The organism is Pseudoselenomonas caprae (assembly GCF_008271345.1).
Taxonomy (GTDB): Bacteria; Bacillota; Negativicutes; order Selenomonadales; family Selenomonadaceae; genus Selenomonas_A; species Selenomonas_A caprae.
Genome location: NZ_VTOZ01000006.1, coordinates 57672 through 115342 on the forward strand (window position 1 = coordinate 57672; position 57671 = coordinate 115342).

Annotated in this window: 62 protein-coding genes, 1 pseudogene and 1 other annotated feature (2 of these 64 cut by a window edge); of the genes and pseudogenes, 50 read left to right on the top strand and 13 right to left on the bottom strand. The window is 44.6% G+C overall.

Translation table 11 applies throughout. From position 1 onward, the window contains the following. The 3 genes from FZ041_RS04200 to FZ041_RS04210 form a co-directional block, all read left to right on the top strand. Window positions 1-139, top strand: partial view of an S-layer homology domain-containing protein gene (locus tag FZ041_RS04200; protein WP_149188633.1) — the 3' portion only. 1154 nt of this gene lie to the left of the window's left edge; only the last 139 of its 1293 coding nucleotides appear in the window; the start codon falls outside the window, past its left edge; it ends in the stop codon at window positions 137-139. Window positions 140-397: 258 nt separating this feature from the next. Continuing rightward, a complete protein-coding gene (locus FZ041_RS04205) occupies window positions 398-1744 on the top strand; it encodes an S-layer homology domain-containing protein (RefSeq protein WP_149188634.1) in 1347 nt (448 codons plus the stop codon). Window positions 1745-1972: 228 nt separating this feature from the next. Further along, the gene (locus FZ041_RS04210; RefSeq protein WP_149188635.1) at window positions 1973-3262 is read left to right on the top strand and encodes an S-layer homology domain-containing protein; all 1290 of its coding nucleotides are present in this window, start codon (window positions 1973-1975) and stop codon (window positions 3260-3262) included. A 146-nt stretch (window positions 3263-3408) separates the two neighbouring features. On the opposite strand, the gene FZ041_RS04215 is transcribed toward FZ041_RS04210, so the two are convergent. After that, the gene (locus FZ041_RS04215) at window positions 3409-3855 is read right to left on the bottom strand and encodes a transposase (protein ID WP_255449238.1); all 447 of its coding nucleotides are present in this window, start codon (window positions 3853-3855) and stop codon (window positions 3409-3411) included. Window positions 3856-4158: 303 nt separating this feature from the next. Between FZ041_RS04215 and FZ041_RS04220 the strand changes: the two genes are divergently transcribed. Then, window positions 4159-5337 carry an FRG domain-containing protein gene (locus FZ041_RS04220; protein ID WP_187626304.1) on the top strand — a complete coding sequence of 393 codons (1179 nt, stop codon included), beginning with the start codon at window positions 4159-4161 and terminating at the stop codon, window positions 5335-5337. A 12-nt stretch (window positions 5338-5349) separates the two neighbouring features. Continuing rightward, window positions 5350-6570 carry a DUF262 domain-containing protein gene (locus tag FZ041_RS04225; RefSeq protein WP_149188637.1) on the top strand — a complete coding sequence of 407 codons (1221 nt, stop codon included), beginning with the start codon at window positions 5350-5352 and terminating at the stop codon, window positions 6568-6570. Window positions 6571-6913: 343 nt separating this feature from the next. On the opposite strand, the gene FZ041_RS04230 is transcribed toward FZ041_RS04225, so the two are convergent. Beyond that, window positions 6914-7846: a nucleotidyl transferase AbiEii/AbiGii toxin family protein gene (locus FZ041_RS04230; RefSeq protein WP_149188638.1), complete on the bottom strand. Its 933-nt coding sequence runs from the start codon at window positions 7844-7846 to the stop codon at window positions 6914-6916. After that, complete coding sequence (locus FZ041_RS04235; RefSeq protein WP_149188639.1) at window positions 7833-8531, bottom strand: DUF6088 family protein; 699 nt, start codon at window positions 8529-8531, stop codon at window positions 7833-7835. Before FZ041_RS04235 ends, FZ041_RS04230 begins: the two co-directional genes overlap by 14 nt. Window positions 8532-8931: 400 nt before the next feature. On the opposite strand from FZ041_RS04235, the gene FZ041_RS04240 reads away from it, so the two are divergent. The 5 genes from FZ041_RS04240 (at window position 8932) to FZ041_RS04260 (ending at window position 12118) form a co-directional block, all read left to right on the top strand. Beyond that, the gene (locus FZ041_RS04240; protein ID WP_149188640.1) at window positions 8932-9390 is read left to right on the top strand and encodes a low molecular weight protein-tyrosine-phosphatase; all 459 of its coding nucleotides are present in this window, start codon (window positions 8932-8934) and stop codon (window positions 9388-9390) included. Window positions 9391-9489: 99 nt separating this feature from the next. Continuing rightward, a complete protein-coding gene (locus FZ041_RS14760; RefSeq protein ID WP_255449239.1) occupies window positions 9490-9642 on the top strand; it encodes a hypothetical protein in 153 nt (50 codons plus the stop codon). Window positions 9643-10207: 565 nt separating this feature from the next. Then, on the top strand, window positions 10208-11350 hold the full coding sequence (locus FZ041_RS04250; RefSeq protein WP_149188641.1) for a glycoside hydrolase family 3 N-terminal domain-containing protein: 1143 nt from the start codon (window positions 10208-10210) through the stop codon (window positions 11348-11350). Window positions 11351-11401: 51 nt separating this feature from the next. Next, window positions 11402-11617, top strand: a complete 216-nt coding sequence (locus tag FZ041_RS04255; protein WP_222931133.1) for a DUF805 domain-containing protein — start codon at window positions 11402-11404, stop codon at window positions 11615-11617. 27 nt (window positions 11618-11644) lie between these two features. Next, window positions 11645-12118, top strand: a complete 474-nt coding sequence (locus FZ041_RS04260; protein ID WP_187626305.1) for an AlbA family DNA-binding domain-containing protein — start codon at window positions 11645-11647, stop codon at window positions 12116-12118. A gap of 201 nt (window positions 12119-12319) precedes the next feature. Here the strand turns inward: FZ041_RS04260 and FZ041_RS04265 are convergent, their stop codons facing one another. From FZ041_RS04265 to FZ041_RS04275, 3 genes are read right to left on the bottom strand one after another with little or no spacing between them, the layout of a single operon-like run. Continuing rightward, window positions 12320-13162, bottom strand: coding sequence for a MetQ/NlpA family ABC transporter substrate-binding protein (locus tag FZ041_RS04265; RefSeq protein WP_149188644.1), 843 nt, complete (start codon window positions 13160-13162; stop codon window positions 12320-12322). A gap of 15 nt (window positions 13163-13177) precedes the next feature. Next, on the bottom strand, window positions 13178-13831 hold the full coding sequence (locus FZ041_RS04270) for a methionine ABC transporter permease (protein ID WP_075443247.1): 654 nt from the start codon (window positions 13829-13831) through the stop codon (window positions 13178-13180). Continuing rightward, window positions 13800-14861 (bottom strand): methionine ABC transporter ATP-binding protein, encoded by a 1062-nt coding sequence (locus tag FZ041_RS04275; protein WP_149188645.1) that lies wholly within the window; start codon window positions 14859-14861, stop codon window positions 13800-13802. Before FZ041_RS04275 ends, FZ041_RS04270 begins: the two co-directional genes overlap by 32 nt. A 346-nt stretch (window positions 14862-15207) precedes the next feature. Beyond that, window positions 15208-15513: a binding site (T-box leader), on the top strand. 36 nt (window positions 15514-15549) lie between these two features. On the opposite strand from FZ041_RS04275, the gene FZ041_RS04280 reads away from it, so the two are divergent. Next, window positions 15550-16884 carry an MFS transporter gene (locus FZ041_RS04280; RefSeq protein ID WP_149188646.1) on the top strand — a complete coding sequence of 445 codons (1335 nt, stop codon included), beginning with the start codon at window positions 15550-15552 and terminating at the stop codon, window positions 16882-16884. Between the two features lie 70 nt (window positions 16885-16954). Here the strand turns inward: FZ041_RS04280 and FZ041_RS04285 are convergent, their stop codons facing one another. Next, on the bottom strand, window positions 16955-17233 hold the full coding sequence (locus FZ041_RS04285) for a type II toxin-antitoxin system YafQ family toxin (protein WP_149188647.1): 279 nt from the start codon (window positions 17231-17233) through the stop codon (window positions 16955-16957). Next, window positions 17220-17498, bottom strand: a complete 279-nt coding sequence (locus FZ041_RS04290; RefSeq protein WP_149188648.1) for a type II toxin-antitoxin system RelB/DinJ family antitoxin — start codon at window positions 17496-17498, stop codon at window positions 17220-17222. Before FZ041_RS04290 ends, FZ041_RS04285 begins: the two co-directional genes overlap by 14 nt. Before the next feature lie 201 nt (window positions 17499-17699). Between FZ041_RS04290 and FZ041_RS04295 the strand changes: the two genes are divergently transcribed. The 34 genes and pseudogenes from FZ041_RS04295 (at window position 17700) to wbaP (ending at window position 46856) form a co-directional block, all read left to right on the top strand. Beyond that, the gene (locus FZ041_RS04295) at window positions 17700-17921 is read left to right on the top strand and encodes a DUF1659 domain-containing protein (protein ID WP_075443237.1); all 222 of its coding nucleotides are present in this window, start codon (window positions 17700-17702) and stop codon (window positions 17919-17921) included. A 26-nt stretch (window positions 17922-17947) separates the two neighbouring features. Then, window positions 17948-18163: a DUF2922 domain-containing protein gene (locus FZ041_RS04300; protein WP_075443235.1), complete on the top strand. Its 216-nt coding sequence runs from the start codon at window positions 17948-17950 to the stop codon at window positions 18161-18163. Between the two features lie 11 nt (window positions 18164-18174). Beyond that, window positions 18175-18321 carry a YvrJ family protein gene (locus FZ041_RS04305; protein WP_075443319.1) on the top strand — a complete coding sequence of 49 codons (147 nt, stop codon included), beginning with the start codon at window positions 18175-18177 and terminating at the stop codon, window positions 18319-18321. A gap of 476 nt (window positions 18322-18797) precedes the next feature. Then, complete coding sequence (locus FZ041_RS04310) at window positions 18798-19388, top strand: hypothetical protein (protein WP_149188649.1); 591 nt, start codon at window positions 18798-18800, stop codon at window positions 19386-19388. A 1-nt stretch (window position 19389) separates the two neighbouring features. After that, entirely contained in the window at window positions 19390-19680 is a 291-nt protein-coding gene (locus FZ041_RS04315) for a hypothetical protein (protein WP_149188650.1), read from the top strand. Next, complete coding sequence (locus tag FZ041_RS04320) at window positions 19667-20155, top strand: hypothetical protein (protein WP_149188651.1); 489 nt, start codon at window positions 19667-19669, stop codon at window positions 20153-20155. Before FZ041_RS04315 ends, FZ041_RS04320 begins: the two co-directional genes overlap by 14 nt. Before the next feature lie 763 nt (window positions 20156-20918). Then, a complete protein-coding gene (gene rffA, locus FZ041_RS04325; RefSeq protein ID WP_149188652.1) occupies window positions 20919-22064 on the top strand; it encodes a dTDP-4-amino-4,6-dideoxygalactose transaminase in 1146 nt (381 codons plus the stop codon). Beyond that, window positions 22061-22981 (top strand): glycosyltransferase, encoded by a 921-nt coding sequence (locus FZ041_RS04330; RefSeq protein WP_149188653.1) that lies wholly within the window; start codon window positions 22061-22063, stop codon window positions 22979-22981. Before rffA ends, FZ041_RS04330 begins: the two co-directional genes overlap by 4 nt. Then, window positions 22974-23939 carry a glycosyltransferase gene (locus FZ041_RS04335; RefSeq protein ID WP_149188654.1) on the top strand — a complete coding sequence of 322 codons (966 nt, stop codon included), beginning with the start codon at window positions 22974-22976 and terminating at the stop codon, window positions 23937-23939. Before FZ041_RS04330 ends, FZ041_RS04335 begins: the two co-directional genes overlap by 8 nt. Beyond that, window positions 23936-24829, top strand: a complete 894-nt coding sequence (locus FZ041_RS04340) for a glycosyltransferase family 2 protein (RefSeq protein WP_149188655.1) — start codon at window positions 23936-23938, stop codon at window positions 24827-24829. The genes FZ041_RS04335 and FZ041_RS04340 overlap by 4 nt, the downstream gene beginning before the upstream one ends. After that, complete coding sequence (locus FZ041_RS04345; RefSeq protein ID WP_149188656.1) at window positions 24830-25669, top strand: ABC transporter permease; 840 nt, start codon at window positions 24830-24832, stop codon at window positions 25667-25669. Window positions 25670-25672: 3 nt separating this feature from the next. After that, window positions 25673-26938, top strand: a complete 1266-nt coding sequence (locus FZ041_RS04350; protein ID WP_149188657.1) for an ABC transporter ATP-binding protein — start codon at window positions 25673-25675, stop codon at window positions 26936-26938. Between the two features lie 36 nt (window positions 26939-26974). Then, window positions 26975-28084: a polysaccharide pyruvyl transferase family protein gene (locus FZ041_RS04355; RefSeq protein ID WP_149188658.1), complete on the top strand. Its 1110-nt coding sequence runs from the start codon at window positions 26975-26977 to the stop codon at window positions 28082-28084. Then, a complete protein-coding gene (locus FZ041_RS04360) occupies window positions 28081-28926 on the top strand; it encodes a beta-1,6-N-acetylglucosaminyltransferase (protein WP_149188659.1) in 846 nt (281 codons plus the stop codon). Before FZ041_RS04355 ends, FZ041_RS04360 begins: the two co-directional genes overlap by 4 nt. Then, on the top strand, window positions 28892-29848 hold the full coding sequence (locus FZ041_RS04365) for an acyltransferase family protein (RefSeq protein WP_187626306.1): 957 nt from the start codon (window positions 28892-28894) through the stop codon (window positions 29846-29848). The genes FZ041_RS04360 and FZ041_RS04365 overlap by 35 nt, the downstream gene beginning before the upstream one ends. A 299-nt stretch (window positions 29849-30147) precedes the next feature. After that, on the top strand, window positions 30148-30954 hold the full coding sequence (locus tag FZ041_RS04370) for a Wzz/FepE/Etk N-terminal domain-containing protein (RefSeq protein WP_149188661.1): 807 nt from the start codon (window positions 30148-30150) through the stop codon (window positions 30952-30954). Window positions 30955-30958: 4 nt separating this feature from the next. Next, a complete protein-coding gene (locus FZ041_RS04375) occupies window positions 30959-32053 on the top strand; it encodes a glycosyltransferase family 9 protein (RefSeq protein WP_187626307.1) in 1095 nt (364 codons plus the stop codon). Window positions 32054-32055: 2 nt separating this feature from the next. After that, window positions 32056-32613, top strand: a complete 558-nt coding sequence (gene gmhA / locus FZ041_RS04380; protein ID WP_149188663.1) for a D-sedoheptulose 7-phosphate isomerase — start codon at window positions 32056-32058, stop codon at window positions 32611-32613. 1 nt (window position 32614) lies between these two features. Continuing rightward, window positions 32615-33604, top strand: a complete 990-nt coding sequence (gene rfaE1, locus FZ041_RS04385; protein WP_255449241.1) for a D-glycero-beta-D-manno-heptose-7-phosphate kinase — start codon at window positions 32615-32617, stop codon at window positions 33602-33604. 1 nt (window position 33605) lies between these two features. Further along, window positions 33606-34592, top strand: coding sequence for a glycosyltransferase family 9 protein (locus FZ041_RS04390; protein ID WP_149188665.1), 987 nt, complete (start codon window positions 33606-33608; stop codon window positions 34590-34592). Beyond that, a complete protein-coding gene (locus FZ041_RS04395; protein ID WP_149188666.1) occupies window positions 34582-35793 on the top strand; it encodes a hypothetical protein in 1212 nt (403 codons plus the stop codon). Before FZ041_RS04390 ends, FZ041_RS04395 begins: the two co-directional genes overlap by 11 nt. Beyond that, a complete protein-coding gene (locus FZ041_RS04400; RefSeq protein WP_149188667.1) occupies window positions 35774-36880 on the top strand; it encodes a glycosyltransferase family 4 protein in 1107 nt (368 codons plus the stop codon). Before FZ041_RS04395 ends, FZ041_RS04400 begins: the two co-directional genes overlap by 20 nt. Window positions 36881-36882: 2 nt before the next feature. Then, window positions 36883-38070, top strand: a complete 1188-nt coding sequence (locus tag FZ041_RS04405) for a glycosyltransferase family 9 protein (RefSeq protein ID WP_149188668.1) — start codon at window positions 36883-36885, stop codon at window positions 38068-38070. Then, window positions 38016-39185, top strand: coding sequence for a glycosyltransferase WbsX family protein (locus tag FZ041_RS04410; protein WP_149188669.1), 1170 nt, complete (start codon window positions 38016-38018; stop codon window positions 39183-39185). Before FZ041_RS04405 ends, FZ041_RS04410 begins: the two co-directional genes overlap by 55 nt. Further along, on the top strand, window positions 39182-40348 hold the full coding sequence (locus FZ041_RS04415; RefSeq protein WP_149188670.1) for a nucleotide sugar dehydrogenase: 1167 nt from the start codon (window positions 39182-39184) through the stop codon (window positions 40346-40348). The genes FZ041_RS04410 and FZ041_RS04415 overlap by 4 nt, the downstream gene beginning before the upstream one ends. 29 nt (window positions 40349-40377) lie before the next feature. Next, window positions 40378-41046: an LbetaH domain-containing protein gene (locus tag FZ041_RS04420; protein ID WP_149188671.1), complete on the top strand. Its 669-nt coding sequence runs from the start codon at window positions 40378-40380 to the stop codon at window positions 41044-41046. A 78-nt stretch (window positions 41047-41124) separates the two neighbouring features. After that, the gene (locus FZ041_RS04425; protein WP_149188672.1) at window positions 41125-41313 is read left to right on the top strand and encodes a type II toxin-antitoxin system HicA family toxin; all 189 of its coding nucleotides are present in this window, start codon (window positions 41125-41127) and stop codon (window positions 41311-41313) included. An 83-nt stretch (window positions 41314-41396) separates the two neighbouring features. Next, window positions 41397-41840, top strand: a complete 444-nt coding sequence (locus tag FZ041_RS04430) for a type II toxin-antitoxin system HicB family antitoxin (protein ID WP_149188673.1) — start codon at window positions 41397-41399, stop codon at window positions 41838-41840. 553 nt (window positions 41841-42393) lie between these two features. Beyond that, window positions 42394-42879, top strand: a complete 486-nt coding sequence (locus FZ041_RS04435; RefSeq protein ID WP_488655845.1) for a hypothetical protein — start codon at window positions 42394-42396, stop codon at window positions 42877-42879. A 245-nt stretch (window positions 42880-43124) separates the two neighbouring features. Beyond that, complete coding sequence (locus FZ041_RS04440) at window positions 43125-43673, top strand: hypothetical protein (protein ID WP_149188674.1); 549 nt, start codon at window positions 43125-43127, stop codon at window positions 43671-43673. Then, on the top strand, window positions 43630-44103 hold the full coding sequence (locus FZ041_RS04445; protein ID WP_187626308.1) for a protein-export chaperone SecB: 474 nt from the start codon (window positions 43630-43632) through the stop codon (window positions 44101-44103). Before FZ041_RS04440 ends, FZ041_RS04445 begins: the two co-directional genes overlap by 44 nt. After that, on the top strand, window positions 44090-44896 hold the full coding sequence (locus tag FZ041_RS04450) for a hypothetical protein (protein WP_149188676.1): 807 nt from the start codon (window positions 44090-44092) through the stop codon (window positions 44894-44896). Before FZ041_RS04445 ends, FZ041_RS04450 begins: the two co-directional genes overlap by 14 nt. A gap of 41 nt (window positions 44897-44937) precedes the next feature. After that, window positions 44938-45078 (top strand): annotated as a pseudogene (locus FZ041_RS14765) (IS66 family transposase zinc-finger binding domain-containing protein); the annotation flags it as partial. Window positions 45079-45440: 362 nt separating this feature from the next. Beyond that, complete coding sequence (wbaP, locus tag FZ041_RS04460; RefSeq protein ID WP_149188678.1) at window positions 45441-46856, top strand: undecaprenyl-phosphate galactose phosphotransferase WbaP; 1416 nt, start codon at window positions 45441-45443, stop codon at window positions 46854-46856. Window positions 46857-46952: 96 nt separating this feature from the next. Here the strand turns inward: wbaP and FZ041_RS04465 are convergent, their stop codons facing one another. The 3 genes from FZ041_RS04465 to FZ041_RS04475 form a co-directional block, all read right to left on the bottom strand. Beyond that, on the bottom strand, window positions 46953-47897 hold the full coding sequence (locus FZ041_RS04465; protein WP_187626309.1) for an Rpn family recombination-promoting nuclease/putative transposase: 945 nt from the start codon (window positions 47895-47897) through the stop codon (window positions 46953-46955). 200 nt (window positions 47898-48097) lie between these two features. Continuing rightward, on the bottom strand, window positions 48098-49051 hold the full coding sequence (locus FZ041_RS04470) for a PRC-barrel domain-containing protein (protein WP_149188680.1): 954 nt from the start codon (window positions 49049-49051) through the stop codon (window positions 48098-48100). A gap of 18 nt (window positions 49052-49069) precedes the next feature. Then, complete coding sequence (locus FZ041_RS04475; RefSeq protein ID WP_149188681.1) at window positions 49070-50188, bottom strand: tetratricopeptide repeat protein; 1119 nt, start codon at window positions 50186-50188, stop codon at window positions 49070-49072. A gap of 221 nt (window positions 50189-50409) precedes the next feature. Here FZ041_RS04475 and FZ041_RS04480 point away from each other — a divergent pair, with 221 nt between their 5' ends. From FZ041_RS04480 to FZ041_RS04500, 5 genes are all read left to right on the top strand, one after another. After that, window positions 50410-52092, top strand: a complete 1683-nt coding sequence (locus FZ041_RS04480; protein ID WP_075443172.1) for a sigma 54-interacting transcriptional regulator — start codon at window positions 50410-50412, stop codon at window positions 52090-52092. Between the two features lie 293 nt (window positions 52093-52385). Continuing rightward, window positions 52386-52652: an HPr family phosphocarrier protein gene (locus FZ041_RS04485; RefSeq protein ID WP_075430198.1), complete on the top strand. Its 267-nt coding sequence runs from the start codon at window positions 52386-52388 to the stop codon at window positions 52650-52652. Window positions 52653-52776: 124 nt separating this feature from the next. Beyond that, entirely contained in the window at window positions 52777-54489 is a 1713-nt protein-coding gene (gene ptsP / locus FZ041_RS04490; protein ID WP_075443170.1) for a phosphoenolpyruvate--protein phosphotransferase, read from the top strand. A gap of 174 nt (window positions 54490-54663) precedes the next feature. After that, window positions 54664-55839 carry an AAA family ATPase gene (locus tag FZ041_RS04495; protein ID WP_149188682.1) on the top strand — a complete coding sequence of 392 codons (1176 nt, stop codon included), beginning with the start codon at window positions 54664-54666 and terminating at the stop codon, window positions 55837-55839. Continuing rightward, window positions 55827-56393 (top strand): hypothetical protein, encoded by a 567-nt coding sequence (locus FZ041_RS04500; RefSeq protein ID WP_149188683.1) that lies wholly within the window; start codon window positions 55827-55829, stop codon window positions 56391-56393. The genes FZ041_RS04495 and FZ041_RS04500 overlap by 13 nt, the downstream gene beginning before the upstream one ends. Before the next feature lie 57 nt (window positions 56394-56450). On the opposite strand, the gene nadC is transcribed toward FZ041_RS04500, so the two are convergent. Both nadC and FZ041_RS04510 read right to left on the bottom strand, forming a co-directional pair. Next, window positions 56451-57290, bottom strand: a complete 840-nt coding sequence (gene nadC, locus FZ041_RS04505; RefSeq protein ID WP_187626310.1) for a carboxylating nicotinate-nucleotide diphosphorylase — start codon at window positions 57288-57290, stop codon at window positions 56451-56453. Between the two features lie 24 nt (window positions 57291-57314). Continuing rightward, on the bottom strand, window positions 57315-57671 hold the final stretch of the coding sequence (locus FZ041_RS04510; RefSeq protein ID WP_149188685.1) for an L-aspartate oxidase. 1290 nt of this gene lie beyond the right edge of the window; 357 of the gene's 1647 nt are visible here — the last part of the coding sequence; its start codon lies off the right edge, out of view; the stop codon is at window positions 57315-57317.

Sequence of the window (57671 nt, forward strand, 5' to 3'; positions counted from 1 at the left end):
AGGCTTCGAAATCGGCGTGAAATACACGGCTCTGAAGAACGTTGTTACGCAGCTCCAGTATGGTAACGGCGCTAAGATCGGTGCTGGCGACCATCACGGCTACAACTCCCTGTTCGGCCGCGTTGAGTTCCTGTTCTAATCTAACGATTAGCAATAGCTACACGCAAATCAAAGACCTCCGCATTCGCGGAGGTCTTTTTGTGTGCCCAAAAGCCTTCCCCTCGGTCAATATTGAAACAAATTTTCAATTAAATCTTTACAATTAAACCTAAGTTATGATATGATAAGAGTCGTTTGAGAAAGCCATTAAAGGATTAGATTGAGGAAACATGGACACTCATGAGCTTCCTTTGATGGAGAATCAAACAAAATATATCTATTGAAGGAGGAGTTTTTCATGAAGAAGACTCTCGTATCCGCTCTGACGACCGCACTGGTTGTTGGCGCAGCTAGCACGACGTTTGCTGCTGCAAATCCGTTCTCCGATGTACCGGCTGACCACTGGGCATACGATGCTGTTGCTCAGCTCGCAGCTGACGGTGTAATCGACGGTTATGGCGATTCCACGTTCAAAGGCGACCGCAACATCACGCGTTATGAGATGGCTCAGATGGTAGCAAAAGCTATGGCAAAGAGCACGTCCGGCGCTGACAAAGCTCTTGTTGACAAACTCGCTGCAGAGTTCGCTGACGAGCTGAACAACCTCGGCGTTCGCGTTGCTAACCTCGAGCGCAATGCTGACATGGTTAAATGGAACGGCAAAGCTGAGTACACGTTCACGCGTAATCACTATGAAGGTCAGAGCAGCCAGGACAACAGAGAGACGAATGATAACAATGTTCTGTTCCGCCTCGAGCCGTCCGCTGAGGTCAACAGCAACTGGCATGTAAATGCTCGTCTCGATGCAAATATCAACCTGAGCGATGATACTGCAGAAGACAACGTTAAACTCAAACGTGTCTGGGCACAGGGCGACTACAAGAACTTCCAGGTAAAACTCGGTAAGTTCGGCAACTCGATTGCTAACGATGTTGTTTTCGATGACACGTTCTCCGGTGCTGAGGTAACGTTTGGTAACCAGCTCAAAGCTACGGTTGCTGCTGGCCGCGTAAACGGTGGCACGTTCTCCAACATCAGTGAAATGAACAAAGCCGAGAAGGCTGCAAGAGGTGTAGATCACGATGTTCTGAAGACTGGCACTGCAGATTACTTCGGCATTGGTGTAAATTATGATGCTGCTAGCAAACTGTCTGCTCGTGCTGGCTATCAGCATTTCCGTATGCATGATATGCAGGAGTTCACCGGTAATTATACAGCAACACTACCACGTGAACCGATTTTCACTGCTGGAGAGAGCCAGTCGATCGGCGTATGGAACGTTGGTGCAGGCTACAAGTTCGACAAGAACGTTGCTCTTGATGCTGTTTATGCTCGTTCCAATGTCAAAGACCAGGATGCTCAGAAGACGGCTTTCGCTTATACGCTGAGCTATAAAGAAGCACAGCCGGAGAACAAAGGCTCCTGGGGGGCTTGGGCTGGCTATCGCTTCCTCGGCAATCGCGCTGCTATGCATCCGACGTATGATGTCGTTGGCGTTGGCTACAAAGGCCTCGAGATTGGCGTTAAATACACGGCTCTGAAGAACGTTGTCACGCAGGTTCAGTATGGTAACGGCTCCAAGATCGGTGCTGGCGACCATCACAACTACAACACGCTGTTCGGCCGTGTTGAGTTCTTGTTCTAATCGGACGATTAGTATAGTTACAATAAGCAAAAGACCTCCGCATTTGCGGAGGTCTTTTTGTCGTAATTGTAATTAGTTTTTTATTAAATATTTACAATTAAGTATTGATTATGATATGATAAGAATTGTTTAAGGATTTATCAAGGGAATCTGAGGAAACATGGACACTCATGAGCTTCCTTTGATGGAGATTTGAACAAAATCATACTATTTAAGGAGGAGTTTTTCATGAAGAAGACTCTCGTATCCGCTCTGACGACCGCACTGGTTGTTGGCGCAGCTAGCACGACTTTCGCTGCTGCAAATCCGTTCTCCGATGTACCGGCTGACCACTGGGCATACGATGCTGTTGCTCAGCTCGCAGCTGACGGCGTAATCGAAGGTTACGGCGATTCCACGTTCAAAGGCGACCGCAACATCACGCGTTATGAGATGGCTCAGATGGTAGCAAAAGCTATGGCAAAGAGCACGTCCGGCGCTGATAAAGCTCTCGTTGACAAACTCGCTGCAGAGTTCGCTGACGAGCTGAACAACCTCGGCGTTCGCGTTGCTAACCTCGAGCGCAATGCTGACATGGTTAAATGGAACGGCAAAGCTGAGTACACGTTCACGCGTAAACACTTTGAGGCTAAATCTTCTGAGGCTAACAGAAATGATAATGACAATACGGTTCTGTTCCGTCTCGAGCCGTCCGCTGAGGTCAACAGCAACTGGCATGTAAATGCTCGTCTCGATGCTACGATCGACCTGAGCGATGATACGGCACAGGACAATGTCAAACTCAAACGTGTCTGGGCACAGGGTGACTACAAGAACTTCCAGGTAAAACTCGGTAAGTTCGGCAACTCGATTGCTAACGATGTAGTATTCGATGATACGTTCTCCGGTGCTGAGGTATCCTTCGGCAAAGAGCTCAAAGCTACGCTGGCTGCTGGCCGTGTAAACAATGATACGCTCATGAAGACGGCAGGCACTGTGCTTGTTGGTGAGCAGACGGATTACTATGGCATCGGCTTGAACTATGGTGTCAGCAAGCTGTCCGCACGTGCTGGCTTCCAGCATTTCGGCATCCATGAGAGCGCAACGCGGGCTGCTGCTCGTGGTGAAGCAGCTGAGACGGTTAAAGACAACGTTTGGTCTGTTGGTGCTGGCTACAAGTTCGACAAGAATATTGCCCTTGATGCAGTTTATGCTCGCGGCAGCGTTGATATGGAGAAACATCCGGTTGAGAGCAAAACGGCTTTTGCTTATACGCTGAACTACAAAGAGGCTCAGCCGGAGAACAAAGGCTCCTGGGGTGCTTGGGTAGGCTACCGTTACCTCGGCTCCGGTGCTGCTCTGCATCCGACGTATGATGTTGTAAGCCGTGCGTACAAAGGCTTCGAGATTGGTGTTAAGTACACAGCTCTGAAGAACGTTGTTACGCAGATTCAGTATGGTAACGGCGCAGCAATCGGTCAGAATGGCAATAAGCCAAAGTACAACACGCTGTTCGGCCGCGTTGAGTTCCTGTTCTAATCTAACGATTAGCAATAGCAACAACAAAACCAAAGACCTCCGCATCCGCGGAGGTCTTTTTGTGTATTGAAAAGGACTGACTTAATCGCTGTTGTCCAGTATTTTGTGTTATACTGGGGTGTGCCAATAAGTTTGTGTAAATAAAATTAATAGCCTATATCGTAACGTTCCATAAGTGATGACATTCGATCGTCAATCAGTAACTGATTTCGTACCATTGCCCAATTTTGGACTCGATGGTTTTCCCATTTTTTGTAGAGCTCTAGAATCCGCAGATAGAAAATTTTATATACTGCGGTGTCATTCGGGAAGGCACCTTTTTTCGTGACCTTACGGAAGCTGGAATTGACGCTCTCAATGGCATTGGTCGTGTACATAACCTTACGTACGGCACTACCATAGTTAAAGAGCTGCTCCACATGGATGAAATTGTTTTCCCATACAGCTATAGCGCCGGGGTAAGCAGACCAGTCTTTCTTAAGTTCCGCAAATGCCTGCCGTGTTGCGTCTGCGTTCACAAAGTCGTAGTTAGCTAAAATCTGTTGAGCAATCTGCTCGCCTGGGGTATTCGGTGTATCTTTACGTTTTGCCATTGTTACCTTCCTTGTCTATGCTTGATTACCCCAGTATGGGGCATAAAATAGCTTTGCGCAAATTATTTTACACAAACTATTTTACACTCCCTGTTAAGTGATAAAACAGTTTCCTAAAATGCTTAGAGCTTATTATGTGCATAAGTTCTTTTTTTTATTGCAGAAATAGAGACAATACGCTAAGATAAAAAAGAGTATAAATGATATATGGGGGAATATTGAGTATAATATACATCAAAAACTTTTTGAGAGTACGTATATAAGAGATAGGCGTTTTGTATGAAAATACAGGGAGACATAAAGATGATAAAGATAGTAAGGGAATTAGTAGAATATCTGGAAAGTAATGATATCTCGGATGAGGATGTATCTTTAAATAAAATAGAGAATGCGATAACAGGTGATCTCTCTGAATTAATTCAATATTCTGATAATGACATTTCAGATAGTATAAAGGGAGCGATAAAAAACACAAACAATACCCAAATAGAGAAAATAATTAATAGAATTAAGATGGAACAGTCCATAAAAAAATATGCAGATGAAAATGAAACAGAGAAACGTGATGAAGAAAAAAGCTATTTATTAGAATTGTTTTCAGAAGTGGCTGCGCCAGATGAGATTATTATTGATAATGGCAAGGTGAAGCTTGAGTATTCCTATTGTGATAGCGATGAATTAAGAAAAAAAGTAAACGGAATTAGAAAGTGGAAAATAGATAACGCAAGAGAGACGATATCCAAGGAATTAGGGATTCCTATTGAGAACATTACGGTAATAAAAAGTGTGAGTGAATATGTTGAGTTTATTGCTAGTTTAGATTGTGAATATAATTATGTTTCTCGTGGTCAAAAAGATTGTACTTTTGAATTGAAGCCGTCTTTACATAGAATTTATTCAGGAGAATATGCGAGTCATTCTGCGATTTTAGAGACTGAATTCAAGCAGAAGGTATCATTCTATGATGAGTCGCTTAATAGAAAATCTGTTGAGGAAATTAGAGCGTATGCGCAACATTTTGGCCTCCCGACTAATTATTTAGACTTTACAGAGGCTCACTTGATATCGCTGCTGTTTGCGGTTGAAGAGTACGAGTATAATATACAACATTCTATTGTATATTTTGTAGATGCAATGTCGTATAATATGGATGTAATAAAAGAAGAGGTAAAACTGGTAGATTTTTCAAATGAAAATGATAGAGAGGGGAAAGAGAAGAAGTATAGTGATAAATCTTACTTTATAAAGGTTGGAAATTCAAATGAACGAATTCATTTTCAAAAAGGTTGCTTTTTGAAAGTTGCTTCTGGTGGGGATTTGAAATTACTACTTAGTAGATATACTAAAATTGTATTAATTGATAAAGAATGTAAAGAACGAATATTAAAGGATTTATTTAGTTTGGGAATAACATTTGAAAATATATATCCAGACAAAGATAATGTTGTAAAGACCATAAAATTCATGAAGAATAATATGTGAGGACTGATTACAATGAAGTTACCTGTTAATGTTAAATATACACGCCCATTGATATCGATACAGGATATGATTAATTTTATTGACAAGGGAGAAAAGTTTCTTAGATGTACAGAATCGGTCATGTCTGATGTTGAACAATTAGAATATTTTCAGGGTATTATTTTGAGCCCTGACTATCAAAGAGAATATCGGTCTAAGGTGGGAGAAGAGAGTTCTATCATAGAGTCTATAATTTTAAATATTCCCATCCCTGAAATTTTTTTAGTAAAAACTAATAATAATGAAATGCAATTACGACATGTGATGGATGGGCAACATAGATTAACTGCTATTTATAGGTTTATAAAGGATAAGTATGCATTGTCGGATTTAGAATTATTGAAAGACAATGAAAAGTACAAGAATAAAAAGTTCTCTCAATTGGACAAAGAAACGAAATTCAAAATATTGGGCAGTCATCTTTCAGTACTTGAATTTGAAACATTTGATGATGATGAAATGGAAATTGAGTTATTTAAAAGGTATAATCGAAATACCAAACCTTTGGAAAAACATGAAATGTCAATGGCTACATATTATTCAAATGCCAGCGTTTATATTACAAGATTTTTAAATGATGTAGTTGATAATGCAACGAAAAAAATCGAATATAGTCAGTACTGGAAGATTTATAATATTACAGCTGATAGGAAAAACAAACAACGTAACCATCAAGAATTATGTATTATTATGAATGTTTTATTGAACGGATTAACTATTCAGGCAAAAGATGGAGTTGAGATTGCTGATAAGTTCTTGTCCGATCAAGCTACGCTTTATAGGATTGGGAAAGAAAAAAACATCGATAAGATTAAAGAAAAATTTTTAGCATTTAATCAGTTTATGCTTCGTTTATCCCAAGATGTTGAGTATCCATTTTCTACGGCAGTATTTAAGGGCGATGATAATAGATCGACTAAGTTCCACACAGGGGTTTCTATCATATTAGCAGCTATTTATTATTATTTTGATATTGATTTGGAATCGAAATATTTACATGGAAACATAAAAAGAATATTACAGAACAGTCCTGTGGGTGATGATACGTACAATGCTTCTAGTACAAATATGAAGAATATAATAAAATATTTTTGTAAGATCAACAAAGTGTTTGATGAAAAATATGAGGCGTTGACTTTGAAAAAAGATGTTACATTACCACGTATAAGTCAAACGGATAATGTCGATAAATAAGCAGAGCGTTAGCATATTGGGAATAAAATGAGTGGTATTATTCCATGGTAATTGCATTGTATATTGCTATACTTATATGCGACAATATATGAGAATCCTACCCACATTGCTTAGTTAAACGCAGGCGTCATGGAGTGTCTGTATGAGCTGTTATTATGCGGGATGTGCCAAGGGACGCTCCTCTAAGGAGCTTTTCGTAAGGGCTATTTAGCTGTAGGATGTGAAATATTCAGCCGACAGAAAGCATATTGTAAAAAAGCCTTGCACTAGCAACAACAAAAACAAAGACCTCCGCATTCGCGGAGGCCTTTGTTGCGTGCCGTAATTTGATTTCGGTTCAGGATTATTCTCTCATGGAGGCAAAGATGTCATTTATTTTCCTGAAGACTTTTACTGCCTGCTTGAAATCTTGTTTCTGATTCGTGTATAGCAAATTTTTGTGTAATTTTTCATAGCTGTCTTTCGCTTTTAAGAAATCGCTTTCCCATATCGGAAAAGCATATGGGCCTGATGGATCGTAGTCTGTATCTATGTTTCTTTTTTCTGTATAGTAGGTATCCGCATCTTTGGTAAGCCGCAATAATGGTTGCAGTTCTTGCGTATTTTTTAGGAATTCCTGAATGTCCTTCCTGGGAAACAGGCTGACAACATCATAGATGTGCCTGGCCTTGTTCTCTATTTTGCCGCATATGGAATGTCTTTTCACCGCCATTATTTTGTCAAGAAATGTACGGGTTATCGAAAGCGCATTGATATGTACTTCTTGAAGCCCATAATCCTCTATGACATCCATAGCCTGTATGTGCTCAAGATATTCGTGAATGTATGATTTGATACATTTTTTAGCGTATGGTTGCGGAACTACAGAGCTACCTATCTCAAGTTTTATCTTGCTCTCTTCGTTTAGGAGGATATACAGTGCTTTGCTTCGGTTATTGGATTCGCTGTCTTTTTGCGACGCAAAGCCATCTGCCATCATTTTTTCAATCTGTTTTATCCGTCGTCCATATTGCTTGTCACTAAGCTGCTCTGTTTTAGGCGGCAGGTATGTTAAGTCAATGTCTTCAGAAAAACGATTGATAGACCCAGGATAGCATTTGCTAAGCGAAGTTCCGCCCTTGAACACACAATTTTCAGCATAAATGCTTTGCTCAAGCCGTTGCAATAACAGAACGATGTAGTAATCCCTCATTATGGCCTCGGCCGGTACTCCGATAAATTCGCTTGTTGCTCGTTGCAGCTGTTCGAATATTTGATTATCATTATGCAGTTGCATATATTTCCTCCGCCATCATAGAGGTATACCTCGATTTTTTTGAGATATGCCTGGAGAGAGTGTGTGGTACTTTCCAGAAGTCAAGAATGGAGGCTATTGATGCAATCGTAGATTTCTTGTACCCATGGTTAGGGAGATGCAAAATTTGTTCCATCGTTTCGTTGTCATAGCTTTTGGCGAATCTTTCTACATACCGGCCTAGCATGTTGGTATTCAGATCCTCAATCTGTCGGGCATGCTGCATGATTTCCAGCATTTCTATAGCGTGGCGAACTTTAGGAGTGAGCAGGGTCTTTGCTTTTACGATGAAGAAATCGTTGTTTAGCTTTTGCGTCTTGCTTGTAGCCATAGTTGTAAGTATTTCTGTCCGCTTGGCAACTTGTGTGGTCAGTCCATGCCGATTATACATTTTATAGCCTATAAGCATTCCTTTATTGTTGCTCATGTAATAGGACTCCACTTCTTTGTTGCTGATTGGCAGCTGGCCAAAACGTGTTTTTTGCGGGCGGTAGTAAACACCTTTTCCTAACCGTCGCAAAACTCCGTAGTTCACCATTCGCGATAACGTTTTTGCATAGGCTTCCTTGGTAACTCGTCCTCTTATTTGCAGAAATAATTCGTGTGCTATCAGTAGCTTGTCTTCGGGTTGAGATATTATAAGTTCTTTTGCGACTGTCATTTTCATATGATTTTTGCACCACCTTCCTTTTATTGTATTTTAGCATTGAGATTACAATACTGTCAATTAGAAACGAATTTTGCTTATTAAAGATGTGCTCACACGTTCCTCCTAAGCCTTCCCCTCTGGGGAAGGGGAAAGGCGAAGCGGTGGATGAGGGAAAATGTAGATGTGGAGTACGAGCGTACGTATGTTCGGGAGTTTCGCAAAGATATTATCGCTTTTGCCAATACTATATTAAGGATAAGGGCTTAAAATCCAATGGAGTTTATGTACGTCGTGGGGCTTCGTCGCAGCCGTTAAGTGAGAACGGTATCAGGACGCAGTATATTCTCGCTTAATGAGGAGAGAAAAGGAGATGCGGATCAAAAGTTGGACTATCATTATGTGATAAGGAGTATTGGAGATGAAAAAAATATTATTCGTCTGCCACGGCAATATTTGCCGGTCGACGATGGCGGAGTTTGTGATGAAGGATATGGTGGCAAAGGCGGGGCTTGCGGAGGAGATCCTTGTGGAGTCGAAGGCCTGCCGCACGGATGAGATTGGCAGTGACACGCATCCAGGGACGAAGCGGGTGCTGCGCGCGCATGGTGTGCCGTTCACGCCACGGCAGGCACGGCAGATCCGGCGCACGGATTATGATGAATACGACCTGATTATTGCGATGGATGATGAGAATATGCGTGATTTATCACGACTTACAGACGGCGATCCGCAGGGCAAGTGCCATTTGCTGCTTGCGTATGCTGGTGAGGCGCGTGAGGTGGCTGATCCTTGGTATACGGGTAATTTTGAGGTTACATATATGGACGTTAGCAATGGGTGTCGTTCTCTGCTGGACAAAATTCGACCAATGCGGTAATATAGATAGGTAATTATTAGTGCGTGTGTATCATTGTAAACTTTTAGAGCGTACATGCTGGCACATGACAGTTTATATTATTGCAGAGAAGGTGCTTTATTGGAATCAAGGGGAAGTTTTTCGACCCGTCTGGGCTTTATCCTGGTGTCGCTGCCGTGCGTGCTTGACCTCGAGGACTTCTTCGTCAGCAACAACCTGCTGCCGCTCGGCGCGCTCGTTTATCTTGCCTTCTGCACGAGCCGCTACGGCTAGGGCTGGGATAACTTCATCAAGGAGGCCAACACCGGCAAGGGCACGGCTTTCTCAACCTGCGTGCGGTTCTACGTGACGTGGATCTTGTCGCTTATCGTACTCGTCATCTTTGTCAACGGGTATTACGCGCTGTTCTTCAGCAAATAAAGGTAAAGGAAACGCCGGGCCGAAACCATTTAATTTGTGGTTTCGGCCCGGCGTTTTGTGTTATAATATTCGTGGTGCTATCACACAGGAAGCGGTTAGCCCTCTGCGGAGGGACTGTGACCCTCCGATGACATAGAGTCCCCTTGGGGAAATATGCAAGAGGAGGGATGTCGTATGACAATAGAGTCAATGTTAGCTGTAACAGGCTATACGATTGCCGTCTTTAGTTTCGGCTATATGATTGGTAAAGACTTGAACACACGAAAATAACCGCCCCATGTCTGGAAAACTAGGCGGTTAATTCGTACATTATATGTTCGGGCTGACTGTTCCCGTGTATAGCATCTTTTCTATACTCATTATACCAAGATGTTTTTTTTTCGTCAATGAAGAACAATATTAATCGAGGGATAAAGCAATGAAGCGTAATAAATGGATAAAGAGCCTGGCTATGGGGCTTATATCGCTGGGGGTGGCCGTCGCTGTAGGCTGTGGCCAGGGGGCGGATAAGGCTGCTGAGAAGCCGCAGACGCTTGATGACAAGGTTGATGCTATTGTCGCCAATATGAGCTATAAGGAAAAGCTCGGGCAGATGGTGATGATAGGCATTCATGGCACGGAGATCACCGATGATGCCAAATATATGCTGAGCCAGTATCATATCGGCAATATCATCCTGTTTGACCGCAACCTGCAGACGGCTGAGCAGACGGCCAAGCTTACCGCTGACCTGCAGCAGGCGGCAAGCGATGCGGGGCAGCCTGTGCCGCTTTTTATCGCTATCGATGAAGAGGGGGGACGGGTTGTCCGGGGCAAAAACTTCATCGAGCCGCCACCGTCCCAGCAGGAGCTGGGGAATGCTGGCGAGACGACAGCCGTCGAGGCCTGGGCAAGGAAAACGGGAGCGGCGCTCAAGGATCTGGGTATCCATGTCAATTTTGCGCCCGTAGCAGATGTGGGCGCAAATGACACGCGTTCCTATAGCCAGGACCCCGATACAGTCGTGAAATTCGTTAAAGCAGCGGCGCAGGGCTACGAGTCCTCGCGGGAAATCTATGCGCTCAAGCATTTCCCAGGCATTGGCCGCGGTACGGTTGACTCGCATCAGGATATTTCGAGTATCGATGTGACGGAAGATACGCTGTTTAAGACCGACCTCAAGCCCTTCCAGGCGCTGATTGATGAGAAGGCCGACCAGGATTTCTTTATCCTGGTCTCACATCTGAAATATCCGCAGCTCGATAAGGAGAATGCAGCCAGCCAGTCGCATGCCATCGTGACCGGGCTTTTGCGCGAAAAGATGGGGTATAACGGCCTTATCATTACCGACGACCTCGAGATGGGAGCGGTAGCGAAATACGGCAGCTACCGCGATATCGGGGTCAAGGCCGTCAAAGCTGGCGTGGATATCGTCATGATGTGCCATGAGTATCCGCATGAGACCGATGTCTACCTCGGCCTGCTCGAAGCCTATGAGAATGGCGAATTGGATAAAGATCAGATTGATGCTTCTGTGCGGCGTATTGTCAAAGCAAAGCTGCGCAACGGCATTCCATATTGATAGAAGGAGTTTGAAAGCGGCGTCTTCCTTGGAAATGAAGAAGGGGCTGTGGTGCTTTGTGGGTTAGGCTCGATTCCCTTTGTCGTAGCATCGTACTTTATTTCTGCCTGCCGTTTGCATGATCTGGACAAGACTGGCTGGCTGTCATTGATTTTCCTCATTCCTTATGCCAATGTTCCTTGGGGAATATATTTGCTGTTTGCGAAAGGGACTGAGGGGCCGAATCAGTACGGCCCGGATCCTTTGCAGCAGCTGAACAATCGCTGATAAATCCGAAAACTAAAGAGCCCCGCATTGGCGCAAAGCCATGCGAGTCTCTTTAATTACTTGCTTTCTTTCACTTTTATTTATAATGAGAAAGAGAAAGAAAGAGAAAGAAGGAGAAAGGAGCGAGTTGTGGCCAATCGGGAAAATGTAGATGTGGAGTACAGACGGATATACGTTCAGGAGCTTCGCAAAGATATTATTGCTTTTGCTAATGCAGAGGGGGGAACCTTTTATATTGGGATAAATGATGATGGTTCAAAACGTATCAAGGCATTATACAAAAATAGTGAGAAGCAGCCTGTTTTTGAATCAGCACAAGGAGCATTTAAGACCACGCTGTTTAATCTTAATATCGATGAGCAATCAGAAAAAGTGATATCCTATCAACCAGAGACCGAAAAAGAAATTGTAATGGGGCTTGTGAAAAGACAAGGCAGCATTACCCGTAAGGATGTGGAGGCAGCATTGTCAGTAGGAACTCCAAAGCATATTCAATATTAGCGAAGATGTGTGATGAAGGGGCCCTGATTATGCAGAAGGCAGGCAATAGAACGCAGTACATTCGCGCTTAAAGAAGAGAGGAGATTACATGCATCAGAATTGAGGATAAAAATAAACAGCGAATGCAAAAACGCCGGACGGAATCCACTGGGTTGTGGTTTCCGTCCGGCGGTTTGTTATGATTTCTGTCACTGTCGTGGCTTAGAATGCCGGGACGACGGCGCCTTTGTATTTATCGTTGATGAAGGCTTTGACTTCCGGGCTCTGCAGGGCCTTGATGAGGGCCTGGATTTCCGGGCGGTCTTTGTCGCCTTCACGTACGGCGAGGATGTTGACGTACGGGGAGGTGCTGTCCTCCATGATCAGGGCGTCTTTGGTCGGGACGAGGTTTACCTGCATCGCGTAGTTCGTGTTGATGACGGCAGCATCAACATCTTCGAGCGTGCGCGGAACCTGGGCAGCCTCGACTTCTTGGAATTTGAAGTTATGCGCGTTCTCGGCGATATCCTGGACCGTAGCCTTCTCACCGACGCCGTCCTTGAGCTTCAAGAGACCAGCTTTCTGCAAGAGCAGCAGGGCGCGGCCGCCGTTGGTCGGGTCGTTCGGGATGGCGATGGCAGCACCGTCTTTGAGCTCCTTGAGGTCTTTGACCTTCTTGGAGTAGATGCCCATCGGCTCGATATGGATGCCAGCGGCGTTCACAAGCTTGACTTCCTTATGCTCTTCCATGAAGTTCTTGAGATACGGCTCATGCTGGAAGAAGTTGGCGTCAAGTTCCTTGTCGTTGAGGGCCAGGTTCGGCTGGACGTAGTCGTTGAACTCGACGATATCGAGCTTGATGCCGTCCTTTTCCAAGAGCGGTTTGACGACCTCGAGAATCTCGGCATGCGGGACGGCCGTAGCGCCGACTTTCAGCGTTTTCATGCCCGAGGAGTTCTGGGCGACAGCGTCTGTCCCCGAGCTCGTGCTATTGCTGCCGCCGCAGCCGGCAAAGGCCAGTGCTGCGACCATGAGCGCACCGATGAGTGATACGATTTTCTTCATAAATAATTCCCCCTTTTATTTCTTATCCAGCTTGCGGGCAAGCGTGTTGCCGATGAATTGGACAAGCTGGACGAGTACGATGAGAATGACGACCGTGGCAATCATGACTTCCGGACGGAAGCGCTGGTAGCCGTAGCGGATGGCGAGGTCACCAAGGCCGCCGCCGCCGATGGCACCGGCCATGGCCGATTCGCCGACGAGGCTGATGATGACGGTCGTAAGCTGGGCGGTGATGCTGGCCAGCGACTCTGGCAGCAGGACCTTCCAGATGATCTGGAACGGCGTGGCGCCCATGGACTGCGCGGCTTCGATGAGGCCGTAGGGAACCTCTTTGAGCGAGGTCTCGACCTGGCGGCCGATGAACGGAATCGAGGCGATGACGAGCGGTACCATGGCCGCTGTCGTGCCAATCGCGCTGCCGACGATGGCGCGCGTCAGCGGGATGATGGCGACCATCAGGATGATGAAAGGAATCGAGCGGATGGCGTTGACAATCGAGCCGAGCACGCGGTTGAACGCCGGTGCGGCCAGGATCTGTCCCTTGCCCGTCGTATGCAGCAGCACGCCGAGCGGCACGCCGATGACAGAGGCGATGACCATCGAGACGGCGACCATATAGACCGTCTCGCCAAGGGCCTTAGACAGCAGTGGTATCATGTCTGCGGACATAGCCAATCACCTCCTCCTTGAGTTCCTTGGTGCGCAGGTATTCCAGCGCTGCCTGTACGCGCTCGTGCGGGCCGGTAAGCCCCACGATCATGCGGCCGAAAGGCGTGGCACGGATCTGGTCGAGATTGCCGAAGAGCATGGTCGTCTCAACGTCGGGAAACTTCCTTATCATGCCGGCCAGCACCGGATCATCGGCGCTCTCGCCGATGAAGGTCAGCCGTACCAAAAGATAGGCATCCTCGATGGGCTCAGCCGAAATCCTGCCGCCACGGAAAGCCGCTGGCAGGTCATTGGAGAGCAGCACGCTGATGAATTCCTTCGTGATCGGCTGCTGCGGATTCGTGAAGATGTCGATGACTGAGCCTTGCTCGGCGATGACGCCCTGGTCGATGACGGCAACCTTGTCGCAGATGTCCTTGATGACCTGCATCTCGTGCGTGATGACCACGACGGTCAGCTGCAGCTTGCGGTTGATAGCGCGGATGAGCTCGAGGATGGCCTTGGTCGTCTGCGGGTCAAGGGCACTCGTGGCCTCGTCGCAGAGCAGTACCTTCGGTTCGCTGGCGAGCGCGCGGGCGATGCCGACGCGCTGCTTCTGGCCGCCAGAGAGCTGCGACGGATACTGGCTGGCCTTAGCCTCAAGCCCCACGAGTTTCAACAGCGGCTCGACCTTTTCGCGGATTTTGTCTGCGGACATTCCTGCAAGCTTCAGCGGAAAGGCGATATTCTCGTAGACTGTTGCCGACGAGAGCAGGTTGAAATGCTGGAAAATCATGCCGATGTCCTTGCGGGTCTTTCGCAGCTCGGCCGCATCCATCGCCGTAAGCTCCTTGCCGTCGACGAATACCTGCCCGGCCGTCGGCCGCTCGAGCATGTTGATGCAGCGTACGAGCGTCGATTTGCCCGCGCCGGATAGGCCGATGATGCCGAAAATCTCACCGCGCGCAATCTCAAGGTCGATGCCTTTGAGCGCTGCGACCGGCCCAGCGGGGCTGTCATAAGTCTTCTCTATATGAGAGAGCTTAATCATAAGCGTCTTCCTCCCAATTCCTAGTATTATTATATGTTTTACATAATAGCGCATAGTTGACATATTGTCAATCACAAAGTGTACTGTCTTGACAACATATGCACTGCCACAACACATTATACCACGAAGCACCGCCTGGCATAAAAGTATTTTTTTGCTGGCAGGAGATTGGCGGGGATTCTACGTTTTTGGTTAACCTTAGTGCGTCAACCACCACTCAAATAATTTGAGCAGCACACCGACGATTAACGGAGCAACGATGAGCTCGACGAATTTATAGTTGACAACTTTACATATCAGTGCTATTGTATTATGCGTAAGATGTAAACAACAAAACACATAATGCACACAGTTGATGACGAGAAAGAGTATGCTCGCGGTGAGACGCATAGCGAGCCGGGTATGGTGAAAGCCGGTAGTACAGCGGGAGCAGAAAATCATCTCCGAGACATGGCGCTGAACGGCGGCCCTGCGGGCTGTCAGTAAGCGGCCACGGCAGCACCCCGTTACAGGTGCCGCGTATGATGGTACGTTGATTGCATGCTTTGCATAGACAGGATTGCACGGATACTGCCAGAGTACGTTGTAGAGCGCCATGGCCGCAAGGCTATGGAATCTGGGTGGTAACGCGGATATATCGTCCGTCCCTTTATCGGGACGGACATTTTTTATTTTAGGAGGTATTATCATGGAAAACATCGATTTCGCCAGTCTCAAGCGCAGGCGTGACCTGCGCATCGTCCTGCCGGTATTTTTGGTCTCCATCATCGCCTGCATCGACCGCGTCAATGTGGCCTATGCCAAGCTCACGATGACGCAGGATCTGCCGTGGATTACGCCGGAGGTATTCGGTGCGGGCGCCGGTATCTTCTTTGTCGGCTATCTGATTTTCGAGATTCCCGGCTCGCTCGTCGCGGCGAAATTCTCTGCGACCAAGTGGATTGCCCGCATCATGTTCACCTGGGGCCTCGTTTGCGTGGCGATGGCCTTTATGACGACGCAGTTCCATTTCTACCTCTGTCGCTTCCTCTTGGGCGCATCGGAGGCAAGCCTTTATCCTGTCATCTACTCGGTGCTCTTCCCGCGCTGGTTCACGGCTGGCGAGCGCTCCCGCGCCACGAGCCTGATGCTCACGAGCCTCTTGCTCAGCAACATCATCGGCGCGCCGCTGGCGGGCGTCCTCTTGGAGACGTCGTTCTTCGGCATGCATGGCTGGCAGGAGCTCTTCATCCTGGAGGCCGTACCGGCGCTTGCCTTTGCCGTGTTCTTCTTCTTCGGCGTCAAGGACCGTCCCGACCAGGTCAGCTGGCTCTCAGCTGCCGAGAAGAAATACCTCACGGACAACTTCAACGAAGAACAGGCCCGCATGCAGGGCCGCAAGAAATACACGGTGCTCAAAGCCTTCAAAGATCCGAAGGTGCTCAAGCTCTGCCTGATTTACTTCCTCTGGGTTGTCGGCTTCTGGGGCTTCTACTTCTGGATGCCGACCGTGCTTAAAGAGCTCTCAGGCCTTTCAACCTCGCTTTTGGGCGGCGCCATCGCCATCCCGATGACTGCCGCGCTCGTCGTGCAGGTCATCCTTGGCCATACCTCCACGCGCACAGGCGATAAAGTCTGGCATGTGGCGGGCGCACTCTTCGTCGGCGCTGTCGGCCTTGCCTGCTCGCCGCATGCCGGCAGCCTTGGCATGGCGCTTTTCCTCGTTTGCCTCTCAGCCATAGGCATCCATGCCGCCATGGGCATCTGGTGGACGATCCCGACCACGTTTCTCACAGGGCCTGCGGCCGCAGCCTCTGTCGCGCTCATCAATAGCTGCGGCAACATCGGCGGCTGGGTCGGCCCGAATATGATGGCCTGGGTCAAGACAACGACCGGCAGCTTCGACCTCGGCTACTACATCATGGGCGCCTTCATGCTGCTCTCCGGCCTGCTCGTCCTCACCATCAAATATCGCCTTAATGGCCGAGTACGTGAAGATGCTGATCCAGCCGCGGAGCTTACAACTGAAACTGTCAGCGCGTAAATTTTAAAAGAAAAAGCTGGACAAGATTCAAGGGAATCTTGTCCAGCTTTTTACTATAGGAAAGATATTTTCAGAATAAATCGCTGTGTGTACCTGTTCGCATAAGCTTCAATACTAATCGTTCATCAATGACTTGGTATACTAGCAGCCAGTCGGGTTCAATGTGGCATTCACGAACGTTTTTAAAGTTCCGTGAATTGGTAAGAGCATGGTCACGATACTTTTCGGGTAAGGGTTGTTGATTTTGAAGCAAATGGACAACTGCTTCAAAATGTTTGGGATTACAGCCGCGCTTTAAGGCGCGTTTATAGTCCTTCTTAAAAATAGAAGGGTATTCAATCGTCAGCATTGAGGTCATCCATTAATGCCTGTACGGTATGAAAGGGGCCGTGAATATCGGAATCGGCCTCAGCTTCGGCCAATTTCTGCATCAAAACCGAATCTGCTCCTTCGGCAGTAACTTCAAAAGGAAGTCCTTTGCGTATCAATGCTTGCCGTAGAAAGATATTGATAGCCGTTGTCATATCCATGCCGAGACTCTTGAAAAGTTGTTGAGCCTGCTCTTTTACCACACGATCCATTCGAATGCTCATGCTTGTCGTTGCACTTGCCATAATATCGCCTCCCTTAATATATATTATAGCTGTTATATATTTACTGTCAATACAATGACTATACTTGAGCGGCCCGTGATTGATCTATAGTAAAAAATATTTTATCAATTCGTTAGGTTGCTTTTTCCCCCGCTTCCTCTATGTACTATAAGTGAAAGGAGCTCCTCAAACCATCATTTATATAGAAAGGAAGTAATCTCTATGGCAAAACGTGAAAACACCACGAGCAAACTCATCCTCAAGGTCATCACCGGGCAGACGATGGCTGGCAAGGACAAATACGCCCAGCGCGTATTCCGCAACCTGAATCCGGCCATCGGCGACGAGCAGGCCTATGAGCTTGGCGCAAAACTCGGCCGCCTGCAGGAGTACACCGTCGCCGCTGTCGTCCGTCAGGATGCCAGTGACCTCATCGCCGAGTAACCATCGTCTAGAAAGGAGACCTACCCATGAAAGCAACGCTTAAAATCGTCATGAACCTCGAAAACGGCAAAACCAGCACCATCACGGTAGCGCATCCGCGTGAAGACGTCGCCGCAGCCGATATCAACGCCTTCATCGACGCGGCTGTCGCCAGCAAAGCCTTCCTCGTCGATGGCTCGCCTGTCATCGGCGTTAAGAAAGCCTATCTCCAGTCGGTCGATGACACGAGCATCATCGCCTGATGGGGCCGGCCATGGAACAGACCGTCCTGACGGCCATATCCGCCGTCGGCTTTCCCATCGTCGTGACCTTCTACCTGCTGACCCGCTTCCAGCGCTCGATGGATCGCTTCACTGAGCAGCTGGGCGAGCTGGTAAAAGAACTGCAGCGGCGTGGCTAAAAGACTCCCTTGCAAATACTGCCAAAAGCATCCTGCCTTTGGCAGTATTTTTTTATGCCAAGCAACATCGCTGCCTGACAGAATCCAGCAGAGGAAGCTGCGCAAATACACAACGACAAAACAATACATCCATATACGCGAATCGGTACGACGATACCTGAGACTACACTAAGACTACAAAGAGAATGCCACAAAAAGCCTTCCCCTTTGGGGAAGGTGCCCCGAAGGGGCGGATGAGGTCATACTGTACACTATCTGCTTCTATCGGACACCTTCTCCAAGGGAAGGCTTTTTATACGCATATTCATGTGTAAATAACGAACGACTTTGCGCACTGGAAAAAATTAAAGCCAAACAAGATAAAAATTATAAAATACACTTGAATTTATCGTGCAAAAGAGCTATAATGTGCTCGTGAACGCAATACAAAAGGAGATGAAACACGGCAGATAAATAAAACAGAAAGAAGGATAAAAATGAACGGGAAAATGACTCAACAAGAACTACGCCAAACCGTACCAGATGCCAGAGACATCGACGCCCTCATACCCTGCACAGACAAAAACGGCGGCGAAAGTACCTGCATCCTCCTGGCAAGCGGCAAGACCCGCCTGTACCGCAGTGCTATCCAGACCATCGCCCGCATCTACGCAGCCCGCGAGGACAAAGAATTCGGGCGGGTGGGGCGCAGCTGCGCCTGTCTGCTCGGCCGGTCGCATGGCACCATCTATCCCATCTCGCTTGACCTCACGCTGGTCGGGCTCAAGATGCGCAGCAAAGGCTATAGCTCCCATCACTCGACGCGGGCCTACGTGAACATCGCCCATCCGCTCCTCGTCCGCAAGGCGGGCGCGTGGCCGTATGGCCTCATCGTATTCGCCTCGGGCAGCCAGCTGGCTACGCTCTGGCATGTCCGTACCGTCAGCCAGAAACTTGACCAGGCCCGCTATATCTACCTGCGGCACTTTACCACTGCTAGGCAGCGGCTGGCCCGCGCTGAGCGTACCCTGCCGGCCATCCTCAGAGAAGATAACAGCACAGCATATGCAGCACAGGAGGAAAACTGAAATGGACATGATTCTTGCAAATCTCACCCGTCATGGCAAAGAACTCGGCGTATCCGCCGCAGTCATCCGCAAACTCTACGAGCGCTATGGCTCCTTTGACGTCGACCGCGCCCTCACACTGCTCTGGTACGAGACGCGGACGCGCACCATCCTGCATCCCTCGGGCTGGCTTTGCCATGCCATCGAGCACCACTACCGCACGCGCAACATCCCGCATACGGGACGGCAGCAGCGGCGGGAAAGCAATGCAAAATACACGGGGAAAGAAGGCGCACATCATGATAGAAACTGATCCGAAACTCGTGCGCATCCACCATCTCGACCTGCTCGAATACTTCTCCGACTCGGAGGAACGGCTCATCAGCCAGCTCGACTGGCTGCTCGACCGCACCGGCAACGTCCGCGAAGGCCGCTACTGGGTATACTACAGCACCAGCCGCTGGGCAAGAGAACTGCACCTGTCCCCCTCCACCGTCCAGCGCACCATCGCCCATCTCATCCGGATCGGCGTCCTGATCAGCCGCAATTACAACCATCACGCCTACGACCGCACTCGCTGGCTCACGATCAACTACGACCGCCTAAAAGAAATGGGCATCCGTGCGCAGCACTTCTGCGAAAACGACCGCGCCCGCAAAGCCCATATCCTCGTCGAACAATGGGAGGCGGAGCAGGAAAAACAAAACGCCGCCCCAAGACACTACGGCAAAGACTCCTTCTTCTACCAGCTGCCGAAGGAAGTGCAGGCGATGATGCTGGCACACTGAACTAAATACAAAAAGATAGCCCCGGGGAGCGACCCCCGGGGCTTACCTATTGCTAACCTATCCAACTTTTAGCTTAGCTTTATTATAGCAGTTGCTTGAAAGTTTTTCAACTATAAGATACAATGATAAACGCTGCGGATCATTTACCTTCACCGTGGTGAAGGGAGGTGAACCTATTGCTAGATATCCTATCCAATTTTTTTATGTCGGTTGTAGCAGGCATAACCAGCTACTATGTCTGCAAGTGGCTTGACCGGCATTGACGCAGCAAAAGCCCCAATGCTTAGGATTGCAACCTGAGCGAGGCCCGGCCGTATGGTCGGGCCTTTTTGTATTTTGAAAACGCCCGTGTCCGCAAAGCCCACATCCTCGTTGAGAACTGGGAAAAAAACAGGAAGAACGCAAACTCAAGCATAAACAGAAGACCTACGCCAAAGACTCGTTCTTCTACCAGCTGCCGAAGGAAGTGCAGGCGATGATGCTGGCGCACTGAAAAAAGATACATATAGGACAAAAGGACTGCCAGGGGTGGCAGCCCTTTTTGTTTTATGTGTGTAAAATTGACATTGCCTACTACTAAATATATAATGAAAATATATGTGCAAAACACCATGCGTAATACACTTGTGCTTGTATGCGGGAGGCGTGAATTACGTAAGTGTAAGAGATAATAGCACATAGAGTTGAGGGGTCGATATGTTGTTTTTGTATAAGGAAAAAGTTAATTTCTGATGAGACGGATTGAACAGAAAGGGAGAAAATTGTGATTCATTTTAATGTTCCGCCATTTATTCCTACAGCTTTTGAATATATGAAGGATGCTGTTGATAGTCATAAAATATGCGGAGATGGTAAATATACAAAATTATGTAATGAATGGATTGAAAATAATCTTAGCGTTCATAAAGCTTTGCTAACTACGTCTGGATCGACAGCGTTGGATATGGCAGCTCTCTTATGTAATGTAAAAGCGGGAGATGAGGTAATATTACCATCTTTTACATTTTCATCTACTGCTAATGCGTTTGCTTTACGAGGGGCTAAGTTAGTATTCGTAGATGTTAGGCCTGATACCATGAATATTGATGAAACAAAAATAGAAGAAGCTATTACAGAAAAAACTAAGGTAATAGTACCTGTACATTATGCAGGCGTGGCTTGTGAAATGGACACTATTATGGAGCTTGCGGAACGATATAACTTATTTGTAGTAGAAGATGCTGCCCAAGCAATTACAAGTACATATAAAGGAAGATATTGCGGAACAATCGGTGATTTTGGTTGTTATTCTTTTCATGAAACTAAAAACTTATCTATGGGAGAAGGCGGAGCGATTTTAATAAATAACGATAGGTTTGATTATTTAGCTGAAATTTATCGTGAAAAGGGAACTAATAGGACGGCTTTTTTTCGAGGACAAGTAGCAAAATATAACTGGGTAGAATACGGTGATAGTTATTTACAAAGCGATTTAAATGCTGCGTATTTATGGGCACAGTTAGAAGAGATAGAAAAGATTCAGCAAGATAGAATGAAAACATGGAATTTGTACTGGAATGAGTTCCTTCCTTTTGCTGAAAAATGGAATATAGAATTGCCGACTATACCTAATGGGTGCGAGCATAATGCGCATATGTTTTATATAAAATGCAATAGCTTAGAGCAGAGGACAAGATTCATAAAGTATATGAAGGATAATGATGTTCTATGCGTATTTCATTATGTGCCATTACATTCTGCGCCGGCAGGCTTAAAATATGGGCGATTTGCAGGAGAAGACAAGTATACAACGAATGATAGTGATCGGTTAGTTAGATTGCCATTATACTACAATATGGATCCTAAAGATGTAGATATAATTATTAAAAAAGTTAAAGAGTTCTTCTCTGGCGAGGAGACAAGAAGATGACATATCTATCTCTTTGTATTCCAACCAATGGAGTTTCAGAATGGGTTTTTCCTGTACTTGATAATATTTTTGATCAAAATGAAAATAGTGAATTGTATGAAGTGGTTGTAACGAATAATGGAGATAGTGACGAATTTCATGAAAAAATGAAAAAATATGCTCAACGATATGAGAATTTAGTGTACAAAAAAACAAGTGCATACATGTTTGAAAATCAAATTGAGGCATTGAGACTGGCAAAAGGTAGGTATTTAAAGTTTATAAATCATCGGTCGGTTTTAGAGGCCGGAACGATTAGATGGATGGTTAGTATAATAAAAGAATATAGCAGAGAGAAGCCTGTAATATATTTCTCTAATGGCATGCTACCGATGAGGAATGAAGTTGAAGAATATAGGGATTTTGATGGGTTTGTAAAAGGCCTTAAGCATATAGCGTCGTGGACAACTGGCGTTGGTGTGTGGAAAAGTGATTTCCACAAAATTCCAAGTGACCATAAATATAATAAAATATCTCCACATTCGGATGTTCTGTTTGCAGAACGAAAGAGGAATAGATATATTATAAATAATAAAAAATGGGCACATGATATATATGATGGACATGAAAATAAAGGTGAATATGATTTATACAAGACTTTTGCAATAGATGAAATATCGATAATTTTTGACTTGTATAGAGGAGGAGATATAAGCGTAGATACGTTGAAGAGTACTGTAAAATCATATAGGAAATTTGTTGCAAATTGTTATCTGAAGTTTAATATTATGCGTATACCATGCTCGTATATGATTGATGGATTTGATAAGAGCATGGGGGTGTTTATGGATAAGTGGGAAATATTAATTATGGCATATATTGGTGTTCCCATTATGATGCTTAAAAATTTAAAAAGGAAAATTTGTGAGTATGTGTGAAAAGCCAATAGTTAGTGTTATTGTTCCTGTCTATAATGTTGAAGTGTGCTTGGAATCATGTGTTAATAGTATTTTGTCGCAGACTTTTCAAAAATTCGAACTGATACTTATTGACGATGGATCATCGGATGGAAGTGGAGTAATCTGTGATTGCTTAAAGAAAAATGACAAGAGAATTAGGGTAATACATAAGGAGAATGCTGGATTAGCACATACACGAAATATTGGTACCCAAAATGCTAGAGGAGAATATATAACATTTGTTGATAGCGATGATGTAATTTCAAATAAATATTTAGAACTTTTATGGATGACAATTCAAAAATATGATGCGGATATGTCAACTTGTGAATTTTTCTTTTGCGAAGAAGGTAGCACGGTTAAATTTTTTATCGATGGCGAGTATGATGAAGGAGTATTGACAGGATATGAAGCATTAAGAAGAATGTTGATAGGCGAGCTACACGGAGGCAGTGCTTGTGGGTTGTTTATTCGCAAATCTTTAGCATTAAAGTATCCTTTTCCGGTGGGAAAATATCATGAAGATGATATGACAACATACAAATTTTTTACAAATGCGAAACGAGTTGCATATGTACGAGCACCATTGTACATATATTATCAAAGATTTGGTAGTATAATGCATCGTGATTTTTGCATCATAGATATAGATGAATTAGATGCTGCAGATATGATTTTTGAAGATTGTAAAAAAATAGGAAAAGAATATGAAGAGGCGGCATTGGTGAAAAAGATGAATAATTATTTGCAGGTATCAATGAAATTAAATAACTCAAAGAAGAAGGATTTTAGAGTATGCAAAAGAATTAATTCTTTTTTTCGATTAAATTTATTATCTTTACTTTTAAATAAATATATTGGCAAAAAGAATAAATTAAAGATTATGATGCATTTAGTTGATATTTTCGTTTTTAGAAAAGGGAGGTGTAGTTTTTGAAAAAGGTTTCTATTGTTTTGCCAGTTTACAATGGAGCATCTTATGTGGCTGAGGCTATTAAAAGTGTTATGAATCAAACATACAAAAATTGGGAGTTAATTATAGTAAATGATTGCTCTACAGATAATACATTGGAAATATGTGAAAAACTGGCAAAGCAAGATAAAAGAATAATGGTGCTGTCAAATGATTATAATATGCAATTGCCTAATACATTAAATGTGGGTTTCTCAATGGCGACAGGAGATTATTATACATGGACATCTGATGATAATTTATATAAGCCGAAAGCTATTGAAGTGCTAGTTAAAGCATTTCATGATAATCAAAAAGCAGTTATGATATATGGGGATTTTACACGTATAGATACAGTAGGGAATATTGTAGGAGAAGAAAAACTTCCTGAGCCCAAATATTTGGTTGAAGGTAACACATGTGGAGCCTATTTTATGTATACTGCGGATGTTGCGAAAAGAGTGGGAAAGTATGATGCAAATCTATTTCTTGCCGAAGATTATGATTATTGGGTAAGGATATATAGATGCGGGACGATTGTTCATATAGATGCTGATTATTATTTATACAGAACACATCCAGGTTCTCTTACGGAAACGCGTAGGGCTGCGATTAGTGAAGCAACTTATCAGGTTTTAGAAAAAAATTTTTTGGCACTATATTGTATGGCAAAGAGGTCTAACTTAAAAAAAGATTTTTTGGATGCAATGTTATTTTTCGGCGAGACTCATATTCAAGATGTTAGGGAAATAGTGTTGGATATTGCTCCGTGGTACAGGGGATATTTACTGAAAAGTGATATAAAAAGAAAACTAAGAACTATAGCTTGGTGTCGTAAACTAAATGATATAAGGAAAGGAATGTTACATAAATAAATGGGGAATTATACAACACACATAAAAGCTAAAGTAGGGTGGTTTGATATAGATTTAAGAGAGTTATTTCGTTATCGGGATTTGATTTATTTGTTTTTTAAACGAAATTATGCCACGCGCTATAAGCAGACAATACTTGGTCCGTTGTGGCTGATTTTCAATCCTTTACTAACGGTAACGCTTTATGCGCTGGTTTTTGGTTCGTTGGCAGGGCTGTCTACGGGAGGAGTGCCGCAGTTTGTTTTTTACCTGTGCAGTAATGCAATATGGGCATTTTTTGCTACTAGTTTGACGCAGACTGCCGGTACATTCACGGAAAATGCTGCCATTATGGGAAAGGTATATTTCCCACGATTGGTGATGCCGATATCTGCGGTGTTGACTGGTGGACTCGATTTGGTAATACAACTTGGTATGCTGGTATTGGTTATGGCAGGGGATATATTTGTAGGAGTGTCTTTTGATATCGGCTTGTCTGCTTTATTAGCGCCAGTGTTTATCGTACAAGTTGGGTTGCTAGGCTTGGGGTGTGGCATTATTATTGCTGCGTTGACTACGAAATACAGAGATTTAGCCATATTGGTTGGTTTTGGTGTGCAGCTATGGATGTATGCTACACCTGTGGTTTATACGGCTGGACTGGTTCCAGAAAAGTATCTGTCATTGTATATGTTGAATCCAATGGCTGCCATCCTGGAATGCTGGCGTAGTGTGGTTATTGGCGCAGGGCAGTTTATGTGGGGATACTGGGGCTTTAGTTGGCTAGTTACTTTGACGGTATTGGTGATAGGTGTGGTAATATTCAGCAGAATTGAAAAAACATTTATGGATACGGTGTGAGATATGTCAGATATAGCAATAAAAATAGAGAATCTAAAAAAACAATATACTCTTGGTGCCATTGGCGGACGCACATTGAATGCGGAATTGCAGTCTTGGTGGGCGCGTAAGTGCGGTAAGGAAGATCCTAATTTGAAGTTAGGGCAGGATTATGCGGATTTCGGGGAGAGTTTCTATGCCCTTAACGGCATTAATTTGGAAATAAAACAGGGGGAAGCAGTTGGAATTATCGGTGGAAATGGTGCTGGTAAGTCCACTATGCTGAAGATACTTTCCCGTGTAACAGCACCAACCGAGGGTGATGTGTGGATAAATGGTAGAATAGCTTCTATGCTCGAAGTTGGCACGGGTTTTCATGGCGAACTTACCGGTCGAGAAAATATCTACATGAATGGTGCCATCTTGGGAATGACAAAAAAAGAAGTTGATCAAAAGATGGAATCTATTATTGACTTCTCAGAGTGTCGTCAATTCATCGATACGCCTGTAAAACGATATTCTTCGGGTATGTATGTAAAGCTTGCCTTTGCGGTAGCCTCACATTTGGATGCGGAAATCATGATTATGGATGAGGTGCTGGCTGTAGGTGATATGGCTTTTCAAAAAAAATGCTTAGGAAAGATGAGTGATGAAGCTCATGGAGGAAAAACTGTTCTTTATGTAAGTCATAATATGGCGACGATTAGGAATCTTTGTACAAGGTGTATTGTGCTGGACAAAGGTAGAATGATCTTCGATGGAGAAGTAGAAAAAGCTATAGATGTATATATGAATGGTGTGGCTAGTGACTTGAGAATCAATTACAACTTTGATGGGAAGAAACGTTCTGCATTAGAGAGAGGAACTAAGATTTATATTCATGATTTTAGTTTTGTAGGAAAAAAAATAGCAAAGTATTTTTCTTCGGAAAAAATGAAATTTTGTTTAAAAATAGAGGGAAAAGAAGATATAACTGATCTTAGAATACGTTTGGAGATTAGAACAATAGATGGCACAAATGTAGGGATGTCAGAATCTTTACCATTAATAAATATACGCAAAGGGGAAACATTGGTTGAAAGGTATTGTTTTGATATAGCCAATCTAGCGGAAGGATCTTATACACTAAGATTGACTTTGTTTGAATTGAATGATTTAGGCTATCATAAGGGGCTAGATGAGACTACCGAACTAATATACTTTGATGTTGTGGAGGATGATAATAATAGAACTAATTGGCTCCCTCAGTATTGGGGGCAGGTGAAGCTACCATCAGTAGTGAAAATATAAGTAGTAGAGTGTCTGGCTTTTGAGGAGCGTGATGGAATGGTGAATATAGGTATAATAACATTGTCGGCTTCGTATAATTGCGGTTCGATGTTACAGAGCTATGCGTTGAAAGAAATATTAAAGCAGTATGGTAATGTAGAAATAATAAATTTTTCATCAGACGCATCACATGCCATGTATGATTTTGTACCGAATACATTGATGGAAAAAATGATTTTAAATTTTAAATGTCATGGTATCGTGAATAAATTAATTCAAGAAACGAAGAGCTATAAGGACTTTCAAAAAGATTTTTTGGATATTCGTGGAAAAGAATATTTCAATAAAGACCTAGCGGATATTGCAGAAAAGTATGACGTGATTGTGGTGGGTAGCGATCAAGTATGGAATGTGTGTATGACTGATTTTGATGAAGCTTTTTTTTGCAATTGGACAAATAAAAAGAAAGTAGCATATGCGCCTAGCCTTGGGGGACATGATATAAGAGATAGTAAGGATAAAGATAAATATACATCGTACATAAATAAGTTTGATTATTTGTCGGTGCGAGAAAAAACAGGAAAAGAATGCCTGGAGGATATAACGAAACGTAATGTTGTAAAGGTGCTTGACCCAACATTACTTTATGGTGATGATAATTGGCTAAAATTAGCCGAGAAACCTTTGATAAATGGTGATTATATTTTTTATTATTCCTGGGCATATTGTTACGAAGAATTGAAAAATATTGTAAAAAAACGTTCTATGGAAACAGGATTGCCGGTTTATGTTATAGATGCTCATAAATGGATGAATTATAGTTATAAAAATTACGGATTTAAATTATATGAAAAAAGCGGACCTGAAGCATTTTTGAGTTTAATGGCTAATGCTAAAGAGTGTTTCGTGGAGTCTTTTCATGGAATGTTGTTTGCATATATGTTTAAGCGCGATTTCTGGCTTTTGGATACGCATGATAGTTATAATGAAATTGATGCTAGACTGCGGGAACTTATTGGATTACTACATGCAGAAGATAGAATAGTTACTATACATGGAAAAAATACAATTGATTTTGAAAAGCCTTTCAAATACAGGGACAATATGGAACTTCATAGTATGCGTGAGATATCGCGTGAATATATAAATGAGGCAATAGGTAAATGAAATTTGCATATTTAATAATGGCTCATGATAATTTTAGGCAATTAATGATATTGTTAAAACTATTGGATAGCGTCAATAATGATATTTATCTGCACATAGATAAAAAAACACGATATATCAACATTGATATGTTGAAGAATTGTGTGTTAGAGGCAAAAATACATGTTTATATGGAATATGATGTAAAATGGGCAGGTATTTCTCAAACGAAGTGCCAAATGTTTTTGCTTGAGCAGGCTATACAGAAATATCATGATTACTACCATCTGCTTTCAGGTCATGATTTGCCGCTCCATTGCAATGATACTATAGAGAAATTTTTTTACAATAACGCTGGGAAGGAGTTTATACATTTTGAGTCATTTGATTATTGCTTGAAGGATAATTGTAGATATTATAATTTAGGAAATGGGTTGTTATCAAAAGTTTTTATCTGCATTCAGAAAGCCTTTCGAGTTAATAGAAAATTGTATTGCGGAGCTAATTGGTTTAGTATTACACATCGACTTGGGTGTGATTTAGTAAAGCATAAAATAGATATATTACGGAAAGTTAGATTTACAATTAGTTCGGATGAATATATCTTACAAACGTTTTACAGAACAATGACAAATAACAATTATGTTCTATATAATACTAATGTGAATGACTATTCTAGTGTTACACGAATGATTGATTGGGATAGAGGGAGTCCTTATGTATGGCAAGTAGATGATTTTTATCAATTGATTGATTCTGGAAGAATGTTTGCAAGAAAATTCGATGAAAGAATAGATAATGAAATAATAGAAAAGGTGGTTAGATATATTGACCTTGAAAAGAGAACGGTCAAGAAATCTTGATAATGTAAAATGGATATTAACATTATTGATTGTATTATATCATATTTCGTATATGGATGTTAATCAAGGAAATGACTATCTATTTTTTATGTTTATAAAAAATTTCGGTGATTGTGTAGTTCCTGCATTTACACTAATATCTGGTTATTTATTTTGGAGAAATGTTGATTCTATGCAGGTGGTTAAGACAAAAATGTATAAGAGAATTTATACACTTTTGATACCGTATCTATTATGGAATATTATAAATTCCTTAATGTTTAGAGATAATATAGATATACTGCATAATATAATATTTTGGGATTCATCACCACATTTTTGGTATATATTTATGTTGATTGTATATGCAGTTATTGCTCCTGTGTTATACTATGTTTACAAAAGAAATGTTTTGATCGTTTTTATGGTGATATCACAGTTGGTATATATTTTTATAAAAGGGGATAATATTTTACACTCAAGATTTATTTGGTTGCTATATACATGGGGGGGACTGTGCGGAGTTATGCTGCCGTCTCTTATCGATAAAATGGAAAAAACGAGTAAAGATAATAAGGTATATTTAGCTTGTGGTAGCGTATTATTATATTTGTTGCTAGGTGTTTTTATGAGTGGTAATGATATCAGTATGGGATTAAAGGTATGGTTATATGCGGTTAGGGGGATTTTGTTAATCGTAGGCATGTTTTGGTTGCCATTGTTACCGTTTGGGAAAATGACTGATTTTAAATATTCTTTTTGGTTGTTTGCCATCCATTATTGGCTTGATGCTTATGTTGAAAGTATACTTTGGAGGCATTTTCCCCCGATGCAATATCAATTTTTGACATGGATGGTTGTTATTGTTATAGGATTGATCTTAGGTGCCGTGATATATCGATTTATGCCCAAAATGTTTGGTGTGCTCAATGGTAACAGGTAACACGAATTAATTGAATTTGGTAAAAGTAGTGATAGTAACTTGTAATGGTGTGGAAATCTTTGGTTATCAACACCTGGTGAGGAAACGGTTAAGGCGATATGGTGTTGATGCTTGTGCGGATGGGACTGGCGGTGTTGATGCGAGAAGAGAGGGGTAGGTTCGTATCTAGCTGTAAAAAGAAAGCAGAGCCCGTAGAAAGTGACTCTGCTTTCTTTTTTTGTAAATTGACATAAATATACACTATATATATAATTGCATTATAGATTATAAAATGCACTGCTCATCGTGGTTGGTATAATATGAAGAATGCAGTTGGCATTGATCTGAAAAGACTTATATATATTATGTGGGTCCGTAAGAAAGTAATCGGTGGAATAATTGCTGGTTGTATGGCCGTTGCGGTTGTTGCCCTTTTTGTAGTGCCAAAGCAATATGAATCGACTACTTTAGTCAAGACAAGAAATGTTGGGATAAGTATTGATGAAGTGACAACAAAGTTGATTGCAAGTGGAAGGAATGAGGAAGGAATTCATATTGACCTTTCTTCTGCTGCTTATGTTGAATTGATGAAATCACGCGCGGTGTGTGCAGAGGCGGAAAGGATAATTCGTTCCAAAACTAATACGGACGCTGCTATCAGTGGGTATCATGTCAAAAACACCAGAATGACCAATTTGATTTCAGTGACAGGGGGAGGGAGGACGCCAGAGGAGGCACAACTGGTATCGCAAGCGATTGTGGAGGGCTTCCAAGCGGTTCAGGAAAAGAAAAATCAGGAGACACAGGATCAGATTATCCGTATCCTTGATGAACGTATTGAGGTGGCTCGGCAAGCGTCGGAGGATGCCAGGGCGCAGGGGAAGGCGGACGCAGCAGAGATAAAACAGACGCTTTATATGCGTCTTATGCAACAGCGGGAACAGCATATCATACAGCGCGATATGCCGTGTATGGATATCCAGATCATCGACCCAGCAGATTTGCCCGATAAAGATGCGGTATTAGAACGAAAGAAAAAGCTGACTGTTTTGGAGGGCTTTGTGGTAGGGGTTATGCTGGCCTTGGGATATGGTCTATTCTGCTATAAACGAGAAGGGAATAAGTAAGAGTATGAAGACAGAACGGAATAATCCATTATTGAAGAGATTGGACAAATGGATAGGTATTCCGGCCTTATATTTGCTGGGGAAATTCCATCATCCGCAGGCAAGACCCCAGACTTACAGGAGAATTGCTCTAATCAAAACAGCAGCGGTGGGAGACACGATTATCCTCAGTGCTATGGTCGAGGAGGTAAAGCGTGCGTATCCAGATGCGGATATTACGGTGATTTGTTCTAAAAATAACGCTGCTATGGTCAAATGCTTGCCTCACGTCAATCGCGTAGAGACATTTGTCATGAAAAGACCCTGGCAATCTCTGAGGCGGATAGGCGCGCTAGGTCATTATGATTTGGTGCTTGATTTTGGCCCTTGGCCGCGAATCAATGGCGTTATTTCCTGGTGGCTGGATGCTGACTATAAGGTTGGTTTTTATCGTCCGGATACACATCGCCATTATATCTATGATGCTAAGGTGGAACACTCAGATTGCTTGCATGAGATAGAGAATTATCGCAATCTCTTGCGAGGTGCGGGGATAGCGCCGATGGGCCTATTGCCTGATTTACGTACGGATAAACGATTGCTGTCCAGTAGTTATGCGGTACTGCATCTTTTCCCTGGCGGTGCCATGGATAGGCAACGGCGTTGGACGGATGCTGGCTGGCAGGAGCTGGCGAAGCAGTTACATCAGCAGTATGGTGTGCAAATTTTGCTCAGTGGCGGCCCGGCAGATACAGAAGAAGCGCAGGAGGTATGCGATAGATTGCAGTGTGGTGGGATTCCGGCAGAAAATATCGCAGGGAAATACTCGTTGAAGGATATGGCGAGTATCTTGCAATATGCAAAGCTGGTGGTCTCGGTCAATACAGGGATTATGCATTATGCTGCTGCTGTAGGCGTACCATTAGTAGCGATTCACGGGGCTACATCAGAAGTACGATGGGGGCCACTTAGTGAAAAAGCGAGAGTGGTAAAGAGTGGCTTGTCCTGTCAGCCATGCATCAGCTTGGGGTTCGAGTCTGAGTGTACGGCTCCTGTCTGCATGGAAAAGGTGACTGTTCCTATGGTGATGGAAAAGATTGAGAAAGTTTTGGAGGCATAAGTATGGATTTCAAAAAGACGATTGAGGCTCATGAACAGGCAGTAGCAGCATTGAAGGCAGATTGTCTGCCTGTGCTTGAAAAGATGGCCGAAGTGTGTGGGAAGGCTATAAAAAGCGGTCATAAGATCTTGCTATGTGGTAATGGTGGCAGTGCTGCAGACAGCCAGCATATTGCAGCTGAATTTGTTGGCCGTTTTGTCAAGGAACGGCAGGGATTGCCGTCGATTGCTTTGACTACTGATACGTCAATTCTTACGGCAGTTGGCAACGACTATGGTTATGATGAAGTATTCCGTCGTCAGGTTGAGGCGTTGGGACAAGCGGGGGATGTGTTGATCGGCATATCAACCTCTGGCAACAGTGGCAATATCGTGAAAGCCTTTGAACAGGCGAAAAAGCAAGGCGTGAAGACCCTAGCATTGACTGGTCAGAAAGATAGCAAAATGAGTGCGTTGGCTGATGTAACTTTGAAGGTTCCTGCTCCGGTGACAGCACGTGTGCAGGAATGCCATATCATGATTGGGCATATGATTTGCGAATACATCGATGAGGAGTACTAAGGTGGATGCGAGTACTAGAGCAGAAATAAGAGAGTTCCTTGAAAATAAAGTGCATGATTGCAAAGTGCTGGTCATTGGTGATGTGATGCTGGATCGCTATTTCTATGGCAATGTGACGCGTATCTCGCCAGAAGCACCGGTGCCTGTAAATTGTATAGAGAAGAAAAAAGATACGCTGGGTGGTGCTGCTAATGTTGCGCATAACCTGGCAAGATTGGGGTGCCAGGTTTATCTGTCCGGTGTTATAGGCGATGATCATCATGGCAGGCTGTTGATGCGGAAGCTGGAAAAGCGGGGGATTCATACCGATGGCATAATTTGTGGGCGTGAGAAAACTACCACCAAGGTGCGTGTGCTTGGCGGTCATCAGCAAATGATGCGGCTGGATTTTGAGGAAACGGACAGTATAGAGGATAGTGCGGCAAAGCAACTACAGGCCGTTATCGATAAGATAACAGAAACAGGGCTGGATGCTGTAATCATATCAGATTATGGCAAAGGCATGTGTACTGATGAGATGTGCCAGTATGTGATAAAGAAGGCACAAACAGAAGATGTTCCCGTTTTTGTTGATCCGAAAGGAGATAAATGGGGCAAGTATCGTGGTGCAAGCTATATAACGCCGAATGTCAAGGAGGCGGGAGCTGTTTTGAACTGCAGGCTGGCGAATGATACAGAGGTACTTAGAAAAGCAGCAGAAGAGATAAAGAAACGATATGCAGTGGATTCGGTGATGATAACCCGCTCAGAAAAAGGGATAAGTGTTTTCGGTAGGTCGGAAATCACAATACCGACTGTGGCCCAGGAAGTGTTTGATGTATCTGGTGCAGGGGATACAGTGATTTCCTGTTTTGCAGCGGCAATCGGTATGAAGGTATATCTGCAGGCGGCTATTGAATTTGCCAATTTTGCAGCAGGTATAGAGGTCGGGAAGGTCGGTACCTATGCCGTAAGCAATGAAGAAATAGTAGTGGCCTTGGGAAATATGTGACATGTCAAAGAAATATCTGATCGTAAAGATTGCTGCCATAGGAGATGTGATCATGGCACTACCTATGGTAAACGAGATAAGAAAACAGGATAAAGATGCTGAGATAACCTGGGTCTGTGGCCGAGGAGTAAAGTCGCTGCTGGAGCCGTTTGCTATTGACAGGATCATAACGGTTGACGAAAAAAAGCTTATGACTGGTTCGAGACTGGAGAAAATAAGTGTTGTGATCAATCTTTGGCGACAGATTGCAGGGCGGCGATACGACGTAGTAGCTCTGGGGCATGCAGCAAGGCGGTATAAAATATTAACGCTTTTGACGCGGTGCGGGGAGTTTCGTTTCTTCAGCCATGTGATGGGAGAGAGATGGCCTGTGCCGGGGCGACATCACACAGATGAATATGTGCGCCTGGTAAAGCCAAATAATAAAACACCTATAGCGGCAGTACAGTTTCCCCAAGTAGATTTACCGAGTAGACTTACGACGTTATTATCGGGCGGGCGGCCTATTGCTGCATTAGCACCTGGCGGGGCCAAAAATTTGTTGGCAGATGATGATGTAAGACGCTGGCCGATTGAAAACTATGCAAATTTAGCTAAACAGTTAATAAAGAAAGGCTATGGCGTAGTAATAACAGGAGCAAACGCTGATAAATGGGTGGAAGGATATTTTGCCGATATCCCTGTAATAAATTTGATCGGCAAAACGAATTTGCTGGAGCTCATAGGTGTGTTTCAACATGTTGATGTGATTATCACGCATGATTCGGGACCGATGCATTTAGCTGGTATGACAGGGACAAAATTGATTACGATCTTTGGGCCTACGAATCCCTGGGAAAAAGTGCCGAGGAGAGAAAATGTAACTACTGCATGGGGATATGATAAAAATGCTTGCTGTCCTTGCTATGATGGGAAATACTATGCAAAATGTGATGAAAAAATATGTATGGAAAAGATAACGGTGGAGTATATATTGGGTGAAATATAATATTATAGTTTTTTATATATATTATTTGTCGATGAGCTTTGAGGCGCCGATAAGATTTTTATTGAATGCTATTGATATACCATATATTTTATATATACGCGATGTTTTGTTGATATCAGTTATTATAAGACATTTGCTGAAGAGAACCGCTATATATGATGTCGTGATGATAGCGGTCATAGGAATATACGCAGTTGTAGGTTTCGTTTTTACTGAGAATATATTGCAGGTGCTTTGGGGGATAAAAACTATTTATCCTTTATATGCAGGATTGATAATCTGTGAAGATTATTGGAATGTCTTTTATAAGATGGAACGGCTGTATAAGATTGTATTTCTGTCGGGAGCTATAGGTTTATCTCTGCACTGGCTTATAGGAGATCCGTGGTGGGTTAATATGCCAGATAATGCGCTGACAGGAATTGAGAATGTTCGAGTTTGGCATTTTTCTTATGATGGTGAGGTTGTAAATAGGTTAGGCGGTTTCTCGCGGTCGTCTATAGATGCTGCGATACTGCTGCTTATAGGAGGAGCGTATCTTATGGTAATTAAAAAAAATTACTTATTCTATACGCTGCTATTGCTAGGGGCATTAGTGCTGACTACCACGAAAGCAAATATTATAGCTGGTGGCATAATGGCTATTGTGTTTGGTATAAAGAAATTTGATAAAACGTGGTTTATCTTTACGATGAAGGTTTTAACCGGCATTACTATTGGGGCGTTTGTATTAATACCGATAATGGTCAACGTGTTATTGGATATAATATCGTCTGGTGATTATGGTATGGCTTATGTGTTTCTTCAGTCGTTTGAGGATAGACTCATGAATACATGGCCTATGTCTGTAGATATTATAGATGGATATGGGAGCTATGTATTAGGAAGAGGGATTGGGGGAATTGGTTTTTCAACGGTACTGTTTGAACGAATTGCTCCTTATCCTGTGGTTACGGATAGTACTTTTTTGTATATGTATGGATCAATTGGGATATTATCGATAGCTTTGTTAGGCTATATGGTAAAACGTGTGCTGGGGATTAGTGATATATATACAGATAGAAAAGCGTATATGTTAGCCGTGCTGTTTGGATTTTTCTGTATTGGGATAACGACTGATGTGTTAAATCAAATGGCATTATTGCATATGGGAATAGCTGTTGGATGGTTAATAAGGAACAATGATGGAGAAGTATATTAAGTGTTTAATATTAGCAAATGCGAGTGGCTATGGCGGAGCAGAACGGTCTTTGGAACTGCTTGTGTCTGAATGGGACAAATATATGGAAATTTGCATTGCGGTGGAAAATGAACAACAATATAAATCCTTATCATCAATTATAAAAAATGGCAAGGTAGTACGTTTAAAAGGCGGAAAAAAATATTTAAATATATTGATGGATATATTGCATATTTCCAAGTGTATTAAAGCGTTTAAGCCGGATTATTATATATCAAATACTAATAAGGGGGCATTATATCTATCGATATTAAGAATGATTTATAGAATCCCTGTTGAGAATATCATGGTGTTTCTAAGAGATTTTCAATGGAAATATAGGCGGATTATTTTTTCTTTGCTGAAGAATGCTACCATTGCAGTGCCTAATATAGCAACATTGGAGTATGGAGAAAATTTCCGGTTAGATACAGATGATTATCGTATTTTTGTTACGGGGAATCCTGCGCAAATAATGGAGGAAAAGTGTTGTCATTCATCTGTACATTCGCAAGTGCCATATGCAGCGCTTTTGGCAAACGTCACAAAGTGGAAAGGAATAATATATGCAATAAAAGCGTATCATAAAAGTAAACTCTATTTGGAGGGTATGAATCTACAAATCTACGGGAAGATTGTAGATGATAATTACTACCATGAATGCATAGAATATATACATAAGCATGGGTTGGATGACTATGTTCGGTTTGCTGGGTTTTGTGATGATACAGCAAGTGTTTATAAAAATTCTCTTATGGTGTTAAATACATCGTTATCAAGTTATGGAGGCCCGGAAACTTTTGGGCGGACTATTATTGAAGCTTGGAGTCATCGTAAGCCAGTCATTGTTTTTTCGACAGGCGCGCCTAAGTATATCGTGGATGATGGTGTGGATGGCTTTCAAATTCCTGAAGGTGATGTCGAAGCATTGGCAGACAAAATGCAACAATTGTTTAGGGATAATGATTTGGCTGAGCGGATGGGAGAGGTTGGATATCAGAAGGTTCAAAGAGAGTATGATTCTAAAATCGTTGCTAAAAGGATTATGGATTATATAGAGAGGAAATAACTTTGGATTATTTATTGTATTTTTTTTCAGAAATTACAAGAAAGATATCGAATTATATATTAAAAGCCGTAGTGTATATTCTGTTTGGCCGTTTTGAGATTGATGGTGTTAATCATATTTGTGTGTATCGTACGGCTAACATTGGGGATATGATTGTAGCAGTACCTGCTATGCGGGAAATAAGAGCGCACTTTCCTCATGCGAAAATTACTGTGTTGACCGATCCTGGGAAATTAAGCCGTATCGGGATAAAAGATGTGTTAGCGAACCAAGGCCTATATGAGGATGTAGTTGATTATTCGGAATATAAAGATGGCGGCAAATGGACTGCTAAAACACTAAAAAACTTCATAAAAGGCGAGCGTAGGAAAAAGTATGATTGCTTTATTCAGCTTCCTTATGCAAGGGTTTCGTTATGGGCAAATCTAAAGCATATTTTTTATGCAAAAATAATAGGCGCTAAAAAAGCAACGGGATTTTATATGAATACCGTAGAATGTTTCCCGCAGGCGCAGGTTAAATTTAGAAAGTATACAAATCAAGCAGAAAGCCTTTTCGAAAACCTTCCTTGGAAGCCGAAAGGAAAACCAGAATTTGGATTCGTGTTTTCAGATGAAATCAAAGAAAATGTTTATAATAAGTTGCCTGTTTTTTGCGATAGGGATAGTCAACCGATATTAGCTGTGTCTTTTTTTGGAAAAAAAGGACCGAAATTGTATCCAATCAGTAATTTCTGTGTGTTGATAAAAAAATGGATAAAGGAATTTGGTGGAACAGTTGTACTCATGGGCGGAAAAGATCAATTTGATGCAGCAGAAGAAATAAGGCGTCATTTCGAAGTAGATCATGTTATCAATGCCGCGGGGATGTTTAGCATACAAGAAAGTATGTTTATGCTGAAGAAATCAAATTTGTTGTTGTCTGTAGATACTGGAACGGCACATATGGCAGCTGCTGTTGATACATGGCTGATAGAAATCTTTTCTGCGTATAATTATCCTGGCTTATGGGTGGCGTATGGTGACAAAGTTGAGGTAATACGACATGACTTGAAATGCTCACCATGCCTGAAGGATAGTTGCGTTTATGATGATGAATATGCTCCATGTATGAGAGCAATAGCAGTTGATGAAGTATGGACGAAGATGAAAGAAATAGGATTGAAAATAATAAAAGAGGAAAAGAACTGAAGATGGATACAAAGATAATTAGTATGTACCTTCCGCAATATCATGTTATACCAGAAAATTCAAAGTTTTGGGGAGAGGGATTTACGGATTGGGTAAGCGTCAAGCAAGCAAAACCGTTATATAATGGTCATTATGAACCTAGAGTCCCTTATCGCAACAATTATTATGATTTGTCGCAAAAAGAAAATATAAAATGGCAAGCTGAAATGGCAAAAAAACACGGGATATTTGGATTTGCGATGTATCATTACTGGTTTTCTGTGGATAAGTGCGTATTGACAAAACCGGCAGAGATTATATTAGAAAACAAAGATATAGATATGCCGTTTTGCTTTGCCTGGGATAATGGTGCTTGGAAGATGTCTTGGAGCAATGTTCAAGGAAATAGTTGGGCGCCAATGTATGAAAAAAATAACGATAATGAAAATGGTGTATTGATACCATTCATTTTAGGCGGAGAAAAAGAGTGGAAAAAACATTTTGAGTATTTATTGCCATATTTTAAAGATGAGAGATATATAAAAACGGATAATAAGCCTGTCTTCATTATTTGGTCATATTCTGATGCTATAAATAAAATGGCTGAATATTGGAATCGATTGGCATTGGATTATGGATTTATGGGGATGGATATTATATTTAAACATCCTGTAAAGGACAGAATCCCCTCAAAATATTCACAGTTTTACTACGAGCCATCGCATTCGACTTGGGAAACACTGAAATATAGAGTAATAAATCGTTTTAAACGAGTTGTTGGATATAATGGGCATCTAAAGAAATATAATTATGATGCAACTTGGAAAAGAATTATAAAAAATGCCGAGAAAAACAAGAATGCCAATATATATTATGGGGGCTTTGTTGATTATGATGATACGCCTCGGCGCGGTGTAAATGGTTCTTATGTAGATGGTGCTGATCCGCATAAATTTCATCGTTATTTAAAAAGATTGAAAAGCATATCGGATAAGCAAGGAAAAGAGTATATCTTCTTAACAGCTTGGAATGAGTGGGGAGAAGGTGCATACCTTGAGCCGGATACCAGATTTGGGTTCAGTTATTTGGAAGCGGTGAAAGATATAGTCGTTAAAGAATCGAGGAATAATAAGTGAAAATTGCAGTTGTTGGTGTTGGCTATGTAGGTTTAGCTAATGGAATATTATTGGCACAACATAATGAGGTGGTAGCACTAGACATTGATGCTCAAAAAGTCGATTTGTTAAATAAAAAGATTTCGCCGATTAAAGATAAGGATATATCGGAGTATTTGGCTGACGAGAGTTTGAATTTTAGTGCTACGTTAGACGCTGAAAAGGCTTTAAAAAATGCAGATTATGTAATAGTTGCTACGCCGACTAATTACGATCCGGAAAGAAATTTTTTCGATACGAGCTCTGTGGAGAATGTAGTAAATGAAGTTTTATCGATCAATCCGCAGGCATACATTGTCATTAAGTCTACGGTACCCGTTGGCTATACAGAACAGCTGAAAAAGCGTTATCATATAAAAAATATAATGTTTTCGCCTGAGTTTTTACGTGAAGGCATGGCGCTGCATGATAATTTATATCCTACAAGAATAATCGTGGGGGATAAGTCTGATGAAGCTCGGGAATATGCAAAAATGCTGCAAGATGGGGCGATAAAAAAAGATATACAAACATTGTTTGTAGGTTCGACGGAAGCGGAAGCGATAAAGTTATTTGCTAATACATATTTGGCTTTGCGAGTGGCGTTTTTTAATGAATTGGATTCGTATGCTGAGATGCGAAAATTATCAACGAAGGAAATTATCCACGGTGTAAGTTTGGATCCTAGAATCGGGGATTTTTATAACAATCCTTCATTTGGTTATGGTGGATATTGCCTTCCGAAGGATACAAAACAATTGTTGGCAAATTATAGTGATGTTCCGCAAAACTTGATTGCTGCAGTGGTCGATGCTAACCGAACGCGTAAGGATTTTATAGCTGATGAAGTAATAGCTCGAAAGCCTAATACGGTTGGAATATATCGATTGACAATGAAGACAAACTCCGATAATTATCGTGCAAGTGCAATTCAAGGGATTATGAAACGTATCAAGGCAAAAGGTGTTAAATGTATTGTATATGAACCGACATTGCATGATAATGATTTTGGGGGTTCTGAAGTGGTTAATGATATTTCATCGTTTAAGAAACGTAGCGACTTGATTATCACCAATAGATGGGATGAATTGTTGGTTGATGTGAAGGATAAGGTATTTACTAGAGATATATTTAGTCGCGATTAATGGTGTTACGAAAGTTGGAGTGATTGTATTTGAATAATGCCTGGTGGTATCGATTACAACTGCTTAGCGCGCGTTTTAGCAGTCAGAGAATTTGGCGGTTTATAGAGTATTATCATCAGCGAGTTAGTAAATATCTATTCGGAGTAGTGGTATTTGGGCGTAGTGATTTAAATATTTTCCCTGATGCACGTTTGGGTGGCTTGGAATGTATGTGTATTGGAAATCGTTTTACTGCTGGTCGTGGTTTATGGTTAGAAGCAGTAACGAATTACCCAGCTGCAAAACAGGTGTTTTCTCCGAAGTTAGTTATTGGTGATCGAGTTAGTGTGGGCGAATATGTGCATATCGGTTGTAACCATAGTGTTGTCATTGGTAATGATGTTCTTATGGGGAGCAAAATCTATATTACCGATCATAATCATGGAGTTTATTCCGGGGAAAATCCTGATAGCCCGGAATGCCCCCCGGCTAATAGAAACCTAACGGAGGGTGAAAGTGTAGAGATTGGTGATAAGTGTTGGATTGGTGAGTTTGTGACAATTCTTCCTGGAGTCAAAATTGGTGAAGGCTCGATTATTGGCAGTCATAGTACGGTTACACATGATATCCCAGCAGAAACCATTGCCGTTGGCAGTCCAGCACGAGTAGTCAAGATGTGGGATCGGGAAAAAAGACAATGGGTGAAAGTGACGATGTGAATAGCACGCAATACGTATTGACACAATACGTATTGCGTGCTATACTTATAATGAAAAATATATAGGAGGTGATGACATGTGACACCGAAACAAGCTGAAGAAATCGTGATGGCCGACGGATGGCGTCTTAAGCGAATCGAGGGTTCACATTATCATTATGTACATCCGACAAAACCAGGTCTTGTAACGATTCCTTTTCACAAAAGACCAAAAGATTTACTGAAGAAAACGGTATCATCTATTATGAAACAAGCAGGATTAAAGTAGAAGAAGGCGGGGGCGTATTGCCCCTGCTGATACTAAAGATAAAATATATTAACGAAAAATTTACTAAAGAGGAGGAAAGGAAAATGTTAAGCATGTACCCCGCAATTTTTTATCATGAAGAAGATAATGGGTATGCAGTGGTGTTTCCAGATCTCAACCATTTGTCAACGAGCGGGGATACTTATCAAGAAGCAATGGAAATGGCAGTGGATTGTTTAGCTGGTTATTTATATGAGTTGAAAAATAGCAAACAATTAATTCCACAACCAACCCCCATTAATAAAGTGGATATTAGCTTAGAAGCAGATGAAGATGATGATTATAGTGCTGAAGATATATCTATAACAATGGTGTCTGTAGATGTAGAGGAGTACGCAAAAAAATATTTTAATAAATCAGTAAAAAAAACGTTATCTTTGCCACGTTGGTTAAATGATAAAGCAGTTGCGGCAGGTATTAATTTTTCTAAAGTGTTGCAAAATGGATTAAAAATAGAGCTTGAAAAAAGCAATATCAAGTGTAACTGAAAAATCACCTAGTATGTCCTAGAACTAAAATGAGGATAATTGCATTAGCGATTATCCTCATTTTCATTCTGGGACACACTGGATGGTTTTGCGGTTACTTCATTTCTGACGTTACGGATAAAATACTCCTCATGATTGAAGAATGGCAAAGCAGATCACTTGTCCGCGTACCCTCTCGCCGCGGGAGTATAGGAAACGTTGGAAATAATGTTGATTTTAGGGGATGGTATTGTCTTTGTGCACAACAAAAAATATATAATTATGTGTATGAAATCACATTTTTATATATAATGGGGTGAGCGAATGGAAAGATTGGCTATGGAACGATTGGTGGCCTGGAAAGAATCTTCATATCGGAAACCACTGATAGTGAAGGGGGGACGCCAGGTGGTCAGGATATTATCCCTGATAAGACGTTGCTTATCTTTGATGAGGTTCAGGATTGCCCAGAAGAATTGAAATCTCTGAAATACTTTTGTGAGAACGCACCAGAATATCATGTGGCTAGTGCGGGAGCTCTGCTGGGTATAATCTCTCTGCATATTTGAAACAAGTGGAGGATATATCACCTATTCCTGATGCATTTTTCAATCCGTTGGCAGAAAAACTGAAGATGTACTTCATAACCGGAGGTATGCCGGAAGTTGTTAGCCGCTGGATTGAAACAAAGTCTGTTGGGCAGGTCCAGTCAACACTTATGAATATTATCACTGCTTATGAGCGGGATTTCATGAAGCATCCGGAACCTAAAGAATATCCCAAGCTGGCAAGGATATGGAATTCAATGCCCTCACAGTTGGCACGTGAAAATAAGAAATTCCTTTATAATGTGGTAAAAGAAGGCGCCCGTGCAAGGGAATATGAGGATTTAAGAGCCTTTAAGATCTATCTGGATGATGGTGTATTGAATATCCCGTTGTTTATGGTTGACCAGGCAAACAGGCTTATGGGGCTGGCACTGTTGCAGGCGAGGGAGAAAGCCAAGATTGTGCAAGTTTTGCCAAAGCTTTGCTTTTGGTGCAGTGGGTGTATATCGTGATATTGTTCAAGACTGTGCGGGGCGTGCTCGGACGGGATGCGTATTGATAAGAGTATAATATAAAGGTAAACGGTGTATTCTGTTGTGGATGAAACGGCATATCAGCATGATGAAAAGATATTGGGGATCGGAGATTAGATAGCAGGACATTGAATATATTTGCAGAATACATAAATTATGAAAGAAATATCATTCTTGACATAATGTTGTATATGTGGTATTGTCATTGTACAGGAGGGGGTAGCATGCATACTGATAATTTTACTGTTGGTGTTAGTGCAGAACAAAAGCGCTTTCAAGCATCGCTATGGACTTCTTTTGCTATATTGGCTGACTTATCTAGAGATGAGGCACAGTTTGTTGACAGTTGGCAAGGGTGGCAGCCTTATTTTGCTAAGCTGGGAGAGGAGAGCCTTTGGAATGGATGGTTTGTACGATATGGTATAGACTTTTTGACGGCTATAGAAAAGGATGCAGCTGTTTTAAATATCATGGATCGTGATTCGTTTCGGCAGGCAGCATATATGTTAGAAGAGGCAAATGAGTCTCTAGACTATGAATATGTTTTAGAGATGACTTCCCATTGTATAGAATGGTTAAAGAAGCGGGGCGATGCATTGATGATGGATGTCGTTCGGGCTTTTGTTGATGGAGAGCCGTTGGGATGTCAGAAAGATAAAGAACAGATAAAAATTGAACCAGAAGCTTCGTCCGTGAGGGATGGAGCTTTTTTTTGGAGGTATCGGTACTATGAAGAAAGAGAATCCATTAAAAAAAGAATATGTATTGGCTAGGGATACGGTGCAGTTACAAGCTGTAGATACGGTGTCGCTATCTGCTACGAAAATTAAACCAATTACTTCACAGCATAGAGAAATTGCGTTAGCTCTACACAAGGAACTTCCGAAAGTTAAGCAAGGATCCAATGTTTTAAGAGGTGTTGTTCGAGCAGAAGTCAGAGTCTTAGATGAATCGAAAAACTGTTGTGCGATACTTAATGTGGTTCAGATGGGGATATTTAAGGCGATGGAAGAAATAGACGATGACGAATTCTATCACCGTGTAGATTTACAGTTGGTTCCGCAACTTATATCGTATGTTAGAAGTTCAGTATCGATATTGGCAGCAGAGACTGGCTTAGCACCGCTCATGTTGCCGACAATGGATATTTTAAAGTCAATCAGAAATAATAAAAAAGCGGATTGTAAAGATGGAGAAAAATGAAGAAACAGAAATTCGGCTATGCCGGAAAGATATGGATGACGCAACTTTATGTCAATGTGTTGATGTATTGGTTGCATTAGTAGACGATGATGTTTTGGTGTTTGATGCGTTGACAAACATAATCCAGGTTTCTGCGCATTGGTCGATGAAAATATTTTCTGAGAGATATAAAAAATGGAAAGAAGATAGTCGAGACTATAAAAGATTAAGCAGCGTTCAAATGGATTCGATTGACAAAGCGTTGAGAGCATGCTTTTGTAAAGCTGATTCTATGGACGGTTGGCCTAAATTGCGAGGTATGTTTGCGGAACGCATAGTTGAACGTGCGTTTTTTAACTGGTATGAGAAAAATGTTTGTGGTTTAATGTGGCAGTGTGAGACAGGGTGCGCAGTTTATGTGAACGGTAAAATCATAAAGTATACATGTAATGAATCAAAGATGCAGCAGGAATGGTGCAGACAAATATTTCAAAAATGTTTACCGAATGGAAATTGTAAGGGCGATAGAGAAACTGTAGATATTGGAACAATAACGCTGATTGGTGGAAATAGAGAAATCTGTGCTTGTTTTGTGGAGACCAAACTGATGCCACAAGGCTTTCATTTTTTAGATGTCGGATACTTGTCATATTTGAGACAATGTATGGACGATGAGCATATCCGTTGCAAGATGGTGGTTGCATCACTGAGCGAATGCGCAATGGTAAGGAATCGGATTGATAAGTGTATGGTAGATGGAGATTGTATAGAGGTCTGGGGCGTTGATGAGATAAGAAAATGGTTTTATGCATAGATGTTTTGGAAATGAGTCGATGAGACTTGATGTGATGGAGACGTATCTGCAAACGCTGTGGCACGGAACTTGTTTCCATGGGACGTGAGAAAATCCGCACAGAGGTGCAGTTCATCCCCGCAAAGGTGAAGGTCGTCGATTATTACCGTGAGTCATTCCCGTGTCTGGAATGCCGCAAGAATAAGACCAAAAATCTTACATGTGGGTATACACCAACGGCGAATATGAGCAGGAAGGGCATAAAATACGGCTTTATGAGTACCAACCTGGCCGTAGCGGCAGCGGGAACGTCTACGGCTCGAAAAAGACAAGCTGGAGGCTTATTTTGCGTGGCTGGAAGAAATCCAAACGAACTGCAAATAAACTTTGAGGATAATCGCTGACGCGATTATCCTCATTTTCATTCTGGGACAACTAGATGGTTTTGCGGTTACTGAGTATACTTTACAATATTCCACACGGTGCAATATGAATTGCAATGTACAATGCAAATTGATATAATAAAATCGTTTGATTGATTATGCATTGAGGATGGTTTTATTATATGGGGAACAAAGGTCTGCTTTCGGGGTTGAAGTGGAACTACTTTTTGATGCCGGCGGTGCTGTTCTTGGCGGATGCGTGCGTCGTATATGGGGCGATGGCGGTTTCTTTGCTTTTGGTACAGTGGGGGCTGGGACATCCGGTGGTAGCGCCGCGGACGTGGGGCTTGCTGTTGCCGGTGCTCTATATGTCGAATCTGCTGTTTGCGGATATGTATCGGACACGGCGGGTAATGGCTGACTATGCGCGCAAACTTTTGAAGGCATCGACGTTTGCGGTAGTCACGATTGTCCTCTTTGATTTTCTGCTGCATATGGGGACGGTGCCGCTTTCGCGTGGCTTTTTGCTGATATTCTGGTTCTTGAGCTTTTGGGGACTGTATGCTGAGCGCTGTGTGTTGAAGGATGTTTTTGGCCGGCTCGGGATGTGGCGGACAGAGGTCATTGTCATTGGTGCGGGAAAGACGGCGGAGAAGTTTGTGAAGGCTTTTGGTTCGAATTATGATATTGTCGGGTTCATTGAGGATGTTGTGGATAAGCCTTTGTTGAGGCGTTATCCGCGGCTGGGAGGATTTGCGGACATTGAGCGGGTGCTGCGTGAGCATCCGGTATATGAGGTGCTGATTGCGGCGCCAGGGCTTTCGAAAGCGCGGACAATCAAGCTTTTCTATGAGGTGCAGCCCTATACGAAACATGTGTCGCTTATCCCGGATCTTTTCGGTGTGCCGATCGGCAATATGAAGGCGTTGCGGAGTCTTGATGACCAGCTTTTGGTGCTGCGCACGCATAACAATCTGAACCGCATGTCAAACCGTCTGTTGAAGCGTGCTTTTGATCTGGTGGTTGGCAGTGCAATTGCTGTTTGCATTTTACCCATCATCGTGGTGACGTATGTGCTGGTCAAGATGGATTCGGATGGGCCGGCGTTTTACAATGCGGAGCGTATCGGCAAGGATGGCACGACATTCCGCTGCTATAAGTTTCGTTCGATGTATGTGAATGCCGATGCGATTTTACGGGATTATTTGGACAAGAATCCCGAGGCGCAGCGGGAGTGGCAGGAGTTCCAGAAGCTGCGCGGCGAGGACCCGCGCGTGACAAAGGTCGGCCGGTTCATCCGCAAGTACAGCATCGATGAGCTGCCGCAGATTTTCAACGTGCTCGAGGGTAATATGAGCCTGGTCGGGCCACGGCCATATTTGCCGCGGGAGCGGGAAGATATCGGCGAGTATATGCCAGTCATCTGCATGACGACGCCGGGCATGACGGGCCTCTGGCAGGTCAGTGGCCGCAGCAATGTGAAGTTCAGCGGCCGGCTGAAGATGGACTCGTGGTATGTGCGTAACTGGAATCTGTGGACAGATATCGTGATACTATTCAAGACTGTACGGGTCGTGCTTGGACGGGATGCGTACTAAAAGAATATAAAAAAGGGCTTAGCCGAATGTGGCTAAGCCCTTCTTATTATGCTCAATTTTTACAATTCTGTTGGAGCGCACGTCTTGTTTTGTTGGTTATTTGGGGATAACGATGTTGTTTTCTTGGGCAAAGGCAATAATGCGTTCTTTGGACCAGTCGACAGCATCGCTGATTTCAATCAATGGCTTTTGTTTTAGAAGCATACGTTTGACGATAGTCATTTCCATGTTCCGCTCACCTTCGGCACGCCCCTCGGCACGCCCCTCGGCACGCCCCTCGGCGAGGCCTTGGGCACGTCCTTCGGCGAGGTTGGCTTTGAGGTCGCTGTTATAGTCCCAGATGGTGGATTCGCGGGCTATGTATTCCCGATAGGCGGCGTCGTCCATGATGTAGCGGTCAGATGCCTGCATGGCATCCTTGATAGCGGTGTCTTTCATCGCAAGTTCCTCCTTTTCTTTTTCGTCGAGTTTATTGGCAAAGTAGGCAAGCCATTTTTCGATTCGATCCATGGATTGTACGGGCTTGTTCTTGTATTTCGGGATTTCGAGGAAATGTATTTCTAAATCCTCTGTAAGACGGTGCTGTGTCTTAGGATTATAGAGGACATAGGCTGCATGGGGATTATCCTGTGGCAGGAAATTGTAGCGCAAGATATTGATGGAAATAGCGGGTTTCAGTGCACCGTAGTCATCGCCAGAACGGAGCGTATCGAAATGGAGATACATATGTGACCAGTAGAAAAGAGTACGTTTTTCCATGTTGCGCCGATTGATTACCTGCATCTCGATATCGATGCGGCTGCCATCGTTGAGAATACCGAAGATGTCGAGCCTGCCGAGTTTGTCAGATTGTTTTTCGGGAGAGAATTCCGTATTGCGGAATTGCAGGTCGACAAAGGCATCATCGCCATCACGTCCAAGGATATCATTGATAAGCTGGAGCGTGATGTTTTTGCGTTCTTCACGTCCAAAGACGAATTTGAAGAGCAAATCGTTGGTGGGATCATAGGGGCGAGAAGCGTAGACATGTGCCGTTTCCATGAAAATCCTTCCTTTCTTTATTATAGATAATGATGGATGCCTCTGCAATATGCAGAGAGCATCTATATGACAAAACATATATTCCCCACACAGATATTCTATCATATTTAGAACACATTTTCTATATAAATACATGTATACATACATTTGGGGCACAAAAAAACAAGACCGCGTAGTTGCGGTCTTGCCTTTTGTCTTTGTTAGCGAACGTTCATGGACAGCTCGATGAATTTGTTGGCAAGTTTTGCCTTCTGGAGGACTTCTTCGGTGATGTCCTGGCCAGCCTGGACGATTACGATGCCGTTGTCCATCTTGATGTCGCGCGTTGCTTTTTTGCCGAGCAGGAAGCGGCGATGACGCTCTTCGGTTGCTTTGTCAGCTGCGGCCTGTTTTGCGGCGTCAGCTGCCGGAGCAGCGGCTTTCGGTGCTTCTTTCTTCGGTGCCGGAGCGGCAGGTTTTGCCGGAGCAGTTTTCGGCTCTTCGGCCTTCGGTGCTTCTTTCTTCGGCTCTTCCTTTACTGCCGGAGCTGGCTCGGCTTTCGGTGCTGTCGGAGCTTTTGGCTCTTCGGCTTTGGGTGCCTCAGCTGGCTTTTCCTCAGCTTTCGGAGCTTCCTCGGCTTTGGGGGCTGCGGCCGGTGCCGGAGCCGGAGCGGCTGCTTTTGGTGCAGCGCTTACAGGTTCATTTTTTTTTTCACCGTTCGGATCGATGACCGTTACCTGCTTACCAAAGATGGAGATCTGGTCGCTGGTAACTTCGGAGCTCGTTCCGTCCGGTGCTGTGATTTCGCATTTTTCGATTTTGCCATCATCGCCGATGAACAGCTCGGTGATGTTGCCCTGGATGGTACCGGACTTCGTGATGGCCTTGGTGCCGATGACGCGGATGTTTTCATCGAGCAGCGTCTCATAGTCGCCAGCGTCGTCGAGCTTGAGGATGTTCTCGCTGTTCGTGACGGTTACGGCGTCATCACCGATGGCGATGACTGATTCGTACGGAATCAGCTTGACGCCGCGGTACCAGTCCTCGTCCTCGATGGTGATGGCTGCGACGAGACCGTTCTTGGCATCGATGAGCAGGGTCTTGCTCATGCCAAGCTCACGGCCTTCGGTAATGCTGATGACCGGAAGGCCAAGGATTTCTACACTTTTCTTCATGAATATTCCCCCATTAGATTAGCTGCTCTGCTGGAACTCGGTTTCGATTTCCTGCATGACGCCGGCCGGGATATCCGGGAATGGCGTCGAGAGCGCGTGATGTTTGGATAATATATCCTGGACGATGGTAAGATAGCGGGTGTTCTTGATGAACTCCTGCTTCATGTCATCGTTCGTGGCGATAATCGGAAGGGACAGGGCCTGCTGGTAGGACTCGATGGCCTTATCGTAGGCGGCCTGTTCCTTGTAAAGGTTGCCCAGCTCGATGACGAGGAACGGCGTATAGCTGTCCTCGCTGTAGCGGTCGATGGCCTGCTGGTAGGCATAGATGGCTGCCGCAGGATCGCTGGCTGCATGGTCGTAGGCATAGTCGAGGATGCGGTCGAGCGAGTCGAGTGCTGCGATTTCCTCGCGGGTTTGCTGCTGCTTTGCCTCGGCTTTTGCGGCGGCCTGCTCTGCTTGCTGCTGGGCAGCTTTTGCCTCAGCTTCAGCGGCTTGCCGGGTCTTGAGTTCTTCGGCGGCCTTGTGGCGGGCTTCGTCTTTTTCGGCCTGCAGGGCCTGGGCGCGGGCAATTGCTTCGGCTTTTGCTTTGGCGGCTTGCTCAGCCTTGGCGGCGAGCTCCTCCTCGGCGCGGGCAGCAGCCAGAGCTTGTTGTTTTTTCAGGGCTGCAGTGCGGGCGGCTTCTTCTTCGGCAGCCGTATCACTGGCAGCTTTGGTGGTGTTTGGTTCAGGTTCTTGTTCACCGTCCGGTGCGTTATCCACCGCTGCTGTACTGGCAGCTGCCCCCGCGGATGCTGCCGCCATCGCGGGCTGTTCCGCTTTCCAGGGCAGGGTGACTGCCTGGCTGTCGCTGGCCTCGTCTGCTGGCTGCCCGTCTTTTTGGCTGCGGCGCAGCAGATGCTCGTTGAAGAGCGTGACGATGGCAGCAGCAGCGATGACAAGAACGCCGAGCCGCAGGTAATGCGAACGGTCCAGAAATGGACTCATGGATATGGCCACGGCATTCACGAGGAAGGCCATGACTGCACAGAGCACTAACGACAGCCATTTCATCTCGATGCCGATGAAGCGGCAGAGATGGTAGATGAGGAAGATGCTCACGGCCATGATGGAGCCCGTCACCAGGATAAATGTCATGTTGCTCACCTCTTCCTGTATTGGGCAAAATACCACTATGTTCCCCTATTCGACATGATAGGGGAAATTCCTGCTGCCGTCTGGCAGAAATTCCCTTATATTATACCATGAGAAGGGAATTTCAAACAATCCCGAATTCGCATTGAAATTTCTTATTGTTTTTGGCAGATTTTGACGAGGTTTTATAGTATAATATAAGGAACAGAAAGGAACGATTCGCTATGATGTTTGAGCAGGAGGCCGTTATCCGTCATGAAAGCGGCATCCATGCCCGTATTGCCGCGATGATCGTGCAGCGGGCGAAGGATCTCGGAAAGAAATATGGGACACCGTTATTTTTGCGCAGCGAGCGCAGTGAGCGCTGTGAGATGCACAGCCTCATGAAGCTCGTAGCGCTCAAGATTTCCTGCGGGGATTCGGTGTTCGTGGCCGCGGAGGGCGATGAGGGACGGCAGGCTGTCTATGAGATGGTCCGCTTCCTTGAGAGTGATTTCGAGATGAATTCGCCAGGCGATATCCATGAGATGGATTTGCTGCTGCATGAGAACGCGCTGATGCAGGAGCGTCTGCAGATGATCTTGGAGGCTGTGCAGGACGGCATCTGCGTCGTCGACCGTACGGGCGAGATCACCTATGTCAATCCTTCCTATCTGCGCATTGTGCATAAGACGCCGGAGATGGTGGTCGGGCAGAATGTTTTCAAGACGGCGCCTGATGGCAATCGCTGCGGTGTGTTGCGCTCGGGCGTGGCGCGCATCGGCAGCATCAGCCGCAAGAAGGACGGCACGACGGTCGTGGCCAATGTCAATCCGATTTTTGTCGACGGTGAGATTGCCGGCGTCGTATCGGTCATCAAGGATATCACGGAGCTGCAGAACCTCATGGCGCGGCTGTCGCAGGTATCGGCCCGGGCGGAGTACCTCGAGCAGGAGCTTTTGCGCACGAAGAAGACGGCGCAGGCGTTCAAGAACTATATCGGCAAGAGCGGCAAGGTCGTCGATGTGCTGGCGCTGGCCTCGAAGGCTGCGGGCTCGGCGGCGACGGTGCTCATCCGCGGCGAGAGCGGTACGGGCAAGGAGGTCATCGCTGAGGGCATCCACTATGCGAGCGGCCGGCGGCGCGGCCCGTTCATCCGCGTCAATTGCGGGGCTATCCCCGGAACCCTTTTGGAGTCGGAGCTTTTTGGCCATGAGAAGGGGGCGTTCACCGGGGCCGTGCGGCGCAAGCTTGGCAAGTTCGAGCTTGCTGACAAGGGCACGATCTTTCTCGACGAGATTGGCGAGATGGACAAGAATATGCAGGTAAAGCTTTTGCGCGTGCTGCAGCAGAAGGAATTTGACCGCGTAGGCGGCGAGGAGACCGTGCATGTCGATGTGCGCATCATCGCGGCGACGAACCGCAATCTCGAGCAGATGGTCAAGGATGGTGCGTTCCGCGATGACCTTTATTACCGCCTCAATGTCATCCCTATCAGCCTGCCGCCACTGCGCGACCGCGTCGATGATATCCCGCTTTTGGTCGAGCATTTTGTCGAGAAGGTCAGCGCCGCGACGGGCAAGACAGTCCGCGACGTGACGCCTGAGGCCATGGAGGTGCTGATGGGCTACAAGTGGCCTGGCAATGTTCGTGAGCTGGAGAATGTCATCGAGCGCGTGATTACGCTGATGGATACCGAGCGCATCACGGTGGCGTCGCTGCCGTCCTACATCAAGGGCGAGATGGCGGGCCGTGAGGTGCAGCAGTTCACGGCGGCCGAGACGGTGCTGCCCTGGGAAGAGTACGAAAAGCAGATCATTGCCAATGCCCTCAAGCAGTGCGGCAGCTTCAATGCGGCGGCCAAGATGTTGAAGATCACCCATAAGACCGTCGCGGCCAAGGCGCGCAAGTATGGCCTGGTCGAATAAGCGTTGGTAAAATTTACCTATAAGTAGAAAAAATTACCAACACATGACGATTTTTAGGTAAATTTTACCAATCGTATCGCTGGCATTTATGCATATTTCCGAAAACATAATTTCAGGCTTTTGCTGAGCCCTTGTTTTACGGGGGCTCAGATAAAAGATATAGAATTTTTTCCCAACCTGGAAAAGTTGGCACGCGACTTGCAATAATTAACAGGCAGTTAGACAAAACGTGCTGACAACCTGCCAGGCAGGAAAAGAAGTATTTTTTATGTAAAGATTGGAGAGGTTTAACAATGACTCAGGAAACTATTACGATCGAGAACAAAACTGGTATCCATGCTCGTCCGGCATCCATCTTCGTTCAGACGGCTACGAAGTTCAAATCCAAGGTTCAGCTTCAGGCTAAAGGCAAGACGGTTGACGCTAAGAGCATCCTCATGATCATGAGCATGGGTCTGGTAAAAGGTACGGAAATCACGATCGTTGCTGATGGTCCGGACGAGGCTGAGGCAGTTAAGGCTCTGAAAGATCTCGTTGCTTCCAAGTTCGGCGAGGAATAATTCCAGCCTGCGATAGAGCAACAATTGAATAGCCTTCCTCCAGCTGCGAAAGATGTGCGGCCGGGGGAGGGCTTTTCGTGCGAGTTTTGGTAATTTTTTGATAGTTTCAGGGGGAAAGAAACAAATGGCAGAGACGATTCGCGGAAAAGGCGTAATTTCCGGTATTGCTATGGGTAAGATCATGCTGGCTGGCCAGAATCTGGACGGCTATCTCGTGAGCTACCAGCCGGAGAGCAAAGAGACGGAGCAGCAGAAGGCTACGGCTGCTCTGACGGCTGTCGCCGAGATCCTGCGCGAGAGCATCGAGCGCCTGCAGAAACAGGATATGACGGAGCAGGCTGCTATCATGGAGGCTCATCGTATGATGGTCCAGGATCCGATGATGGCGCAGAAGATCGAGGAGAAACTCGACGAGAACGCCAGTGCACCGCATGCAGTCCTCAAGGCTGCGGAGGAGCAGGCGCAGATGTTCGAGTCGATGGAAGATGAGTACTTCGCTGCCCGCGCCGTCGATCTGCGCGATGTCGGCAAGCGTGTTGCTAAGTACATCCTCGGTGTAAAAGAGCCGGAAATCGGCGATGAGAAGGTTATCCTCTGCGGCCGTGAAATCGAGCCGTCGGTCATCGCTGGTATGCCGACGGACAAGATCGCTGGTGTCCTCCTGGGCTCGGGCAGCACGACGGCTCATGCTGTCATCATCGCTAAGGCTCGTGCTATCCCGACGATTGTCGGCCTCAACAAAGAGGACCGCATCGACAAGATTGCCGATGGCGACCATGTCGTCATCGATGGCGAGGCTGGCCAGATTGTCATCAACCCGACTGAGGCGGAGATGGCTGAGTATAACGAGAAAATCAAGAAACAGCAGGAGATGGCTGCGCACTATGCGCAGCTCAAGGATCTGCCGGCTGTGACGACGGATGGCGTAAAGGTTGACCTCATGGCCAACATCGGCACCCATATGGACGTCGACAATGCCCTGACCTACGGTGCTGAGGGTGTCGGCCTGTTCCGTTCCGAGTTCGTATTCATGGGCCGTCAGGACATCCCGAACGAGGAAGACCAGTTCAAGGCTTATAAGGAAGCTGTCGAGAAATGCGGCGGCAACCTCTGCGTCATCCGCACGATGGATATCGGTGGTGACAAGCCGCTGCCGTACCTCAACATCCCGGCTGAGGAGAACCCGTTCCTCGGCTACCGTGCCGTCCGCATCAGCCTGCAGCGCAAGGATCTCTTCCTGCCGCAGCTCAAGGCTATCCTGCGTGCTGGTAAGTACGGCAAGGTCGGCATCATGGTGCCGATGATCATCAACGTTGCTGAGTTCAAGAAGGTCAAAGAGCTCATCGAAGAGGCTAAGCTCGAGCTTACGCATGAGGGCAAGGCTTTTGCTGATGATGTTCAGGTTGGTATCATGGTCGAGACGCCGGCAGCTGCTATCATGACGCCGGTTCTCGCGAAGTATGTCGACTTCTTCTCGATCGGTACGAACGACCTCGTTCAGTACACGCTCGCCTGCGACCGCGGCAACGCCAGCATCTCTTACCTCTACAACCACTTCAACCCGGCTGTCCTGACGCTCATCCAGCGCACGATCACGAGCGCACGTGAGAACGGCATCTGGGCTGGTATGTGCGGCGAGATGGCCAGCGATCCGAATGCAGCAGTCCTCCTGATGGCTATGGGCATCAGCGAGCTCTCCATGAGCGCTCCGTCCATCCCGCGCGTCAAGGAGAAAATCCGCAACATCAGCTCCATCAAGGCGAAGGAAATCCTCGCGGACGTCATGAAGATGGAAGATGGCGACGAAATCAAAGCATATCTGGCAAAAGTCCTGTAAGAAAAAGGTACCGACGGGTACGGATATAGTTGCATGATTAAACCGCAAGTTTCGAAGTTTTACTTTGAAACTTGCGGTTTTGTAATGTTTTTACCTTGTGATTAGCAGATATAAACATATTTTGTGGTTATAATTGACGCAACGTGATATAATAAGAATTGGGAGGTGTGTACGATGATAGATAATTCTGTTAGAATCTTGCGCATTGCATATGAAAATATGCCGATGTTCAAAGGAGAAAAATTTGAAGTTAATTTTATGGCGACTGATCGGGTTTCAGAGCCTGCACAGGTGTTTCATATTGACAAAAGTATCTATACGCAAAAAATCGTGTCCTTGGCGGGGATAAACGCATCGGGCAAAACATCATCCTTAAAATTGATTTATTTGGCCATGTCTGTGGTCTTGGATAATATCAGCCTCAATGATACGACTATGTATGGACGGGAATTTATTTCGGATGGAACTAGGCTGACGATTGATTTTCATCATAAAGAAAAATTTTACGAATTACAATCTATTATCCGTGTTAGGGGAGCAGACGAGCTGGATCAAGTTGAGTGGTATTTTGATGATGAGTGGTTGTATTGTAAAGATAGAACGAAAGTTCACTCAAAGAAGGATGCATTAAAACCGGGAGATTTGATTCGGCAGCGGTCGGCGATGCCGGAAGAGGCTCGCTCAGTGCTGAAGGATGATGATAGTATTGTTATCACTATTACAAGGGATAATACGACTGGTTTGCATCAAATGCTTCCTTACACGGATGTAAATGTATTGACGGCAACGGGAAGTTTGCCGGTGACGGCATTACACGTCTTTGATTCGAATTTGGATATGTTGAAAGTCGATAAGACAGAGAAGGGGGCATCTTATCAGGTAAAGTTCAAAGACTGGGATGAGCCAGTCATAGTACATAGTCCACTGCAACTTAGCGGTATGATTTCCTCTGGTACGATAAAAGGACAAAATCTTTTGTTTTATATCAAACGTATTTTAAAGACTGGTGGTTATATGATTGTCGATGAACTTGAGAATCATTTAAACAAAGAATTAGTACGTATGATTACGAATATTTTCAAGGACGAGCGTATCAATAGACATGGGGCTTGTCTTATCTTTTCTACTCACTATGTGGAATTGTTGGATTTTGTCGATCGTAAGGATAACATTTTCATAACTAGAAAAGCTCCTGAAACTCCTGATCGAATAGAGATATTGAATTATGCAGATGAAGTGCATCGCAATGATGTGAAGAAAAGTGAAGTGCTTTTATCTAATTATATTCAAGGAACGGCACCTCGCTATGCTGATATTCAAGCATTGGAGGATAGCCTATGCGAAGAATAATAGATTTAGGAGATTTGAAAACGGAATATGTTATTTGCTCTTGTGAGGGTGCTGCTGAAGAAGCTTTGATGGATATTTTATTGGATAATAATTGTTTGTTATTTAGCCGTGAGAATTTGGTGGGGCACAAGGTAACTCGAAAAAGAAAAGCGGTTGAAATACAGCAAGAGTTTTTAAATCGTGATTATTCTCCGCATCGGGCAATTGTGGTGAGGATTCTTGATTCTCGTTCGGAAAAGTTTAAACTTAGTGCTTTGTATGCGGAACGGCACGATGTTTATACTATTCGTACAACACCTGAGATAGAGATGCTGTTAATCATAGCAGAGGGCAAAGCGGCAGCGTTTCGTCAGCAATCTAAGTCAAAGATAAAGCCGAGTGAGTATTGTAAATCTGTTTTGAAGATGGGAAACCGCGTAAAAAGCCGCAATTTTTGGCTGGAATACTTTGTTGATATCAACATGTTGTTGCAGGTAATTCGCCAGTATCATCAAACAAAATCAGATAAGAGTGAGTTGAGTATCTATGATTTGCTAAAGGAAGAGTATCGGTAATAGCACGGGAAAATAAGACAGGGAGTAACGACTGTAATGGTCATTACTCCCTGTTATTTATTTTATTACGCCGATGTCCATGCTGATGTCGAGGGCCTTGACGCTGTGCGTCAGCGCGCCGACGGAGATGATGTCGACGCCGCTTTGGGCGGCCGCGGCAATAGTGGTTTCGTCGATGCCGCCGGAGGCTTCGACGATGGCGCGGTGGTCGATGCGCTTTACGGCTTCGGCCATTTGCGCTGGAGCCATGTTGTCGAGCATGATGACGTCGGCACCGCCTTCCAGAGCTTCCTCGACGCCTGCGAGGTCTTCGACCTCGATCTCGATTTTTGTCATATGGGAGGCGTAGGCATGGGCGCGGTCAAGCGCGGCCTTGATGCCGCCAGCCACCTGGATATGGTTGTCTTTGATGAGCATGGCATCGTAGAGGCCGAGGCGGTGGTTGGCTCCGCCGCCGACCTTGACGGCGTATTTGTCAAGCAGGCGCAGACCTGGCGTGGTCTTGCGCGTGTCGACAAGCTTTGCTCCGTAGGGGGCGGCGATAGCAGCAAGCTTATGCGTGCGCGTGGCGACGCCCGAGAGATGCTGCAATAGGTTCAGCGCCAGCCGCTCCCCCGTGAGGATGGCCCGGGCCGGGCCGTCGATGGTCGCGATGACGGAGGTCTTGGTGAGCGGTGCGCCGTCCTCAAGCTGCTTGGTGAACTTGAGGGCGGGATCAAGCAGGGAAAAGACCCGTGCGGCGATGTCGACGCCGGCGAGGATGCCCGTATCCTTGGCGTGGATGATGGCATGGGCCGTGGCTTCGGCAGGCACCGTGGCCAGCGTCGTGATGTCGCCGCTGCCGATGTCTTCCTGCAGCCAGGCGGTAAGGGATTGGTCGAGATTCTGTATGTTCATGGTAATGGAATCCTTTCTTTGATGTCAGGCGAAGGCGGGGGCCAGCATCTCGCTGGCAGCGGTGCTTCCGGTGCTGGTCTGGGCATCGCTGGGGATGGCCAGCTGGTCGGAGAAATGCTGGCGCAGGGCCTCGTTCTTGCCGGGATAGTCGCTGCGGTAGTGGGCGCCGCGGCTTTCCTGGCGGCGCAGGGCAGCCTTGACGATCAGCTGGTCGCAGGTAAGCCGTGCGCGCAGGTCGAGGTCGGCGATGGTCTTGGCGGCGCAGCCTTCGTAGAGACCTGCGATTTCCGTGAGGCTTTGTGCGGCGTGATCGAGTGCGGCGGCTGTGCGTGTGATGCCAAGATAGCGGCTCATGATCTGCTGGCAGCGGGCCGTGTCCTT

Bases quoted from the DNA above. Each gene is read 5' to 3' on its own strand.
- FZ041_RS04205 (WP_149188634.1), top strand. From the start codon at position 398: ATGAAGAAGACTCTCGTATCCGCTCTGACGACCGCACTGGTTGTTGGC.
- FZ041_RS04210 (WP_149188635.1), top strand. From the start codon at position 1,973: ATGAAGAAGACTCTCGTATCCGCTCTGACGACCGCACTGGTTGTTGGC.
- FZ041_RS04215 (WP_255449238.1), bottom strand. From the start codon at position 3,855: ATGGCAAAACGTAAAGATACACCGAATACCCCAGGCGAGCAGATTGCT.
- FZ041_RS04220 (WP_187626304.1), top strand. From the start codon at position 4,159: ATGATAAAGATAGTAAGGGAATTAGTAGAATATCTGGAAAGTAATGAT.
- FZ041_RS04225 (WP_149188637.1), top strand. From the start codon at position 5,350: ATGAAGTTACCTGTTAATGTTAAATATACACGCCCATTGATATCGATA.
- FZ041_RS04230 (WP_149188638.1), bottom strand. From the start codon at position 7,846: ATGCAACTGCATAATGATAATCAAATATTCGAACAGCTGCAACGAGCA.
- FZ041_RS04235 (WP_149188639.1), bottom strand. From the start codon at position 8,531: ATGAAAATGACAGTCGCAAAAGAACTTATAATATCTCAACCCGAAGAC.
- FZ041_RS04240 (WP_149188640.1), top strand. From the start codon at position 8,932: ATGAAAAAAATATTATTCGTCTGCCACGGCAATATTTGCCGGTCGACG.
- FZ041_RS04250 (WP_149188641.1), top strand. From the start codon at position 10,208: ATGAAGCGTAATAAATGGATAAAGAGCCTGGCTATGGGGCTTATATCG.
- FZ041_RS04265 (WP_149188644.1), bottom strand. From the start codon at position 13,162: ATGAAGAAAATCGTATCACTCATCGGTGCGCTCATGGTCGCAGCACTG.
- FZ041_RS04270 (WP_075443247.1), bottom strand. From the start codon at position 13,831: ATGTCCGCAGACATGATACCACTGCTGTCTAAGGCCCTTGGCGAGACG.
- FZ041_RS04275 (WP_149188645.1), bottom strand. From the start codon at position 14,861: ATGATTAAGCTCTCTCATATAGAGAAGACTTATGACAGCCCCGCTGGG.
- FZ041_RS04280 (WP_149188646.1), top strand. From the start codon at position 15,550: ATGGAAAACATCGATTTCGCCAGTCTCAAGCGCAGGCGTGACCTGCGC.
- FZ041_RS04285 (WP_149188647.1), bottom strand. From the start codon at position 17,233: ATGCTGACGATTGAATACCCTTCTATTTTTAAGAAGGACTATAAACGC.
- FZ041_RS04290 (WP_149188648.1), bottom strand. From the start codon at position 17,498: ATGGCAAGTGCAACGACAAGCATGAGCATTCGAATGGATCGTGTGGTA.
- FZ041_RS04295 (WP_075443237.1), top strand. From the start codon at position 17,700: ATGGCAAAACGTGAAAACACCACGAGCAAACTCATCCTCAAGGTCATC.
- FZ041_RS04300 (WP_075443235.1), top strand. From the start codon at position 17,948: ATGAAAGCAACGCTTAAAATCGTCATGAACCTCGAAAACGGCAAAACC.
- FZ041_RS04305 (WP_075443319.1), top strand. From the start codon at position 18,175: ATGGAACAGACCGTCCTGACGGCCATATCCGCCGTCGGCTTTCCCATC.
- FZ041_RS04310 (WP_149188649.1), top strand. From the start codon at position 18,798: ATGAACGGGAAAATGACTCAACAAGAACTACGCCAAACCGTACCAGAT.
- FZ041_RS04315 (WP_149188650.1), top strand. From the start codon at position 19,390: ATGGACATGATTCTTGCAAATCTCACCCGTCATGGCAAAGAACTCGGC.
- FZ041_RS04320 (WP_149188651.1), top strand. From the start codon at position 19,667: ATGATAGAAACTGATCCGAAACTCGTGCGCATCCACCATCTCGACCTG.
- FZ041_RS04330 (WP_149188653.1), top strand. From the start codon at position 22,061: ATGACATATCTATCTCTTTGTATTCCAACCAATGGAGTTTCAGAATGG.
- FZ041_RS04335 (WP_149188654.1), top strand. From the start codon at position 22,974: ATGTGTGAAAAGCCAATAGTTAGTGTTATTGTTCCTGTCTATAATGTT.
- FZ041_RS04345 (WP_149188656.1), top strand. From the start codon at position 24,830: ATGGGGAATTATACAACACACATAAAAGCTAAAGTAGGGTGGTTTGAT.
- FZ041_RS04350 (WP_149188657.1), top strand. From the start codon at position 25,673: ATGTCAGATATAGCAATAAAAATAGAGAATCTAAAAAAACAATATACT.
- FZ041_RS04355 (WP_149188658.1), top strand. From the start codon at position 26,975: ATGGTGAATATAGGTATAATAACATTGTCGGCTTCGTATAATTGCGGT.
- FZ041_RS04360 (WP_149188659.1), top strand. From the start codon at position 28,081: ATGAAATTTGCATATTTAATAATGGCTCATGATAATTTTAGGCAATTA.
- FZ041_RS04370 (WP_149188661.1), top strand. From the start codon at position 30,148: ATGAAGAATGCAGTTGGCATTGATCTGAAAAGACTTATATATATTATG.
- FZ041_RS04375 (WP_187626307.1), top strand. From the start codon at position 30,959: ATGAAGACAGAACGGAATAATCCATTATTGAAGAGATTGGACAAATGG.
- gmhA (WP_149188663.1), top strand. From the start codon at position 32,056: ATGGATTTCAAAAAGACGATTGAGGCTCATGAACAGGCAGTAGCAGCA.
- FZ041_RS04390 (WP_149188665.1), top strand. From the start codon at position 33,606: ATGTCAAAGAAATATCTGATCGTAAAGATTGCTGCCATAGGAGATGTG.
- FZ041_RS04400 (WP_149188667.1), top strand. From the start codon at position 35,774: ATGATGGAGAAGTATATTAAGTGTTTAATATTAGCAAATGCGAGTGGC.
- FZ041_RS04410 (WP_149188669.1), top strand. From the start codon at position 38,016: ATGGACGAAGATGAAAGAAATAGGATTGAAAATAATAAAAGAGGAAAA.
- FZ041_RS04430 (WP_149188673.1), top strand. From the start codon at position 41,397: ATGTTAAGCATGTACCCCGCAATTTTTTATCATGAAGAAGATAATGGG.
- FZ041_RS04440 (WP_149188674.1), top strand. From the start codon at position 43,125: ATGCATACTGATAATTTTACTGTTGGTGTTAGTGCAGAACAAAAGCGC.
- FZ041_RS04445 (WP_187626308.1), top strand. From the start codon at position 43,630: ATGAAGAAAGAGAATCCATTAAAAAAAGAATATGTATTGGCTAGGGAT.
- FZ041_RS04450 (WP_149188676.1), top strand. From the start codon at position 44,090: ATGGAGAAAAATGAAGAAACAGAAATTCGGCTATGCCGGAAAGATATG.
- wbaP (WP_149188678.1), top strand. From the start codon at position 45,441: ATGGGGAACAAAGGTCTGCTTTCGGGGTTGAAGTGGAACTACTTTTTG.
- FZ041_RS04465 (WP_187626309.1), bottom strand. From the start codon at position 47,897: ATGGAAACGGCACATGTCTACGCTTCTCGCCCCTATGATCCCACCAAC.
- FZ041_RS04470 (WP_149188680.1), bottom strand. From the start codon at position 49,051: ATGAAGAAAAGTGTAGAAATCCTTGGCCTTCCGGTCATCAGCATTACC.
- FZ041_RS04475 (WP_149188681.1), bottom strand. From the start codon at position 50,188: ATGACATTTATCCTGGTGACGGGCTCCATCATGGCCGTGAGCATCTTC.
- FZ041_RS04480 (WP_075443172.1), top strand. From the start codon at position 50,410: ATGATGTTTGAGCAGGAGGCCGTTATCCGTCATGAAAGCGGCATCCAT.
- FZ041_RS04485 (WP_075430198.1), top strand. From the start codon at position 52,386: ATGACTCAGGAAACTATTACGATCGAGAACAAAACTGGTATCCATGCT.
- ptsP (WP_075443170.1), top strand. From the start codon at position 52,777: ATGGCAGAGACGATTCGCGGAAAAGGCGTAATTTCCGGTATTGCTATG.
- FZ041_RS04495 (WP_149188682.1), top strand. From the start codon at position 54,664: ATGATAGATAATTCTGTTAGAATCTTGCGCATTGCATATGAAAATATG.
- FZ041_RS04500 (WP_149188683.1), top strand. From the start codon at position 55,827: ATGCGAAGAATAATAGATTTAGGAGATTTGAAAACGGAATATGTTATT.
- nadC (WP_187626310.1), bottom strand. From the start codon at position 57,290: ATGAACATACAGAATCTCGACCAATCCCTTACCGCCTGGCTGCAGGAA.